General features: G+C 42.6%; 40 protein-coding genes, 5 tRNA genes and 1 rRNA gene (1 of these 46 running past the window's edge). 17 read left to right on the top strand and 29 right to left on the bottom strand.

All coding sequences use genetic code 11. From position 1 onward, the window contains the following. The 3 genes from CHB62_RS08905 to CHB62_RS08895 form a co-directional block, all read left to right on the top strand. A protein-coding gene (locus CHB62_RS08905) for a TonB-dependent receptor domain-containing protein (RefSeq protein WP_089366553.1) crosses the window boundary here: on the top strand, positions 1–180 show its end. Its footprint begins 2,640 nt before the window's first position; the window shows 180 of its 2,820 coding nt (coding positions 2,641–2,820); the start codon falls outside the window, past its left edge; it ends in the stop codon at positions 178–180. Between the two features lie 16 nt (positions 181–196). Further along, positions 197–1,483, top strand: a complete 1,287-nt coding sequence (locus CHB62_RS08900) for a hypothetical protein (RefSeq protein WP_089366566.1) — start codon at positions 197–199, stop codon at positions 1,481–1,483. Between the two features lie 329 nt (positions 1,484–1,812). Then, the gene (locus CHB62_RS08895; RefSeq protein ID WP_176414861.1) at positions 1,813–2,499 is read left to right on the top strand and encodes a four helix bundle suffix domain-containing protein; all 687 of its coding nucleotides are present in this window, start codon (positions 1,813–1,815) and stop codon (positions 2,497–2,499) included. Positions 2,500–2,898: 399 nt separating this feature from the next. On the opposite strand, the gene CHB62_RS08890 is transcribed toward CHB62_RS08895, so the two are convergent. The 19 genes from CHB62_RS08890 to CHB62_RS08800 form a co-directional block, all read right to left on the bottom strand. Further along, positions 2,899–3,228, bottom strand: a complete 330-nt coding sequence (locus tag CHB62_RS08890; RefSeq protein ID WP_004361672.1) for a DUF3467 domain-containing protein — start codon at positions 3,226–3,228, stop codon at positions 2,899–2,901. 278 nt (positions 3,229–3,506) lie between these two features. Further along, positions 3,507–7,877 carry a DNA-directed RNA polymerase subunit beta' gene (gene rpoC / locus CHB62_RS08885; RefSeq protein WP_089366552.1) on the bottom strand — a complete coding sequence of 1,457 codons (4,371 nt, stop codon included), beginning with the start codon at positions 7,875–7,877 and terminating at the stop codon, positions 3,507–3,509. Between the two features lie 28 nt (positions 7,878–7,905). After that, positions 7,906–11,715 carry a DNA-directed RNA polymerase subunit beta gene (rpoB, locus tag CHB62_RS08880; RefSeq protein ID WP_009012377.1) on the bottom strand — a complete coding sequence of 1,270 codons (3,810 nt, stop codon included), beginning with the start codon at positions 11,713–11,715 and terminating at the stop codon, positions 7,906–7,908. Positions 11,716–11,864: 149 nt separating this feature from the next. After that, on the bottom strand, positions 11,865–12,242 hold the full coding sequence (gene rplL, locus CHB62_RS08875) for a 50S ribosomal protein L7/L12 (RefSeq protein ID WP_009012376.1): 378 nt from the start codon (positions 12,240–12,242) through the stop codon (positions 11,865–11,867). Positions 12,243–12,305: 63 nt separating this feature from the next. Continuing rightward, positions 12,306–12,824, bottom strand: coding sequence for a 50S ribosomal protein L10 (gene rplJ, locus CHB62_RS08870; protein ID WP_009012375.1), 519 nt, complete (start codon positions 12,822–12,824; stop codon positions 12,306–12,308). A gap of 18 nt (positions 12,825–12,842) precedes the next feature. Beyond that, the gene (gene rplA, locus CHB62_RS08865) at positions 12,843–13,535 is read right to left on the bottom strand and encodes a 50S ribosomal protein L1 (RefSeq protein WP_009012374.1); all 693 of its coding nucleotides are present in this window, start codon (positions 13,533–13,535) and stop codon (positions 12,843–12,845) included. A 21-nt stretch (positions 13,536–13,556) separates the two neighbouring features. Beyond that, on the bottom strand, positions 13,557–13,997 hold the full coding sequence (rplK, locus tag CHB62_RS08860; protein WP_089366551.1) for a 50S ribosomal protein L11: 441 nt from the start codon (positions 13,995–13,997) through the stop codon (positions 13,557–13,559). 54 nt (positions 13,998–14,051) lie between these two features. Then, positions 14,052–14,600, bottom strand: a complete 549-nt coding sequence (gene nusG, locus CHB62_RS08855; protein WP_009012372.1) for a transcription termination/antitermination protein NusG — start codon at positions 14,598–14,600, stop codon at positions 14,052–14,054. 11 nt (positions 14,601–14,611) lie between these two features. Further along, positions 14,612–14,803 carry a preprotein translocase subunit SecE gene (gene secE / locus CHB62_RS15470; RefSeq protein ID WP_004361442.1) on the bottom strand — a complete coding sequence of 64 codons (192 nt, stop codon included), beginning with the start codon at positions 14,801–14,803 and terminating at the stop codon, positions 14,612–14,614. 17 nt (positions 14,804–14,820) lie between these two features. Beyond that, a tRNA-Trp gene (locus tag CHB62_RS08845) sits at positions 14,821–14,893 on the bottom strand. A 60-nt stretch (positions 14,894–14,953) separates the two neighbouring features. Continuing rightward, positions 14,954–16,150, bottom strand: a complete 1,197-nt coding sequence (gene tuf, locus CHB62_RS08840; RefSeq protein WP_009012371.1) for an elongation factor Tu — start codon at positions 16,148–16,150, stop codon at positions 14,954–14,956. Positions 16,151–16,221: 71 nt separating this feature from the next. Beyond that, positions 16,222–16,293: transfer RNA gene (locus CHB62_RS08835), tRNA-Thr, on the bottom strand. A 10-nt stretch (positions 16,294–16,303) separates the two neighbouring features. Further along, a tRNA-Gly gene (locus tag CHB62_RS08830) sits at positions 16,304–16,376 on the bottom strand. Positions 16,377–16,394: 18 nt separating this feature from the next. Continuing rightward, a tRNA-Tyr gene (locus tag CHB62_RS08825) sits at positions 16,395–16,476 on the bottom strand. Between the two features lie 27 nt (positions 16,477–16,503). After that, a tRNA-Thr gene (locus CHB62_RS08820) sits at positions 16,504–16,577 on the bottom strand. An 87-nt stretch (positions 16,578–16,664) separates the two neighbouring features. After that, positions 16,665–16,964, bottom strand: coding sequence for a ribosome hibernation-promoting factor, HPF/YfiA family (gene hpf / locus CHB62_RS08815; RefSeq protein WP_089366550.1), 300 nt, complete (start codon positions 16,962–16,964; stop codon positions 16,665–16,667). A gap of 22 nt (positions 16,965–16,986) precedes the next feature. After that, a complete protein-coding gene (locus CHB62_RS08810) occupies positions 16,987–17,871 on the bottom strand; it encodes a tyrosine recombinase XerC (RefSeq protein ID WP_089366549.1) in 885 nt (294 codons plus the stop codon). Positions 17,872–17,942: 71 nt separating this feature from the next. Next, positions 17,943–18,134, bottom strand: coding sequence for a 30S ribosomal protein S21 (rpsU, locus tag CHB62_RS08805; RefSeq protein ID WP_009012368.1), 192 nt, complete (start codon positions 18,132–18,134; stop codon positions 17,943–17,945). Positions 18,135–19,160: 1,026 nt separating this feature from the next. Next, positions 19,161–20,945, bottom strand: coding sequence for an aminopeptidase P family protein (locus CHB62_RS08800; RefSeq protein ID WP_176414860.1), 1,785 nt, complete (start codon positions 20,943–20,945; stop codon positions 19,161–19,163). Positions 20,946–21,211: 266 nt separating this feature from the next. Between CHB62_RS08800 and CHB62_RS08795 the strand changes: the two genes are divergently transcribed. Continuing rightward, positions 21,212–22,204, top strand: coding sequence for a malate dehydrogenase (locus CHB62_RS08795; RefSeq protein WP_089366548.1), 993 nt, complete (start codon positions 21,212–21,214; stop codon positions 22,202–22,204). Between the two features lie 310 nt (positions 22,205–22,514). On the opposite strand, the gene CHB62_RS08790 is transcribed toward CHB62_RS08795, so the two are convergent. The 9 genes from CHB62_RS08790 to gltX form a co-directional block, all read right to left on the bottom strand. Then, the gene (locus tag CHB62_RS08790) at positions 22,515–23,342 is read right to left on the bottom strand and encodes a class I SAM-dependent methyltransferase (protein WP_089366547.1); all 828 of its coding nucleotides are present in this window, start codon (positions 23,340–23,342) and stop codon (positions 22,515–22,517) included. A gap of 78 nt (positions 23,343–23,420) precedes the next feature. After that, positions 23,421–24,668 (bottom strand): DUF4374 domain-containing protein, encoded by a 1,248-nt coding sequence (locus tag CHB62_RS08785; RefSeq protein WP_089366546.1) that lies wholly within the window; start codon positions 24,666–24,668, stop codon positions 23,421–23,423. Between the two features lie 115 nt (positions 24,669–24,783). Continuing rightward, positions 24,784–26,958 carry a TonB-dependent receptor plug domain-containing protein gene (locus CHB62_RS08780; RefSeq protein ID WP_089366545.1) on the bottom strand — a complete coding sequence of 725 codons (2,175 nt, stop codon included), beginning with the start codon at positions 26,956–26,958 and terminating at the stop codon, positions 24,784–24,786. Between the two features lie 1,358 nt (positions 26,959–28,316). Beyond that, positions 28,317–29,906: a SusD family outer membrane lipoprotein NanU gene (nanU, locus tag CHB62_RS08770; protein WP_089366543.1), complete on the bottom strand. Its 1,590-nt coding sequence runs from the start codon at positions 29,904–29,906 to the stop codon at positions 28,317–28,319. Positions 29,907–29,925: 19 nt separating this feature from the next. Then, positions 29,926–33,279: a SusC/RagA family TonB-linked outer membrane protein gene (locus tag CHB62_RS08765; protein WP_089366563.1), complete on the bottom strand. Its 3,354-nt coding sequence runs from the start codon at positions 33,277–33,279 to the stop codon at positions 29,926–29,928. Between the two features lie 690 nt (positions 33,280–33,969). Then, positions 33,970–35,058, bottom strand: a complete 1,089-nt coding sequence (gene trpS, locus CHB62_RS08760) for a tryptophan--tRNA ligase (protein WP_089366542.1) — start codon at positions 35,056–35,058, stop codon at positions 33,970–33,972. A gap of 40 nt (positions 35,059–35,098) precedes the next feature. Continuing rightward, positions 35,099–35,587, bottom strand: coding sequence for a hypothetical protein (locus CHB62_RS08755; protein ID WP_089366541.1), 489 nt, complete (start codon positions 35,585–35,587; stop codon positions 35,099–35,101). After that, positions 35,584–36,819, bottom strand: a complete 1,236-nt coding sequence (locus tag CHB62_RS08750) for a 3-deoxy-D-manno-octulosonic acid transferase (protein ID WP_089366540.1) — start codon at positions 36,817–36,819, stop codon at positions 35,584–35,586. The genes CHB62_RS08755 and CHB62_RS08750 overlap by 4 nt, the downstream gene beginning before the upstream one ends. Before the next feature lie 33 nt (positions 36,820–36,852). Next, positions 36,853–38,370: a glutamate--tRNA ligase gene (gltX, locus tag CHB62_RS08745; protein WP_089366539.1), complete on the bottom strand. Its 1,518-nt coding sequence runs from the start codon at positions 38,368–38,370 to the stop codon at positions 36,853–36,855. Positions 38,371–38,511: 141 nt separating this feature from the next. Here gltX and CHB62_RS08740 point away from each other — a divergent pair, with 141 nt between their 5' ends. From CHB62_RS08740 to priA, 13 genes are all read left to right on the top strand, one after another. Continuing rightward, complete coding sequence (locus tag CHB62_RS08740; RefSeq protein ID WP_009012357.1) at positions 38,512–40,563, top strand: HD family phosphohydrolase; 2,052 nt, start codon at positions 38,512–38,514, stop codon at positions 40,561–40,563. Positions 40,564–41,095: 532 nt separating this feature from the next. Further along, positions 41,096–42,781 (top strand): hypothetical protein, encoded by a 1,686-nt coding sequence (locus CHB62_RS08735; RefSeq protein ID WP_089366538.1) that lies wholly within the window; start codon positions 41,096–41,098, stop codon positions 42,779–42,781. A 258-nt stretch (positions 42,782–43,039) separates the two neighbouring features. Then, the gene (locus CHB62_RS08730; protein ID WP_089366537.1) at positions 43,040–43,648 is read left to right on the top strand and encodes a hypothetical protein; all 609 of its coding nucleotides are present in this window, start codon (positions 43,040–43,042) and stop codon (positions 43,646–43,648) included. Between the two features lie 36 nt (positions 43,649–43,684). Then, positions 43,685–44,260, top strand: coding sequence for a cob(I)yrinic acid a,c-diamide adenosyltransferase (locus tag CHB62_RS08725; RefSeq protein WP_089366536.1), 576 nt, complete (start codon positions 43,685–43,687; stop codon positions 44,258–44,260). Positions 44,261–44,313: 53 nt separating this feature from the next. Continuing rightward, positions 44,314–44,535, top strand: a complete 222-nt coding sequence (locus CHB62_RS08720) for a DUF2795 domain-containing protein (RefSeq protein ID WP_004337463.1) — start codon at positions 44,314–44,316, stop codon at positions 44,533–44,535. A 595-nt stretch (positions 44,536–45,130) separates the two neighbouring features. Next, positions 45,131–46,069 carry a PorP/SprF family type IX secretion system membrane protein gene (locus CHB62_RS08715; RefSeq protein ID WP_089366562.1) on the top strand — a complete coding sequence of 313 codons (939 nt, stop codon included), beginning with the start codon at positions 45,131–45,133 and terminating at the stop codon, positions 46,067–46,069. Between the two features lie 9 nt (positions 46,070–46,078). Beyond that, entirely contained in the window at positions 46,079–47,560 is a 1,482-nt protein-coding gene (gene porK / locus CHB62_RS08710; RefSeq protein WP_042856286.1) for a T9SS ring complex lipoprotein PorK/GldK, read from the top strand. Then, positions 47,561–48,358, top strand: a complete 798-nt coding sequence (porL, locus tag CHB62_RS08705) for a type IX secretion system motor protein PorL/GldL (protein ID WP_089366535.1) — start codon at positions 47,561–47,563, stop codon at positions 48,356–48,358. 64 nt (positions 48,359–48,422) lie between these two features. Next, the gene (porM, locus tag CHB62_RS08700; protein ID WP_089366534.1) at positions 48,423–50,012 is read left to right on the top strand and encodes a type IX secretion system motor protein PorM/GldM; all 1,590 of its coding nucleotides are present in this window, start codon (positions 48,423–48,425) and stop codon (positions 50,010–50,012) included. Positions 50,013–50,130: 118 nt separating this feature from the next. Continuing rightward, positions 50,131–51,174, top strand: coding sequence for a type IX secretion system ring subunit PorN/GldN (gene porN / locus CHB62_RS08695; RefSeq protein ID WP_089366533.1), 1,044 nt, complete (start codon positions 50,131–50,133; stop codon positions 51,172–51,174). Positions 51,175–51,433: 259 nt separating this feature from the next. Further along, positions 51,434–52,063 carry a porin family protein gene (locus CHB62_RS08690; RefSeq protein ID WP_089366532.1) on the top strand — a complete coding sequence of 210 codons (630 nt, stop codon included), beginning with the start codon at positions 51,434–51,436 and terminating at the stop codon, positions 52,061–52,063. A 714-nt stretch (positions 52,064–52,777) separates the two neighbouring features. Beyond that, complete coding sequence (locus CHB62_RS08680; RefSeq protein WP_089366530.1) at positions 52,778–53,617, top strand: alpha/beta hydrolase; 840 nt, start codon at positions 52,778–52,780, stop codon at positions 53,615–53,617. Positions 53,618–53,621: 4 nt separating this feature from the next. Further along, positions 53,622–55,928, top strand: coding sequence for a replication restart helicase PriA (gene priA / locus CHB62_RS08675; protein WP_089366529.1), 2,307 nt, complete (start codon positions 53,622–53,624; stop codon positions 55,926–55,928). A gap of 1,248 nt (positions 55,929–57,176) precedes the next feature. Here priA and rrf read toward each other — a convergent pair. Further along, positions 57,177–57,289, bottom strand: a 5S ribosomal RNA gene (gene rrf / locus CHB62_RS08670). Positions 57,290–57,671: the final 382 nt, after the last annotated feature.

Genomic DNA, 57,671 nt, shown 5'->3' with positions numbered 1-57,671 from the left:
ATGCGTTTCTCCTTTGCTATACAGAACGTGTTTGTCCTTACCAACTACTCAGGTGCTGACCCTCAAGTAGAAGGCAATGGTGGAACACGTAAACAAAGAGGTATCGGAAGCTTGTCACGTGACATCACCAACACGCCTCACCCGCGTACTTACACAGCAACGCTAAGTTTCACATTATAATAAAGAACACATGACAATGAAGAAGTCAATATATACCCTCCTCGCCCTCGCACTACTGCTCACAAGCTGCGACTCTTGGGTAGAGAATGCAGGGACGCCAAATAATACACTTACAAAAGAACAATTGAATAAGTCCGCGATGATTGCTATCGTCCAAACAAATACTATCAGTGATGGTCCGTTGACTGCTTATGTGAAGACACTACAGGGTGATGCAGCTTCAGCAGCCTTCCTCGCATTAGGTACGACAGTCGACGAACTGACTGAAGGGACAATTCCTAATGCTCTCCTTTACCGCCAGATAGCAACAGACAACCTCCCCCCTACATCGGGAACACAAAGTGACTTGTGGAATAAAATACATAACTACTATGCTCGAAGTGTCGAACTGTCAGAGATTGCAGGTCAGATAACAGGAGCTAACGCTGAACAGACTGAGATTATAAAGGCATACGGCAAATACGTGGGACACCTCCATGCTGGCTATGCACTTCAACTGCTTGCAGAGTCGTTCTCTACCACTCCTGCGGCAGAAGGTGGTTCTGTCATCCTTAACAAGACTGTGGTGTCACACGAAGCGATGCTAAATCAAGCTAAAGAACAGTATGAAGCAGCATTGAAAGAGGTTCAGTCTGACGCACTGAAGAACTATAGGGGGTTTGACAATGAAGCTGCCAGTAGACAGATAAAAACCTATGAACTGAAACTCGCTATGCACCTTGGACAGTATGCTGAAGCAAAGTCCTTGATAGGAGATGCACTGAAAGATGGTGAGAGCGTAGAGGTTATCTATAACAATGATGGGACTGATAACCCTCTTTACAGTGCGATTGGTCCTAATACTCGTGACGTACAGGTAAGTCCGTCATTAGAGGCTGCAAGAACAACAGATGCTGAGAAGAAAGCTCTTCCACTGGCCCATGCAAGTGTCGACAAGAAGAACCCTAATCGTTATAACATTTATGCTTCGGCTTTAACAAGAAAGGGTACATTGACAATATCAGACGAGAATGATATCCATCTCGTCAAAGCAGAATTCATTGTAAGGGGTGTTATGACAGGTGATGCACTGACAGAAGTAAACAAAGTCATTGGGAAGTATGATACTGCAAGTCAGCTATCAACGGTCCCTACACTCCCTCAGATAGCCGCTCTGCGTCGTATCTTCCTTGCTTTTCGTGGTGAACGAACTGCAGATATCCGCCGTGGTTTGGAACAAGGAACAGCTGCAACAACTTGGTCAAACCGTAAGATTAAGTGGCTGCCAATGCCTGAGAAAGAACTACAAAGCCAAGGGCTATAAAGCATATCATATAACTATATTATCTGTAACGGACGCACAATCTCTGCGTCCGTTATTATTTTCTTATCTTTCAAACAGGTGTAAACCTAAATAAGAATAGGTGCTTGACGAGTTTTCAAGGGAGTGTTTGTAGGGCCTCAAAAAGATATCTTCTTGAAATCTAACGGTCATTAAGTCATAATCAACTCAGTACCTATATTATCTAAGCCATGCTTTCTACGTTGCTATAAGCTAACTATTAATTCTATGGGAGGAATAACTTTTGAAAGACATCTATTGACTTTATTCCTCTCTTTTTGTATCTTTGCTTTCAAAAGAAAACAATTTATATGAAAACAAACCTACCTGAGAGTGCTCAAGATAATAATGAGGACAAAAACATACTACGAAAGAACCAACAATGGAAGACATTGCGTTTCTATCAAAAGACTGATACTCTATATCAGTTAACTTTCTCCTTCTGTAAACGATTTCTTCCTCTCTATGGAGACCGCACAGTTGACCAGATGGTACAAGCGGCTCGGTCGGGAAAGCAGAATATCATCGAAGGAACAGAAGATGGTGTGACGTCTACTGAAATGGAGCTGAAGCTTATTAATGTAGCACGTAGCAGTCTACAAGAACTAAGAGCTGATTACGAAGATTACATCAAATCGCGACATCTTCAATTGTGGGGAAAGAATCATCCTCGCTATATCCCTCTCCTCAATTTCTGCAGGGTGAATAATGATTATGCTGCCTATAAACCATTCATCTATCGGTGGACAGCAGAAGAGTTCTGTAATACTGCTATAACCCTCTTACATATTACTGACCGAATGATGTGTCGCTATCTTGAACATCTTCAGAAAGCTTTCATTGAACAAGGAGGGATTAAAGAGCGAATGTATGCTGCCCGAACTGGCTATCGAAGGCAGCAAGACGAACTTATAAAAAGACTACAGGAAGAAAACAATGAACTGAAAGCTGAAAATGAGAGGCTAAGAAATGAGTTATTAATAATGAAGAATAAATGACAAGAGTATTTCTTTAGAGAAACAAGCAGGACTGCCAGAATTGGCAGACTCATCAGTAAAAGCAAATAACCAATAAGCTGATTGCTTAGCATGGCTAAGAATGCTAGCATGCCTAGAAATGCTAGCATGGCTAGGAATGCTAGCATGCCTAGGAATACTAGCACGGCTAGGAATGCTAGCTTGCCTAGGAATACTAGCATGCCTAGGAATACTAGCATGCCTAGAAATGCTAGCACGGCTAGGAATGCTAGCTTACTAGAGACGCTAGCTTGCCTAGAGACGCTAATATAACCAGAAGGACCCTCACCGCTCTCCTATCCCACACCATCCTACCATATAAACAACAAAGCCACCCAACACCTTGGGCGGCTTCATCATTTATTCCTTAAAGAGAGCTGTTTATGCATCAACCTTACCAGGACCGAATGGAGCAATCGTACGTGGTTCCTGCTCTGGCTCATGGCGATCAATCTTACCAAACTCTTTCTCATAACGAACTACATTGTCCTGCAAAGCTGCAAGAAGACGCAATGCATGTTCTGGAGCTATGATAACACGACTTGTAACAGTTGCCTTTGGTACACCTGGAAGAAGTGTAGCAAAATCAAGTACAAACTCTGAACTTGAATGAGAAATTATCTGGAAGTTTGTATAAACACCTTTAGCGATTTCTGGTGAGAGATCAATCTGTAACTGCTGACCCTCTTGATTCTGATTGTTATTGTCCATTTTAATTAAAAGATTTAGATAATACTTTATTACTAATGCAAAGATAATACATTATTATCATTTGCCCAAATGTAATAACAAAACTTTTTACCTCATATATACATGGCAATAGAGAGAACACAAATAAGGAGTTACTACTAATCACATAATGATTAAACTACACATTACGCTTTTGCTTATACGCATTAGACAACTTAAGCCTATATATAAAAACTAAAAAAGGGATCTGCAGAATAGACTGCAAATCCCTTTTAATCTTATGTATGAAAGGCTAAGGATTACTCCTGCGTAGCCTCTGCTTCTTGCTTTGAGAAATCAAGAACATTCTTCTTGTTTGCCTCCATGCGCTCATGCTCCTCCTGAGAACCAACGATAATCTTCTGCCACTGACGAAGACCAGTACCAGCAGGGATAAGGTGACCGCAGATAACGTTCTCCTTCATACCCTCAAGATTATCACTCTTACCACGGAGAGCAGCTTCATTAAGAACCTTAGTTGTCTCTTGGAAGGAAGCAGCACTCATGAAGCTCTTTGTTCCAAGAGCAGCACGTGTGATACCCTGGAGTATCTGGGTAGCAGTAGCCTGAACAGCATCACGCACCTGAACGAGCTTGAGGTCACGGCGCTTAAGACTTGAGTTCTCATCACGCAACTTACGTACAGAGAGGATCTGACCCTTATAGCAGTTCTCAGAATCACCTGGATCGGTAACAACCTTCTTACCCCAGATACGGTCATTCTCTTCTGCAAAGTCGAGCTTGTCAATAAGCTCCTGCTCAAGGAATGTAGTATCTCCTGGGTCATCGATACGTACCTTACGCATCATCTGACGGACGATAATCTCAAAGTGCTTGTCATTGATCTTCACACCCTGAAGACGATAGACATCCTGAACCTCATTAACGATGTACTCCTGAACGGCGGTAGGACCCATGATAGACAAGATATCAGCTGGGGTGATAATACCATCAGACAATGGTGTACCAGCACGAACAGCATCATGTTCCTGTACAAGAATCTGCTTAGACAAGCTTACGAGATACTTACGCTGCTCACCTGTCTTAGAAGTAACGATAATCTCACGGTTACCACGTTTCACCTTGCCCATAGTAATCTCACCATCAATCTCAGATACAACAGCAGGATTAGATGGGTTACGAGCCTCAAAGAGCTCAGTTACACGTGGAAGACCACCAGTGATATCACCAGCACCACCAACAGAACGTGGAATCTTAACGAGTGTCATACCCGTCTTAATCTCAGCACCATCGAGAAGTATCTGCTCCAAGTGACCACCTACAGGAAGGTTGTATGTTCCGAGGATATCAGATGCAGCATACTGTCCATCAGCACCCTTCTTAGCACCAACCTTAACAATGTCAACTGTAGGAAGTTTTGTCTTATCACGTGAATCTATAATGATACGCTCAGTAAGACCTGTTGCATCATCAGTCTCTGCCTTATAGGTAACACCTTCTATCACGTCGTGTAGACGGAGAATACCAGCATACTCACTTACGATGACGGCATTGAATGGGTCCCACTTACAAATCAAATCACCCTTCTTAACAGTATCACCAGACTTGAAGTACAGAGAACTACCATAAGGAACATTATCTGTAAGCATGACAATACCTGTAGTTGGATCAACGAAGCGAATTTCAGCCAAACGGCTTACAACCATTTGACACTCCTTGTCTTCATCGTCAACGAATGGTACGACACGAAGCTCGTCGAACTCAATCTTAGCATCATTCTTAGCTGTGATAGTTGCATTTGCTGCAGCATTACCAGCCACACCACCGGCGTGGAACGTACGAAGCGTAAGCTGTGTACCTGGCTCACCAATAGCCTGTGCAGCGATGACACCAACAGCCTCACCCATCTGTACCATACGGGCTGTAGCAAGGTTACGTCCGTAACACTTCTTACAAACACCCTTCTTACTCTCACAAGTGAGTACAGAACGAATCTCAACCATCTCGATTGGAGACTCCTCAATAGCCTTGGCCTTTGATTCTGTGATTTCTTCACCAGCAGCAACCAAAATCTCACCTGTAGTAGGGTTGATAACATCATGAACAGACACACGACCTAAGATACGCTCATAGAGACTTGCAATCGTTTCATCACCATTCTTTAAGGCACGACACTCAAGACCACGGAGTGAACCACAGTCCTCCTCATTGATGATAACATCATGAGAAACGTCTACAAGACGACGTGTCAAATATCCAGCATCGGCAGTCTTCATAGCCGTATCAGCAAGACCCTTACGAGCACCGTGAGAAGCAATAAAGTACTCCAACACAGACATACCCTCCTTAAAGTTAGAGATAATTGGGTTCTCAATAATCTGAGCACCTTCAGCACCTGCCTTCTGTGGCTTTGCCATAAGACCACGCATACCAGCAAGCTGTGCAATCTGGTCAGCAGAACCACGGGCACCAGAGTCAAGCATCATATATACAGCATTGAAACCCTGGTCGGCCTCTGTCATGTGCTTCATAACGGCCTGCTTAAGGTTATTGTTTACGTGTGTCCACGCATCAATTACCTGATTATAACGCTCCTTATCTGTGATGAAACCCATTTCGTAATTAGCCTTCACTTGGTCGACCTCACTCTGACCCTTACCTACGATATCTGTCTTCTCAACAGGAACAATGATATCATCGAGGTTGAAGGAAAGACCGGCAACGTAGGCCATACGGTAACCGAGGTTCTTAATACCATCAAGGAACTCACAAGCACGTGCCATACCGACAGCCTTAATTACATCGGCAATAAGTCCACGAAGAGATTTCTTTGAGATGATACCATTGAAGAAACCAATCTCAGTTGGAATAATCTGATTAACAATTACACGACCAACTGAAGTCTCAACCATGCGCTTCTGGAGTTTACCATCAACGAGGTCATCAACGATTACCTTTACTTGTGAGTGGAGGTCACACTTCTTCTCATTGTAAGCGATAATTGCTTCCTCAGAGCCGTAGAATGTAAGACCTTCGCCCTTAGCACCTGGACGAATCTTTGTAATATAGTAGAGACCAAGCACCATATCCTGTGAAGGAACGGTGATAGGTGCACCATTAGCTGGATTAAGGATGTTATGGCTCTGAAGCATCAATACCTGTGTCTCCAACACAGCCTCATTACTCAATGGGAGGTGAACAGCCATCTGGTCACCATCGAAGTCAGCATTGAACGCTGTACATGCCAATGGATGCAACTGAATAGCCTTACCTTCAATAAGTTTAGGCTGGAATGCCTGAATACCAAGACGGTGAAGTGTCGGAGCACGGTTCAACATAACTGGGTGACCCTTCATTACATTCTCAAGGATATCCCAAATAACTGGCTCGCGGCGATCTACAATCTTCTTAGCACTCTTTACTGTCTTCACTATACCACGCTCGATGAGCTTACGAATAATGAATGGCTTGTAAAGCTCTGCTGCCATCAACTTAGGCAGACCGCACTCACCCATCTTCAACTCTGGACCAACGACAATTACTGAACGCGCAGAATAGTCAACACGCTTACCGAGGAGGTTCTGACGGAAACGTCCCTGCTTACCCTTCAGAGAGTCAGAGAGTGACTTCAAAGGACGGTTGCTCTCGCTCTTTACAGCAGAAGACTTACGACTGTTATCGAAGAGTGAGTCTACAGCTTCCTGTAGCATACGCTTCTCATTACGCAGAATAACCTCAGGAGCCTTAATCTCCATCAAACGCTTCAAACGGTTATTACGAATGATAACGCGACGATAGAGGTCATTAAGGTCAGATGTTGCGAAACGTCCTCCATCCAATGGAACCAATGGACGAAGCTCTGGTGGAGTAACAGGGATAATCTTCATAATCATCCATTCTGGATTATTCACACCGATTGACTGACGGAAACCCTCTACAACCTGCAGACGCTTCAAAGCTTCTGTCTTACGCTGCTGACTTGAGTCAGTTGTTGCACGGTCACGCAATTCTCCAGCCAAACGATCAAGGTCAATGCCTGTGAGGAGGTCGTAAATTGCTTCTGCACCCATCTTAGCAATGAACTTACTTGGGTCAGAATCATCCAAACGCTCATTACCCTCTGGGAGTTTATTATCAAGGATATCGAGATATTCATCTTCAGAAAGAAGGTCGAACTTATGAGAACCATTTAAATCCTCTTCTGTATCGGCATTCTTCATACCCTCTACGACACCCGGCTGGATGACAACATATTTCTCATAGTAAATAACAGCATCAAGCTTCTTGGTTGGCATACCGAGAAGATAACCAATCTTGTTAGGAAGGCTACGGAAATACCAGATATGAGCAACAGGAACAACTAACTCGATATGTCCAGCACGTTCACGACGCACTTTCTTCTCTGTTACTTCAACACCACAACGATCGCAGACAATACCCTTATAACGAATACGCTTGTACTTACCGCAGGCACACTCGTAGTCCTTGGTAGGACCAAAGATACGCTCGCAGAACAAACCATCGCGTTCTGGTTTATAGGTACGATAGTTGATAGTCTCTGGCTTGGTTACCTCACCAAAAGAGTTCTCGAGAATCTCCTCAGGTGAAGCCAGTCCGATAGTAATCTTGCTGAAATTACTCTTTACTTTATTATCTTTCTTAAAAGCCATGTTTTACTTCTATTATGGGGTGTACGTATTAATCAAGTTTGATACTCAGACCGAGACCACGAAGCTCGTGTAACAACACGTTGAGTGACTCTGGAATACCTGGAGTAGGCATTGGTTCACCCTTAACGATTGCCTCGTAAGCTTTTGAACGTCCTACAACATCATCAGACTTGATTGTCAAGATTTCCTGAAGAACATGAGAAGCACCGAAGGCCTCGATAGCCCAAACCTCCATCTCTCCGAAACGCTGACCACCAAACTGTGCTTTACCACCGAGTGGCTGTTGAGTAATCAATGAGTATGGACCGATACTACGAGCATGCATCTTATCCTCAACCATGTGACCAAGCTTCAAGAAGTAAGTAATACCTACTGTAGCTGGCTGATCGAACTTCTCACCTGTCTCACCATCATAGATATAGGTAGAGCAGAGATTTGGCAGACCGGCCTTATCTGTCCACTCCTTCAAGTCAGAAAGCTTAGCACCATCGAAGATTGGAGTAGCAAACTTAACACCCAACTTACGACCTGCTGCACCAAGGATAGCCTCGAATATCTGACCAAGGTTCATACGTGAAGGCACACCCATTGGGTTCAATACCAAGTCTACAGGACTACCATCCTCAAGGAATGGCATATCTTCTGTACGTACAACCTTTGATACAATACCCTTGTTACCGTGACGACCAGCAAGTTTATCACCTACCTGAATCTTACGTTTCTTAGCGATGTAAACCTTAGCCATCTGCAGAACACCAGAAGGAAGTTCATCCCCAATAGTGATAGCAAATTTCTTACGCTTCATCTCGGCATCCATCTGCTTGTACTTACGGATGAAGTTCATAATCAACTTCTGAATAAGAAGGTTAGTATGCTCATCATCAGTCCAGCCATTTGATTGGATACCCTCATAATCAAGGTTCTTCAATGCAGCTACAGTGAACTTGCTTCCCTTCGTGATAATCTCTGCGTCAGAGTAGTCTTTAACACCTTCTGAAACCTTATCTTCTGTCAGCTCAAGCAACTTATCAACCAAGAGATCCTTCAAGTCATTTATCTTAGCTTCCTGCTCTTCGTCAATCTTAGCAAGAATATTCCTATCCTGACGCTTGCTCTCACGAGTCTTAATAGCGCGGCTAAAGAGTTTCTTATCGATAACAACACCACTCAATGATGGGTTAGCCTTCAATGAAGAATCCTTAACGTCACCAGCCTTGTCACCAAAGATAGCACGGAGAAGTTTCTCTTCTGGTGAAGGATCACTCTCGCCCTTAGGAGAAATCTTACCTATCATGATATCACCTGGCTCTACACGAGCACCAATACGGATAATACCATTATCGTCAAGATCCTTTGTAGCTTCCTCGCTTACGTTAGGAATATCAGCAGTAAACTCCTCAACACCACGCTTAGTTTCGCGAACTTCGAGGGAATACTCATCAACATGAACAGAGGTCAATACATCCTCACGAACCATGCGCTCAGAAATAACGATAGCATCCTCATAGTTGTAACCCTTCCAAGGCATGTATGCCACAACAAGGTTACGACCCAATGCCAACTCACCGTTCTCTGTTGCATAACCCTCTGTAAGGATATCACCCTTCTTCACACGCTGCCCCTTATCACAAATTGGACGAAGGTCTACAACCATGTTCTGGTTAGTACGACGGAACTTAGGAATGCGATACTCTTTAAGAGCAGGCTCGAAACTTACAAACTCCTCATCATCTGTACGATCATAGAGAATGCGGATTGTTGTAGCATCAACATACTCAATAACACCATCACCCTCTGCAGTAACCATAGTACGTGAGTCCTCACATACCTGCTTCTCAAGACCTGTACCAACAATAGGTGCATCATTGTGAAGCAAAGGAACTGCCTGGCGCATCATGTTACATCCCATCAATGCACGGTGACCATCGTCATGCTCCAAGAATGGAATCAAACCTGCTGACACAGATGCAATCTGCTGTGGAGAAACATCAATAAGTGAAACAGAATCAGGAGCAACAACTGGATAGTCAGCATCCTGACGACACTTAACGACGTCACGAATAAATGTACCATCTGCATTCAATGGAGCATTACCCTGTCCGATAATCCTATCCTCTTCCTCTTCAGCTGTTAAGAAGACAACATCCTTATTGTCCATGTCAACCTTAGCATCATGTACACGACGATAAGGTGTAACAATGAAGCCAAGATCATTAATCTTAGCATACATACAGAGTGACGAAATCAAACCGATGTTAGGACCTTCAGGAGACTCAATAGGACAAAGACGACCATAGTGTGTATAGTGAACGTCACGTACCTCGAAACCTGCACGCTCACGAGACAAACCACCAGGACCAAGAGCAGAAAGACGACGCTTATGAGTTACCTCTGCCAATGGGTTGGTTTGATCCATAAACTGACTCAATGGATTAGTACCAAAGAATGAGTTAATGACACTTGAGATAGTCTTTGCATTAATCAAATCCGTTGGCTGGAACACTTCACTGTCACGAACGTTCATACGCTCACGGATAGTACGATTCATACGTGCAAGACCAATAGAGAATTGGTTAGCTAACTGTTCACCTACAGTACGAACACGTCGATTTGATAAGTGGTCGATATCGTCTACTGTCGCATTTGAATTAATCAGACTAATGAGATACTTAATAATCTCAATGATATCGTCCTTTGTCAGCACACGTACATCCATATCCGTTTCCAAATTCAACTTCTTATTGATACGGTAACGGCCTACCTCACCCAAGTCATAACGCTTGTCTGAGAAGAATAAGTTCTGGAACACCTCACGTGCACTTGCATCATCAGCAGCATCAGCATTGCGCAACTGACGATAGATATAATTTACAGCCTCAATCTCTGAGTGGCTTGGATCCTTAGCTAATGTGTTGAAGATAATAGAGTACTTGCTTGCAGCCTCTTCATCTTTATGTAGCAAGATTGTTGAAACAGAACTATCAAGAATCTGATCAACATTATCTTCTGTAATGATAGTCTCACGTTCAACAACAACCTCATTACGTTCGATAGATACAACTTCACCGGTATCCTCATCAACGAAATCCTCTGTCCATGACTTCATCACGTTACCGGCAATCTTACGACCAATAGCTGCCTTAAGGTTTTTCTTATTTACCTTTACCTCCTCACAGAGATCAAAGATTTGAAGAATATCGCGATCCGTCTCATAACCAATAGCGCGAAGCATTGTGGTTACAGGCAACTTCTTCTTACGGTCAATATAAGCATACATGACATTGTTAATATCAGTAGCAAACTCTATCCATGAACCCTTGAACGGGATGATACGTGCACTGTAAAGAACAGTACCATTTGCATGAACACCTTGACCAAAGAACACACCCGGAGAACGATGTAACTGGGAAACAACAACACGCTCAGCACCATTAATAACGAATGTACCATTGCTAGTCATGTAAGGGATTGTACCCAAAAATACATCCTGAATAAACGTTCCGAAATCCTCGTGATCAGGGTCAGTACAATACAGTTTCATCTTAGCCTTCAAAGGTACACTGTATGTCAATCCACGCTCTAAACACTCATCAATAGAGTATCTTGGTGGATCAATATAGTAATCCAAGAACTCAAGGACGAAATTATTACGCGTATCGGTGATAGGGAAATTCTCTGCGAACACCTTATACAAACCGTCATTCTTGCGTTCCTCAGGCGGAGTATCCAGCTGTAGGAAGTCACGGAAAGACTTCAACTGCACATCGAGGAAATCCGGATATGGATACGGATTCTTAACGCTGGCGAAATTTACTCTGGGTTTATTTTCTAATGCCATAACTGAAATTAAATATTCAAATGTTTAAAGTCCAGCGGCGGACTAAAAAAGGGGATAGCACCCTTATATATGTCAAAAGACACAAAAAGGTTAGGACTCACCTACTTGGTAAATCCTAACCATATTATATTATGTAAGGAGAAGTAGAATTACTTCAACTCTACCTTAGCACCCTCAGCCTCAATAGCAGCCTTCAGGTTCTCAGCCTCAGCCTTAGCCATGCCTTCCTTCAAAGTAGAAGGTGCACCGTCTACGAGGTCCTTAGCTTCCTTCAAACCAAGACCACAAGCCTCCTTAACTGCCTTAACAACCTTGAGCTTGTTAGCACCAGCTTCAACGAGAACTACGTCAAACTCTGACTTCTCTTCAGCTGCGCCACCTGCAGCAGCTGCAGCAGGACCAGCTACAGCAACAGCTGCAGCTGCAGGCTCAATACCATACTCGTCCTTGAGGACAGTTGCCAACTCATTTACTTCCTTAACAGTAAGATTTACTAACTCTTCTGCAATAGCTTTTACGTCTGCCATTTTATTCTAAATTTTAATTTTTTGTTCTAAAAATAATATATCTATTTGACTTTATTAGATTTTTTACTCAGGACGCTCGCCTAAAGTCTTAAGCACACCATGGATGGTGCCAGCACCTGACTGGAGAGCAGAAACAACGTTCTTTGCAGGAGACTGCAGTAATGCCACAACATCTGCAATAAGTTCGTTCTTGCTCTTGAGAGCTGAAAGTTCTTCGAGTTTTTCAGCACCAACGAACAGAGACTCCTCTGCGTAAGCAGCCTTAAGAGCAGGAATACCTTCCTTCTTATACTCCTTCAACAACTTTGCTGGTACGTTAGCAGTATGTGTAAACATAACTGCAGTATTACCCTTCAAAGAACTATACAGTGGTTCAAAATCTACATCTGAAGCTTCAAAAGCCTTATGAAGAAGATTATTCTTCACAACAACCATATTGATTTCGCTCTTGAAACACTTGCGGCGAAGAGAACTTGTAGCCTCTGCATTCAATCCAGTTACATCAACCAAATAGAAATGAGGATAGTTCTTTAACTTCTCACCGAGTTCAGCGATAATTGTATCTTTTACTTCTTTTTTCATTGTACAAAACTTTTAGAGTTATTCAACTGATTTAGGATCAATCTTGACACCCTTACTCATTGTGCTAGAAATAAAGATACTCTTGATATATGTACCTTTAGCAGCAGCAGGCTTCAACTTGATAACAGTAGAGATAAACTCCTTAGCGTTACCATAAATCTGCTCAGCAGTCATGCTAACCTTACCGATTGAAGTATGAATAATACCAGCCTTATCAACCTTAAAGTCAATCTTACCCTGCTTAACATCCTTAACTGCCTTAGCAACATCCATAGTTACAGTACCACTCTTTGGGTTTGGCATCAATCCACGAGGACCGAGAACACGACCCAAAGGACCTAACTTACCCATGCATGATGGCATAGTGATGATAACATCAATATCAGTCCATCCGCCCTTGATCTTTTCGATATATTCATCGAGACCAACATGATCAGCACCAGCTTCCTTAGCGGCAGCTTCCTGATCAGGAGTACAGAGACAGAGCACACGTGTGACCTTACCAGTACCATTTGGAAGTGACACGACGCCACGAACCATTTGGTTAGCTTTACGTGGGTCAACACCGAGGCGAACATCAACATCTACAGAAGCATCAAACTTAGTAGTAGTAATATCCTTTACCAACTGTGCTGCTTCATTCAATGAATATGCCTTCCCTGCTTCAACCTTCTCAGCTACTGATTTCTGATTTTTTGTCAGTTTACTCATTTTTACTTTTGAAGTTTAAAATTATTTACCAGGGAAGTCCCCTTTTACAGTGATACCCATACTACGAGCTGTACCAGCAATAAGTTTCATTGCACTCTCTACTGTGAAACAGTTGAGGTCTGGCATCTTATCTTCTGCGATAGCCTTTACCTGCTCCCAAGTTACGGATGCAACCTTTCTGCGGTTTGGCTCTCCAGATCCGCCCTTCACCTTGGCAGCCTCCATCAGTTGCACTGCAGCAGGAGGAGTCTTGATGATAAAGCTGAAAGACTTATCGTTGTAGTAGGTAATAACGACTGGAAGAACTTTACCAGCCTTGTCCTGGGTACGGGCGTTGAACTCCTTACAGAATCCCATAATATTAATACCCTTAGAACCCAATGCTGGGCCTACTGGAGGGGAAGGATTTGCAGCGCCACCTTTAATCTGTAATTTGATTAATCCAGCTACTTCTTTAGCCATTTCTTTGTTAATATTAAAAATTAAACTATAAGTTGAATAGTATCCGTAACAACACTATTCCTCTTTTGCGACTTGCATAAAACTTAGTTCCAATGGATTTTGACGACCAAAAATCATCACCATCACCTTCAGTTTATGTTTCTCAGCATTAACCTCTTCGATTATACCATGGAAACCACTGAAAGGACCATCAGTAACCTGAACAGTTTCACCAACAACGTATGGTACATTCTGAACTTCTTCAAGTTCAGTATCTTCCACATTACCCAACAGACGATTAATATCTGCCTGGCGTACTGGTGAAGGGTCAGACATACCTCCGAGAAAACCTAAGACATTAGGCATGAAACGCAACGTAGAAGCGATATCAGCAGTCATGTTAGCTTGAACAAGTACATAACCAGGGAGACTTAACTTCTCCTTTACAACACGCTTCCCATCTTTACGCACAGTAGCGTGTTTTTCCATAGGTAACAAAACCTCAAAAACACGCTCAGCAAGTTTTTCGTTCAGACGCAATTGAGCATCGATATATTCCTTTACCTTTGCCTCTTTGCCACTGACAGCACGAAGAACATACCATTTCTTTTCTGTCTCTGCCATTTCCTAATGAATTATCTTGGGTATACAAATTCCATAACACGCTGGAAAACTGAATCCATAGCAAACACTACCAATGCAATGATAACGGAAGCAGATATAACTACCATTGCACTATGTGTAAGCTGTGCGCGTGATGGCCATGTAGTTTTATGCGCAAGTTCGTCGTAGCAAGCCTTGCAATAATTAACTATCTTATTAAACATAAAATCTATTCTTTTTGCACGGGTTGAAGGGCTCGAACCCTCGACACCTGGTTTTGGAGACCAGTGCTCTACCAACTGAGCTAAACCCGTAAGTTAGTTCCCGATTCCCAAGAAAACCGGGAACTATATCTTGTAATATAAGATTACTGATTAGTTTACGTCTGGGAGAATCTCTGTAATCTGACCAGAACCTACTGTACGACCACCCTCACGGATAGCGAAACGAAGACCCTCGTTCAAAGCAACCTTATAGATCAATACAACCTCAATCTCTACGTTATCACCTGGCATAACCATTTCAACGCCCTCTGGGAGGTGGATTTCACCTGTACAGTCCATTGTACGGAGGTAGAACTGTGGACGATACTTGTTACCGAATGGAGTATGACGACCACCCTCTTCCTTCTTCAATACATAGATAGATGCCTTGAAATGATCGTGAGGAGTGATAGCTCCTGGGTGTACGACAACCATACCACGCTTAACCTCAGCCTTATCAATACCACGGAGGAGGAGACCTACGTTGTCACCAGCCTGACCAGTTGGAAGGTTCTTACGGAACATCTCAACACCAGTGATAACAGACTTCTTGTCCTCACCGAGACCGAGCAACTGAACCTCATCACCTACCTTACAGATACCAGTTTCGATACGACCTGTAGCAACAGTACCACGACCTGTGATAGAGAATACATCCTCAACAGGCATCAAGAATGGCTTGTCAATCTCACGCTCTGGCTCTTCAATCCAAGTATCAACAGTGTTCATGAGCTCCATTACAGAGTCAACCCACTTCTCAACACCATTAAGAGCACCAAGTGCAGAACCACGGATGATAGGAGTATCCTCCTCATAACCGTACTGCTCGAGGATCTCACGAACCTCCATCTCAACGAGGTCAAGCATCTCCTCATCGTCAACCATATCACACTTGTTCAAGAATACAACCAAGCGAGGTACGTTTACCTGACGAGCGAGCAATACGTGCTCACGAGTCTGAGGCATAGGACCGTCAGTAGCAGCTACAACCAAGATAGCACCATCCATCTGAGCAGCACCAGTTACCATGTTCTTAACATAGTCGGCGTGACCCGGACAGTCTACGTGTGCGTAGTGACGGTTAGCTGTTTCGTACTCAATATGTGCAGAGTTAATGGTAATACCACGCTCTTTCTCCTCAGGAGCATTATCAATCTGATCGAAAGACTTAACATCTTCTGTACCGAAGCCCTTCTCGTGAAGAACCTTTGAGATTGCTGCAGTAAGAGTGGTCTTACCGTGGTCAACGTGACCGATAGTACCAATGTTTACATGCGGTTTGGTGCGCACGAATTCTTCTTTAGCCATAGCTTTTTCTTATTTAATATTAAATGAATAATCTGTGCTTTTAGTTACACTAAATTAACAACAATTAGCAGAGCTGTAACTGAGAGTTGAACTCAGGACCTCTTCCTTACCAAGGAAGTGCTCTACCACTGAGCTATTACAGCAAAAGCTTAGAGCGGAAAACGGGGCTCAAACCCGCGACCCCCAGCTTGGAAGGCTAGTGCTCTATCAACTGAGCTATTTCCGCAAATTACATTTCTCAATGTGGGTAGTGATGGATTCGAACCACCGAAGCTAGAAGCAGCAGATTTACAGTCTGCCCCATTTGGCCACTCTGGAAACTACCCTCAGAAATGTATCCCCCTTTCAAGGAGAGCCTCTTGTCGGATTCGAACCAACGACCCCGAGATTACAAATCACGTGCTCTGGCCAACTGAGCTAAAGAGGCATTACTTTGCAGCCGAAGGCTACTTGTCGTAAAACGGCTGCAAAGGTAAGACTTTTATTTTAATCTCCAAAATATTTGAGAGATTTTTTAATGCTTTCTTTGTTTTTCCTTAAACTTGGTGAGCTGAACCTTCATCGCATCTAAACAATTATCGATACCTTCTTCAAAAGTATCGCAAGTCTTTTCAACAAACAAGGTGTTACCTGGCACTGTTACTGTTAGACTTGTTGTTTTATTTAAAGCTGTTGCTGGTTTCTCAACCTTCAATTGCACCTCTACTTTCTGAATGTCTTCGTAAGACTTTTCTAACTTCTCAGCCTTCTTGGTGATAAAGGCCTGTAACTTCTCGGTTGTGTCGAAATGAATCGACTGGATCTTAATTTCCATAGTTACCTCCGTTTTTAAAAGGTTAAGCCCTTGGATGGGCATTTTTATAGACTTTCTTCAACTGCTCAAAGGTTGTATGAGTATAAATCTCTGTCGTTGACAGACTCTCATGTCCAAGCAGTTTCTTTACACTTTCCAGTCCTGCATCATGATTGAGCATTGCCGTGGCAAATGTATGGCGAAGAACGTGTGGTGAACGTTTTTTCAACGTTGACACCTTTGATAGGTTTTTCTTAACCAACTCTCTCACCTGTTCACCTGTCATCCTTTTACCCTTCTCTGTTTGAAAGAAGGCTACGGAATCACCATTTACAGTCGTATTGCGTACCTGTTGGTACTGTGCAAACAACTCGGCGAGTTCCTTTCCAAAGGGGATTATTCGTTGCTTATTTCTCTTACCTGTTACTTTGATTTCACAAGTGATATTATCAATATCCTTATCATCAAGACCTATCAATTCTGACAGACGTACACCTGTCTCATAGAATGTCACAATGATTGTACGTGCAAGTACATCCTTATAACTATCTGTCCACATCTTTGGATCCAACAGTCTATCCATCTCCGACTCCTTAAGGAACTGAGGGAGCGGCTTTTGTTTTTTAGGACCTTGAAGACCATGAACTGGGTCTTTCTCAATAAGTTTACGGCGAAGTGCAAATCGATAGAACGATCTCAACGCACTGAGCCTTCTATTGACTGACGAAGCAGAATTACCTCTGTCCATCATGTACTCCATCCAATTTCTGACAACATCAGAGTCTACAGACTCCCAAGAGAGCAGCGGATCAAGTTCTTTATAAAACCGTTCAAACTCTATCAAGTCTTTACGATAATTGATTACCGTCAGTGGAGAATAATTTCTCTCGAACTTTATGTAATCTAAGAACTTATCTACCATCAGCACATTCTCAAGTCATTTATATGGCAACGAATTTACGGAAATTAATCCAGACCACCAAATTTTTAAAGAAGATTTTACTCTTCTGCGTCGCGAAGATGCTGTACGTAAACGGCACGTTCCATCTTCAGGCGCTTCTTAACAGATGGCTTGTCAAACTGCTGACGAGCACGAAGCTCCTTAACAACACCTGTCTTCTCAAACTTTCTCTTGAACTTCTTGAGCGCGCGCTCGATGTTCTCACCGTCCTTTACTGGTACAATAATCATGCTTTTTGTTTTAAATTATTTATTAGTTAAACGTATTCAAAAGGGCATGACACCACTTTTGCGCCTGCAAAGTTACACTTTATTCTCCTAACCTCCAAACGTTTGTGGATTTTTCTGCTTTGTTAGCTCGTCTAAACATGTCAAACAGAACATTTCTTTATGTTAATTATCTACTGTCTTAATCAACTATCTAATTTATCGTAACAAGACTAATGTGCGTCTTATTATATGAGCTTTTTAGTTTATCACTACATATTTTGGGAGAACCAAAAATATGTTCTATTTTGAGAGAAAGTCCCCGAACCAGCCCTATAAGGACCTTGATAATAGAAGATAAAATACGATACACGTGAGTAAAATTTGTAGGGATAATTCTATCATCCTTTTCCTCTCCATTCGAGAAGGGCTTGGGGATGATTCGAGAGGGGCCCCTTCTACATTCAAGAACATGCCCCTCTTGCCTAAAGAAGACGCCCTTCTTGGGGCAAGAAGGGCGTCTTTTTCAACGCTACATATAACCTGCTGATTTATTGTAGATTACAAGTTCTAACATAGAAGACATCTTACCCTTGATTAGAGGGTGTTTAGTTCAATACGCTGTAAGATTTTTTTGCAATTTTACATTACCCTCCAAAGAATAGAACTATAATCGAGTTACTCGCATGGAGATGACGACAACAGTAATAGCACATATCATGCTTACAGGTTCCCACAGCCGAAACAGATGTATAGTCACCCAAGCAGGGACTATGGAGAATGGTGGCTACTCCCCTTTCTACGAGTTCCCAACGTGTACTACAAGCTGTCGCTCAGTAAGACAAGACCATGAGAGAACCGAAATCTCATCAACTTGTGCTACATAGGAAGGAACCACATGAGACACTTTCATGTATCACAACAGTATCTAAACACTTGCAGAGAAATAGATACACAACCTATAAGTTCTGTTTGAGACATACCTCACAATGTCTGATAAGTCCTACCTTCTTCGTATTGGGACAGAAGTTTTTTTACGTACTATTGTACTTAAATAGCTTGAGTAGCTTCCTTCAGCCATGCTTTTTCAGCCTCATCAAGATAAGGCGACAGAGTCTCGTAGACACGACGATGATAGTTGTTCAGCCACTCACGTTCCTCAACACTCAACATCTCAAGTACTATCGGGGTTGTATCAATCGGTGCAAGTGTAAGGGTCTCAAACTTGAGGAACTCACCAAAGGCGGTTGTCTCTGCAGGAACAATGAGTAAGGTATTCTCTATGCGCACACCGAATTTCCCTTCAAGATAGAGTCCTGGTTCGTTGGTTACCGTCATGCCAGCTTGCATAGGTGCTGGTCGCCACTCCATACGAATTTGATGAGGACCTTCATGTACATTGAGGTAACTCCCTACCCCATGTCCTGTACCATGCAGATAATTATAACCTTCGCGCCACATCGGTGCACGAGCTATCGCATCCAACTGTGATCCACAGGCTCCTGCAGGGAAATGAAGCCTATCAAGTTGGATATGTCCTTTCAATACTAAGGTATAGACTCGTCGTTGTTCCTCCGTTAGTTCGCCCAAGGCAATGGTTCTCGTTATGTCTGTCGTACCATCTAAATATTGTGCACCACTATCAATGAGTACCAATCCATGTGGCTTTACTGGGATATCCGTCTCTGGTGTTGCCTCGTAATGTACGATTGCTCCATGTTCTTCATACCCGACAATCGTGTCGAAGGAGATACCCTGAAACATAGGTTGCTCTGCACGTAGACCCGTCAAACGCTCGTCAAGCGACATCTCTGTTTGTCCGCCTTTCTCAACAGCAGCCTTAATCCATGCTAAGAACTTAACCATTGCAACACCATCACGCAACATAGCCGCACGGAAGCAGTCCTGTTCGACCTCGTTCTTTATAGCTTTCATCATCGGGATTGGAGACGTTCCTACATGTAACTTTTCACTCTCCACCGCAGTAGATAAGTTGTAGTTAGTAGAACTAACGTCTATCAAAAGCGCTTTCCCAGCATATCTCTTCAATCCCTCCACGACCGCATCATACTCCTCTACATCTACATGCTCTGTAGAAAGATAGGCCTGCACTTCTTCTGATAATTTATCCTTATATATATATAAGGTAACTTTATCAGGAGCTATTAATAGATAAGAGACAAAGACCGGATTACAATGAACATCGTTTCCACGCAAATTCAGCACCCAAGCAATCTCGTCTAAAGCCGTAACTAACAGTCCGTCCGCACCTTGTTTAACTAAACACTCACGTATTCGAGACAGTTTACTTTCTGTTGTCTCACCAGCATACTTCAATGGATGAAGACAGATCTTATTATTAGGAATGACAGGTCGGTCAAGCCATAGCACATCCATTGGATCATCAACACAACGCACCTGCATGTTCCCTTTTGTCGCCAAACTCTCTTTCAAATCAGCAACACTAACAAAAGTATTGACACTTCCGTCCACTCCAACAACAGGACTATCGTATTCTGCCAGCTCACTTGCTAACCACTCACTAATAGAAGGAGTACCTTCTACACGTTCTTTCATCAATAGGAACTCACTCCCCGCAAGTTCCTTTGCAGCTGCAATAAAGTAACGAGAATCCGTCCATAAGGCAGCGTGATGCAACGTTACTACGGCAGTACCAGCCGAGCCCGTGAAACCAGATATCCATTCACGAGTCTTCCAGTGGTCGGCCACATATTCACTATTATGGGGGTCACTACTTGGGAAAACAAAAGCAGTAAGCGCATTCTCCTTCATCCATCTGCGAAGAGCAACAAGGCGTTCATTGATTGTTTGCATAATATTTATGGGGTTAGAGGTTATAAAACAATACAAGAAAAGAAAATCTCTCCTATCCGCCTGCTAAGTTAATCAATAATTTCATAACATCCAAATCAAGAAGAACAAGAAATATCTATAAATGCAAAACCGACTTTACAAAGGCTTACCCTTTTATAAATAATAACACAAATAATTCATTCTTTTTCTTCTCACATACTCTTTTTTTATTAACTTTGCGGTATCGAACAAAAGGGAAAATATACTTTTAAAATAAAATATTTATTATGAATTACTTAACAAACGAGAAACTTGTTATCGTCGGTGCAGGCGGTATGATTGGTTCAAACATGGTTCAGACCGCTCTCACACTCGGTCTTACTCCTAACATCTGTCTATATGATATCTATGAGCCAGGCGTTCATGGTGTATTCGATGAGATGGAGCAGTGCGCTTTCCCTGGTGCTAACCTCTCTTACACCGTTGACCCAGCAGAGGCTTTCACAGGTGCTAAGTACATCATCTCTTCTGGTGGTGCTCCACGTAAGGAGGGTATGACACGTGAGGACTTGTTGAAGGGTAACTGCAAGATTGCTGCTGACTTCGGTGAGAATATCAAGAAGTATTGCCCAGATGTTAAGCACGTTGTTGTTATCTTCAACCCAGCTGACGTTACTGCATTGACAGCTCTTATTCACTCTGGTTTGAAACCAAATCAGCTCACATCACTCGCTGCTCTCGACTCTACTCGTCTGCAGCAGGCTTTGGCGCACGAGTTTGGCGTACAGCAGGATAAGGTTACTGGTGCACACACATACGGTGGTCACGGTGAGCAGATGGCAGTATTCGCTTCTAAGGTTAAGATTGATGGCAAACCATTGTCAGAGATGGGTCTCTCTGCAGAGCGTTGGGAAGAGATTAAGCACCACACCGTACAGGGTGGTTCTAACATCATCAAGCTTCGTGGTCGCAGCTCATTCCAGAGCCCAGCTTACAATGCTGTTAAGATGATTGAGGCTGCAATGGGTGGTGAGAAGTTTACCTTGCCAGCAGGTTGCTACGTTAACGATGAGAAGCTCGGCTTCAAGAACGTTATGATGGCTATGCCTACAACAATTGACGCTACTGGTGTTCACTACACTGAGCCAACAGGTACTCCAGAGGAGATGGCTTCTCTTCAGGCTTCTTACGAACACCTCTGCAAGATGCGTGACGAAATTATCAGCCTCAACATCATCCCAGCTGTTGCTGATTGGAAGAAGGACAACACAAATTTGTAAGATAGTTGACGAGTTGACAAGTGAAACTTTCAAGTTGACAAGTTGACAGCAGATATTATTAAAGAAAGGCAACTGACATTTATAGTCGGTTGCCTTTCTTATTGGACAGATAAAACGTGTAAGGAACTCAATGGTCTCCCCCAAAAAGCTTAAGAGCTTTTCACAAAAAGCTTAGGAGCTTTTTAAAGAAAGCTTAAGAGCTTTTCAAAGAAGCTTAGAGACTTTTTAAACGTTTGTAGGTCATCTTCAAAATACTTTCGAACAGTTCTACCTGTCTTCTGCAACTAACGGGCAGAAACAGGAGACGGAACTATTCTATCTCAATCCTGACAATACGCTGATTGAAGCGGCGATGGAAATAAGGAATGCGAAGGAACAGATGGAAAATGGACGGGAATCGCCCTTCATCGTACTCACTCATAAAATATTCCTTCCTCACGTGCAATCGACTGTTCCATTTCTCCATCTCCTTTGTATTGAGTAGTGACCACTTGAACTCAACACCTTTGTCCATCTTCTGCAGCATATCATGTTTCTTCTCTCGTCCAACAAACACAAAAGCGAGCATATCAAACAAAATGGTAGCTGATGGGAGTTTGTCACAGATATTGCGGAATAGTTCTCGCACTCTTTCCTCAGGGAAATACATCAGCACTCCCTCAAGGATAATTAGTACAGGCGACTTACTATATGCTCTCACTCTGTGCAACCAATCCTCATCGAATAGGGATTCTGCCAGATAAGTGTTGCGTTCCGTCTCCGTAAGGAAACGGCGGCGCAGATCGACAGCCTCTGGGAGATCGAGATCGAACCAGTGTGTCACTTCGGGTCGCCCCATCCGCTCATACCGTGCATCCAATCCTGCCCCCAGCTGTATCACCACAGCATCGGGATGCTGGGCAAGGAACTGTCGTGCCTCATTATCTATCAGTTTAGCACGAATGCAGCAGCCTAACTGTGAGAGCTTGGCTTTCTTAAACTTAGAAAAATCATAGTCAATCTGTCCGATGATTTCCTTTGCTTTCTCATCACGCAGCAAGGGATTAGGGCGATCGGACTCAACAGCTTTTGCCCACAACGTGGTAAGCATCGTTTCGGGAATCTCCGTCAGAGTGGATTTAACCTTTTCCATTTGTATTCTATATGAATATCATTTGAGTGATTAGATAACAGGAAGGCTCCTTTTACTTATTATTAAGTGAGGAGCCCTCCTTTTTTACTTCTCAAAACTATGAAAGAAGCAAGGGTTACCCTTTACCTGAAGGATAGGACCTGCAACTTCTTTCGTATCTGGATTGTAAGTGTAGAAACCTGTAGCCTTCTTATTAGCACTACCAAAGACTATCAAATTCTTATGCTTAGCAACAGCAATACCCTGAGGATTAGAAATCTCCATTCCGTTGATAAGTGTCATCGCCTTTTGCTTCAAATCAACAACGATTGGAACAGATGTAAAGCTGAGGTATGGATTTGTCAGACCATCAGGAGCAAGTGCAAAGGAGTTTCCATAAATATATAGTAAACCCTTACCCGCATAACACATAGCTGCGATATAGTCTATATGCTTGGTTGAAAGACCAGCAACCTCTGTCTTATCAAGACGAATCAGGAAGTCTGGATCTATCTCTGTAGAACCATTCTTTATACGAGCAATACCACCATTCAGTCCAGGAACAACACCGAATGAACCAACACAATTAAAGTAGATGTCCTTATTCTCATCCATGAAGATAGAACCCGCATCAATAGGACGAGTAGCAAAGCACATACCCAAAGACTCATTAACAATGTGTTTCTCTACCTTGTCTGTCTTCACATCAATCATAGCAAACTCTATATTATTACGAGTTGCCACATACTGAGCATTCATTTGGTTCAGCCCAACAAAGAGTTTACCATCACGGATAATCATTGCAGCAGGTGCAACCCTCGTATCTGTCTGTTTCAGATTATTAAGGTCAATATCAGCAATCTTTGTCATAGTTGTTGGGTTGAATACCATCACAACACCAATACCTTGTAAACTGACGTATGCTTTCTCACTACTTGCTTCTACGATGTTACATGCTGCAGCACCAGCAGGAATAGACAATGCACCTTCTTTCTTCCACGTACCATCGTTCATAATTCTATAGCGATTTATCTCCGCCTTCGTGTTACCCATATAATCAGGGAAAGAGTAGACATTGCCCGACTCTGTTACAATTGGCGTAGCACCAAAACCGCAAGGAATACTATTGCTATTATCATAAGTACCAGGCAAGAAACTTGGTAATGCTTGTAAATATACATTACCACTACTACCCTCTGGATTGGTAATTCCCGTTGCGAAGACAACTCCATGGAAGTCCTTATTACCAGGATTAGGTTTAGGACCAGGTGTTGGGTCGTCACCATTGTTTCCGCAAGCGGTAAACATAGCCATCACAACAATGGCTGAAAGAATTGATTTTAGCTTTTTCATTTTTCTCTTTATTTAATATTAATATTATCTCTATAGACACACAATATGCCCTTTCTTTATGAATCATACTTTATTCTTTCATGTAACTTAATGCAAAATAAAGTCTTATTGCTTCTTACTTCAGAAGGTATCTAACCTTTACTCCTATATATCTTCCTGGCAGAGGACGATTAAATTCTGATACAACACGGCGATTAGTGAGATTCTTTACCTTAAACGTCAGAACCCATTGGTCATTCTTGAAACTATGTTCTATGGCTGCATCCATCGTTAAAGCTGAAGGAATCTTCTTATCTTGATACCGACTTACTTCAAAATCATAGAAATACGTATGCACGTATGAAGCATCAAAGAGGAAACGGGTGTTCTGTTCCTTTCCTCCAAAGAGATTCTCTTTATGGAACTCTGCACCAAAGTTTGCTAACAAATAAGGTACATTTGGGATACGCTTCATATAAGTGGGATTCTCGACAGTAGTACCAGGAGTTAACTTTCTCACGTCACGAAGGTCTTGATAAGTACCATTCGCATAAAGATAAAGTACTGGACAAACATCTCCCTTAACATCAAGTTCAACACCTCTCGTACGAACACTACCAAAGTTACGATAGCGAGCCATCGTAGGAATCATATCAGGCGTGAACCTTATCATGTCTTTCAACTGATTATAAAAACCATTCAACTCTATCTCAACAAGTCCACCATCTTGTTTTAAGTGACGATAAAGCATACCAAGATTGACACCAGATGTACGTTCAGGCTTCAAAGCTGGGGATGCAAGGATAGAATATCCATTACCTATCAACTCCTCACTTGTAGGTATTCGCACCTCTGAATTAAAAGAGCCCTTTAGCATCAAGTCGTCTGTAAACTTATAACGAAAGGCATCACTAAAACCGAAATAAGATTTAAACACCTTTACAGGCTCTGGCGAACGTACCGAATAAACATCTATGCTGCGGGAATGAGATGAGAAAATAAAGTTCTTTAAAGTAAAAGCATTTTGGAAACGACCATCAAAGAGGGTCAAATCGTATGACAAACCCGTTGTTAAGGTTTTCATCTTACTTGGGAAATTTGATTGAAATCCCAAGGCTTTATCCATTAAAGAGTCATTCGGATGAAGTGAATTCCTATCAAAGTAAACATTCAGATTAATGCCATGATGCTTATCTATGGTATATCCCAAATTAAGCTTCGATGTCAACTCATTTGACCGGTTTCTTCCGTCTGAAGGGAAGTTATTCTGCTCTCCTCCGTATGGAGAGACTGCAGGCAACTTGTTTCCATCCCAATCATAACGATTTGAAGCTTTATCATTCAAGCCATACCTACCTATGAAATACCCTATATCAAAGTCAAAATCGAGACCATCTAAAAAGAAATTCTTACGTTTTAGTGCCAATGTTGTCAATCCACTAACAGAGTGGTTATAAGCCTCACGCACATCGAGGTCGATTCCTTGTATCTCCTGACGTGTCTTGAGGAAAATAAGTTCCCACTTCATTTCATCAAACCACCATTTCGTAGCCTTAACTGACATTCCAGCCATGACTTTACTGAACTTATCATGATCTCTTTCTACTATTCTATTATCAAGATTTGCCAAGGTCATCTTATAATTGTTCTTTGAGAACGAGAAGGCTCCGCCAATACCAAATTGTAGACCAGTTTTATGATTGGTACGCTTAAACACCGTTGATACTTGATGTGTGTTAAATGAACCTAACTCGTATGAGAAATCAAAATAAACAGGTGGATATTCCTTTGTTACTACATTGACTGCTCCGCCTAAGGCTGAGCCACCAAACTTATAAGGGACAATACCTTTATAAACCTCAATGCGCTCTATCATATTCGTAGGAATATCGTTTAAGGCAACAAAGTTACTCAACTGCGACATCGGAATTTCATCCACATACATTCCCATACGCTTACCTTCTAAGCCACGAAGTGAGATGCGAGAGGCACTACCTAAACCTCCTGTATTTCGCACGGTAACTCCAACTGTACGCGCAAGAACGTCATTAATATTTGTCGCTGTACCTTGTAACTGACGCTGTCCTATAACGGATATAGGCATAGCCGACTCCTTCAACTTCCTAATTTCGCTACGTGCTGTCACCATAACTTCTTTCATCTCAACAGTTGTATCACGCTTATTCACCTCTTGTGCATTTCCACTAAGCATGAAAAAACATGAAAAAAGTATTAGACAAATCGCCTTTTTATATAACGAATAAGTATTATACACCCCTGTACAGATAAGTCTTTTTCTGTTATTCTTCATCTAACTTGTAGTTTAAAGACTCCATGTTACAACGAATAGAGTCTTAAGTAAAAAATATGTATTCAACTATCGATGCAAAAGTATTAATATTCTATAGAGTGTGCAATACCTAAAAGTTAGTAAACCAACTGACAATAAGCAAGTCTACTATTAGAACAAATAGGCAAGTATATAGATTATTTATTGTTCAGCACCATCAGTGTTCGCTATAAATGTTACATGTACTAAATATCAGTTCACCATTAAAAGATAGAACATAAAACTCTTTATAATATATAATAAACATACAGTAAGGTACAGCGAAATAATTGATATAAAATGCTTATCTGATAGTACTTATAGAAAATATACCATCTTGCTAATTACAAGCAAAAGAAAGGGTCTTCAGCATTTTAGGGTGATAATGATTTGCCTAAGCTTAGGTCTCTGGCAAAATGTCACGCAGGGAAAAAGCGAGTACGGAGTTTATCAAAACAAAACACTGGCACGCACGTAGGCACCGTCGGTGCGGGGAGCGACGTAAATAGTTTGTCAGCTTCGTTTGAGACTTTATACCCAAAGCATTTATCTCAAGAGTTATCAAGAATATGTACGCTACACCTCTTTTGATCTTTGTACCATCGGCTCCTCCGTGCTAATGCCTTTACCTCCATTCACTCCGTAACTCTATGTACCTTATTATATATGAGTTTTAGTTTATCATTCCATATTTCGCAAGAACCAAAAACCATTAAACAGTAGACAGATATTGTTGAGATTTTTTACTAACCACCTTCTTCTCCATTCGACAGAAGGCTGAAGAAGCAAGAAGAAGAGGCTCGTCAGTATTCGAGAACATGCCTTTCTTGCGTGTTGAAGACGTCCTTCTTGATGCAAGAATGGCGTCTTCTTTAATATAGAATGCAACTTGTTGATTTACAATTTATTATAAATCCTATGAATAAGGATATTATACCCTTGCATTGAAGCTATCTGACTCGATTGGATGTAAGGTATTTTCATAAGCTTGTGGTAGCAACGTTCTACTGGCGAAGTCCCCTTTCTAAAGTGTTTCTCTATCCCTAAGGATGTTATGAAGGATACCTACAAAACTGTTAGATCTATCTTCAGCCATCTTTGTCTGTGATATAACAGTCAGCTTCGTCTCACATGCCTACTAAAAAGTTATCAGGAATCTGTACGCTACACCTCCGTGACTTTGCCTTTATTTCCGTCCCTCCCGTCCTTCTGTGTACCTTATTATATAAGAGTTTTAGTTTATCATTCCAAATTTTGGAAGAACCAAAAGAAAAAGGGGAAAGACGAGAACACTTTCCCGCACTTTCCCCTATAAGAATAAAATTCAATGGTCTTTTTGATTAATCTCCGTAACCAGGAGTTTGTACCAACTCAGCATTGGTTGACTTCGTTGTCTCATCAATAGGCCACAACAAACGATTTGCGTTTGCCGTTGAATACTTAGTAGCCTTATCAACCAAACGAATATCATGCCAACGCTTTCCTTCAAACAAGAACTCACGCATACGCTCTTTAAGAATAGCTTCTATTGGGTCCTCATCACCACCAACAAATGGGTTATCGGTATAGAAGTTGGTCAGTGCGGTACTTCCTCCAGTACTTACATCATTTGGATATTGCACCTCTGTATGAGCATTGAAGTAGGTTGCACCGTAAGCACGACGACGAACTTGATTGATTTCTGTTGATGGGTCCTGACCTAAGAAAGCCTTAGCCTCAGCAATACCAAGCAAACACTCTGCATAACGATAGATAGGTTGATCATCATACCATGATGTGGCAGAACTACCAGCAAGCAATGTCCCGTGGAACTTATTACAGATATTACCCACGTAGGAACCATCTGAAGCCTGATAAACATCAGCCAGAGAAGCTTTCTTACGTTTGTCATTATCATTTGTATAGAGCTTAGTCCACAAACGTTTATCCAATGGGAAACGCATTACACCACTACCTAAACGCAAGTTTAGATTCGGTGACTCACTAAACTGAATTGCCTTACCAGCATCGTTATGCAGACGATAAGCACCTACATTCTGCTTGTTCATTACGAGTGAAGTATAAAGACCTCCCCATAAAGAAGTTTCGTTCTCACGATTATGGAGTGCATAGATAATCTCTTTGTTCTCCTTGTTATCATAAGCAAAGACATCTTCAAAATTATCAAGCAGACTCACATCCGCATTATTTTGAACATCTTGATAAGCTGTAAGCGCAGTCTGATAGTCGGCAGTACCACCACCCATCTGCTTTCCACTCCACAGGTAAACCTCGCCCTTGAGCATCTTCGTTGCAGCAAGTGACCAATAAGTACGACCATTGGTGAACTTATAGTTATTGTTATAAGCGGTCTCTGAAGCCGAGATGTCTGCCTTAATCTGCTTCATTACGTCAGCAGCAGCATCCTGCTTACGGGCAACCTTACTCAAGACGATAGTTTTTCCTTCCGTATGTTGTAGATAGACAATAACATCACCATAGGTGCGGAGCAACTGAAAATACAAGAAGGCACGCATACCATGAGCCCCTCCAAGATAGCTATTCTTCTCCGCATCGGTAAGATAGTCGGCTTCCTTCACCTTATCTATCATCAAATTGATTTGGTTGATACCAGTGTAAAGACCTCCATAGTTGCCTACCACCGCACTACTCTTCTCAAGTGTGTTATTCCATAGACGGTCATACCCCTGTGGAGCCTCACCACTAAAAGCGGTTCCACTATAGATATTACTTCGCATCTCACCCCAGACGATATACTTGTCGGCATAGCTTCGCATCCAAGAACTCAGTCCTTGATTGAAAGCTTGTACTTGATCAGGATTCTTCCAGTAGTTTGCATCGGTAATAGTACTAACTGGCTCAATGTCCATACAGCCTGTCAGAGCTAAACCGAGAGCTGCAGCTGTTATATAGGATAGTAACTTTTTCATTGTAAGTAACATTGCTTAATTAAAATGTAACGTTTAATCCAAAGATAAGTGTACGTGGAGTTGGATAGCGACCGTAGTCATATCCACCTGCCGGCTCTGGCGAAGCACCGTCGTACGGAGTAAGATAGAAGAGGTTCTGTCCTGTCACATAAACATTGGCATTCGCCATCTTCATTGCCTTAACCCATGTTCTTGGTAAGGTATAACTCAATGTTATCTCACGCAAAGCCATATAACCTGCCTTCTCAAAGAACTTAGAGCCTTCACGCCAGATGTTCTGCTTATTCAACTGGTCGGCATAACTGAATGCTGGATAGCTGGCACCTGGATTGGTCTCAGTCCACATGTCCTCTACATTCTCTATAAGATTGAACTGTCCTTGATACTGTCCCATAGAACGAGCCTTGAGGTCATTGTAGATTGTATGACCCAAAGCGTAATCGAAACGAGCAAATAATGAGAGGTTCTTATAGCTTAACGTACTTGTCCAACCTCCTGTTACCGTTGGTCTTGAGTTACCCAACACCTTACGATCGAGTGAGTTGATGATACCATCTTCATTGATATCCTCCCAACAAACATCACCAGGTTCAATAGCCTTCCAGCCTGTTGAGTTCTTATAAAGCACTCCAGTCTGTGGGTTTACTTCATCAGCAAGACCAGGACCGTACAACTTTGCAATGTTATCAATACGTTTGTTAGCATTAGCCTTTACATCATCCCAGTCTCTGAAGATGTGATCTTGGCTATAACCATAGAGTTCTCCGAGTGTTCCACCCTCACGATAACCACCAATCCACTTAGTTGGAGTCTTGCCATCAGCGCCAACCTTGCCCGCAGCAACCTCTACTCCTTGAAGTTGATTGAATGGACGGTCGCTCTTAGGAAGCTGTATAATCGTGTTCTTTACGGTTGAGAGATTGAAAGAGAGGTCCCAACGGAAACTGTTCTTTAGGTGAATAGGAGTAGCACGCACCTCCATTTCAAAGCCTTGATTACGCAACTTACCCAAGTTTGTTTGGATAGAAGAGAAACCTAAGTAGGAAGGAAGACTCACGCTCTGAAGCAGGTTGCTCGTGTTGCGGACATAGTAATCGAGAATCAATGACAATCGATTCTTAAAGAAGCCAAGGTCAAGACCAGCCTCAAACGTGTGACTCTGCTCCCATTTCAAGGCCGTATTCACAAGCGAACGGTCGTAGAAAGCTGTGTTACCATGATAGTTTGTAAGTTGGTCATAGATTCCATAGATGTAGAAATCACCAATACCACTCACGTTACCATTGCTACCATAGCTGATACGTGGCTTGATATTGCTAATAACATTTGACAGCTTAGAATCCTTCCAGAAGTCTTCTTCCATCATGTTCCAACCCAAAGAGATACCAGGGAAGAAGCCCCAACGGTTATCTTTCAGCTTAGAGTTACCATCATAACGGAATGTGAAGCTAAGCAGATACTTTTGTTTGTAATCATAGTTGAAACGTCCAAAGAGAGACTCAATACGATTACCAGATTTCTCAGACTTAGGATTGCTATCCTTATCAGCACCAGCATTGAGTGTAGGGATATCATCTGTAGGTGAATTCTTTGTAGAAGCATTCATCCAGAAGTAGTTATAATCATAATACTCAGCACCCAACATCAAGTCAACATTATGATGTTCAGCAAACGTATTGAAATAGTTCAACGTCGTATTTAGCTGTATCTGTGTATCCTTCATCATATAAGCATATGCACGACGTGTCGTATTGATGCTATTAGGATTGCTCTGTGTGTAATAAGCTTTATTGAAACTTTCATTCTGATTTAGCACATGATAAATAGATCCATTGGCCGACATCTTCAGATGCTTAGGTATTAATGTCAAGTCAAAGCCTATGTTGAAGGTTTCTGAACGTGAACCATTCTCCATCGTGAGTTTATCATTCCAATACATATAGTTACCATCTGAGCTACTCCAACCTGGTGCTGGAGAGCCATCAGCAAGGTAAGGATTCCATGTAGGACGCTGTGAACGGGTACGATAGAACAAAGAACTCCATGAACCAAAATAACTATCTGGCTTCGTAAACCATGTGTACTGCGCACCAGCACGTACCTTCAACCAAGGTTTGATTTGATAGTCACCCTTCACGCTACCAGTGAAACGACGGAAAGAAGTATTGCGTACAACTCCATTCTCATTATAGTAACCTAAGGAAGCAACGAAGGATCCCATGTTATTACCACCGCTGAAGCTCAGATAATGGTCTTGCGTAAGGGTTTGATTATGGTAGATTGCATCTTCTAAAAGACCTCCATAATCCTTAAAGATAAGCTTTGCACCGTTTGTAGCACCATAGTAAGGGTCGTCCATAACCTCCCATCCTTCTTCGGCAAGCAGTCTCTGGTGTTCAGGGTTGGTTGCATCGTAATACATAACATCCGTTCGTGGAGTGTAATCAGTATATCCACGGCCAGAATAACCATTCTGTGCATCGACATTAGCAGCCCTTCCATGTCCTTCCATAGCATCTGCATAACGCTTGAAGCCCATTCGGTTATAGTAAAGATAGTTGCGGGCATTCATAAACTTGTAGTCATCACGTTTGAAGTTTACACCTACCTTCAAACGATAGTTAATGCTTGAACTTCCTGCTTGAGCGCGCTTTGTTGTAACAAGGATTACACCACCGTTTGCTCTCGCACCATAAATTGCTGTTGAGGCAGCATCTTTCAAAACTTCGATAGACTCGATATCAGCTGGGTTAATCTCTGACAAAGTACGCTCAACACCATCAACGATAATCAATGCAGGAGCACTTCCTGTGATAGAAGCACCACCACGCAAGGTGATAGAAGGCGCAGTACCTGGCTGACCAGAGCTATTGACAACCTGAAGACCAGTCACACTACCCTGCAATGCACTACCGACATTTGAGAAAGCTGCCGCATCTAACACCTTATTATCCATCTTAGAGATAGCCGTTGTCAACGTAGCACGCTTCTGTTGACCACCGTAACCTGTCACAATCAGCTCGTTTAGCGCATGTTGCTCCTCTTTCAACTTCACTTTAATGTCCTGTCCATCCCATTTCAACTCCTTTGTTTCCATACCAATGTAACTGATAACAAGAACACTACCAGGAGGGATATTCGACAGTGTGAAACGGCCGTCTAAATCAGTGGCGGCCCCATTACTTGTACCTTTCACTTGAACAGTGGCACCAACAATAGGTTCGCCTTGTTCATCAAGAATAACACCTGTGCATCTTCCTGATTGCTGTACGCTCTGAACAGGCAGCTTTGACACAGCATACCCTTGCGTTGGCATCAAGAATGACACACTCATGCATAACGTAAAACCAATTGGCTTGATGTGTAAAATCATGCGCATCTAACTTTTAATAGTAAAGATTGTTTAGTTCCTCCGCAAAGCAGTTGGCAAAGAGAGACATGCCTCAACCATACGAAAGAATATAAAATTATTATATGAAATCTTATTTATGTTCACGATATTAATAGGTCAATACGGAAGAAAGACTTTTCTCCTCACCGCTGAAGACGCTATTCACCGATATTATATTGTTTAAGTTGGTTGAGACAAAAGTAGGGACTTTTTTTATTTGCCACAAATTATACTAATAAATATTTTCTAAATAATCATTAAATTTAATCAAGCATAGGACTAAACCTACTGACTATCAAACAAAAAAGTATTCTTCATCTACCTACACCATACTTATACTAACAACTGTTCAGGCTATAAAGAGTTGTTTATCTTTTATCACATAACTCTTCTCCACCAACAATTCCGTCGAAAACTTACAATTTATTGTAATACACTAAGCTCTCGCATCAAAAGAGTTTGCTCCCCACACGTACATTGAAAAAGATAGGACCGTATCGTCATAGCCATGAAGGTTAATCATAGTAAGACGCTAATAGCAAACTTGCAGGTGAGTCTTTCACCCTAAAATACCAGTCACAAGACTATTAGACAAAAAGGAAACAGTCTTATTCCATCTATAGGAAAGATGAAATAAGACTGCTATATCAATAAAAAGACAGGACGAGGACCTTACTTTTGTTTGAACCTTTCAGCCTGACTTTGTATCAGTTCTGTATCCTCGAAATAGTTAATCTGCATGGCTGCACGCACCTCTTCCATAGTCTTGGCAGCGGTCTCACGTGCTTCCAATGAACCCTTCTTGAGGATGTTATAAATCTCTGGAATATCCTGTTCGTACTCATGACGGCGTGCACGGATTGGGTCCAACATCTTGTTCAAGACACTATTGAGCAACTTCTTACACTTCATATCACCGATACCACCGGTTGTATAAGCAGCTTTCAACTCATCGAGGTTCTGGAACTCTGGCCAGAACTCAGCGAAGTCCTCATCGGTTGAGAAGGCATCAAGGTAAGTAAACACAGCATTTCCCTCAACATGACCTGGGTCAGACACATTCAAGTGAGTCGAATCAGTGTACATTGTCTTCACCTTCTTCCATACGGTATCAGCATCATCAGAGAGATAGATACAGTTACCAAGACTCTTACTCATCTTCTCCTTACCATCTGTACCAGGCAAACGACGTGCCGTTGCGTTCTCTGGCAACATAATCGCAGGCTCAACAAGTACTGGTGCATAAATCTGATTGAAGCGACGCACAAGTTCACGAGTCAACTCCAACATCGGCTCTTGGTCCTCACCTGCTGGCACAGTCGTAGCCTTGAAGGCTGCAATGTCAGCTGCCTGAGACACAGGATAAGCAAAGAAACCCATTGGGATATTGGCTTCAAAGTTGCGCATCTTAATCTCTGTCTTCACCGTTGGGTTACGTTGAACACGGCTTACGCTGACAAGATTCATCAAGAAAGTGGTCAGTTCAGCTATTTCAGGAATCTGACTCTGTATATAAAGCGTACATTTCTCTGGGCTCAAGCCAGCAGAGAGATAATCTAAAGCCACCTCAATAATATTCTGTCGAATCTTCTCTGGATTATCAGCATTGTCTGTCAGCGCCTGTACATCTGCCATAAAGACAAACATCTTATCGTAGTCTCCGAGGTTCTGAAGTTCCACACGACGGCGGAGAGAGCCTACATAGTGACCCAAGTGAAGTTTACCTGTAGGGCGGTCACCAGTCAAAATAATTTTTCCCATTTATCTTTTTCTATTTTATTCGTTATATATACTGTTGAAGCTATTCATCATGTGCATGTGAAGATAAGGTATCCTCTTCCTCTTCCTGATTCTCTTCAACCTGTTCTTCTTCCTTTTCTTTCGGCACTTCAGGTGCTGCAACAACCGTATCAACAGATGGAGTCTCCTCTACTTGGACCGGTGTTTCGTATGGAATCGTATCGTTAGGAATAGAATCACTCACCGTGGTCTCTGGCGAAGATGAGCCCATAGCATAATAAGCCCCTACACCTCCCGCCAGTAAGAGGAGTCCAATCACAACACCCCAAAGGATTGCATTATTACCCTTCTTAGCTGTTTCTGCCTGTAACTGCTGGGGTTGTGGCGTCATACCAACAGACTGATCATATTGTTGACCAGCACTTACCAATGGCAGAGTCACCTCCATGATACCATGACAATGAGGACAAGTACACTCGATGGTCTGTCCTTCTTCAGCCTCAACGATAAACTGTGTACCACAGTTATCACATGTTATCTGATATTTCATAACTTTACGTTGCTTAGAACTTTATTTGTTGCACCAGCCAGACTCTCGACATAATCTCCCGCTAAAGACCCACATGTCTTGCGGTATTCTTCATCTTCAGCGAACTGATTCATCAACAGACTGAAACTCTCAAGATCGAAGATCTCAAAGCCTCCACCAACCCGCAAGAGTCCTTGTGCCTCTGCGAAATGCTTATTGTTTGGACCGAAAAGAACTGGCATATCCCATACTGCAGCCTCAAGAACATTGTGGATTCCTACTCCAAAACCACCTCCTACGTAGGCTACATCACCATAATGATAGATAGATGACAGCAATCCAAAACAATCAATAATCAAAACATCTGCATCAGCAACAGTCTCTTCAGTTGCCTGCGTGTAGCGTATTACCTTCTTGTCCTCAATCAGTGAGAGGATGGTCTTGAGATGGTCTTCCCCTATAACATGCGGTGCTATGATGAGTTTCCAGTCTTTATGCTTATTAAAGTACTTAAGGAAGATTTCTTCATCAGGCTGCCATGATGATCCTGCAACGAAGACTTTTCTCCTATCAGCAGCATCCCTATTGACGAACTTCTCCACCAATGGCAATTTCTTACTTGCCTCCTTGATTTGCAAAACACGGTCGAAGCGAGTATCACCCACAACAACAGCGTCAGAGATTCCTATCTTATTCAAGAGTTCCTTGCTCTCCTCATTCTGAACAAAGAAACGGCTAAAACACTTTAAAACACGACCATAACCACGACCATACCACTTAAAGAAGATTTGATCTGGACGGAAAATGCTTGACACGCTATAGACTGGTATATCACGATACTGCAGGATATGCAGGTAATTATACCAGAATTCATACTTGATAAAGAATGCCATAGCGGGACGAACAGCACGTAGGAATCTGCGTGCATTACCCACCGTATCTATAGGCAGGTAGGTAATGATGTCTGCTCCCTCATAATTCTTCCTCACCTCATAACCAGAAGGAGAAAAGAAAGTAAGCAGAATCTTATATTGCGGATAGTCTTTTCGTATCTGCTCTATCAAAGGGCGACCCTGTTCGAACTCGCCCAATGAAGCAGCATGAAACCAAACGTACTGAGCGTTTGGCTCCACCTTCTCACGTAAAATCCGCACAGCCTCCTGTTCTCCTCGCCACATCTTGCGTAGCTTTTCATTGAAAAGACTACCCACAGCAATACCAAGCTGCATGGCATACATTATTATATTATACATACTCGGCTCAATTAATTTAGCCTTTCAGAAGGCTTATCCCAACACCTCGATGGCCTTGCGCATACGCTTCAAGGTCTCCTCTTTGCCAAGAAAGGCAGATATATCGAACATTCCAGGGCCCTTACCAATACCTACGAGGGTGAGACGGAAGGCATTCATAATATCTCCAAGCTTATAGCCTTTGTCCTCTACCCATTTCATTACGACAGGTTCCTGACCCTCAATACTGAAATCTTCTATTCCATCCAACACCTCAGCAAGTTCGCTCATCTGCTGTGCAGAATACTCCTTCCAACGCTTCTTAACGGTCTTCTCGTCATAGCTTGTTGGCGCAATGAAGAAGAAAGAGCAAAGTTCCCAAAGTTCCTTAACAAAGCTAACACGGTCTTTCATCATGTGTACAACCTGTGTCACCTGCTCCATAGTAGCCTCAACACCATTGTTAGCTACGATTGGTGCGAAGAGTTGTGCTATCTCATCATCTGACTTACGGAGAATGTATTCGTGGTTAAACCACATACCCTTCTGATAGTCAAACTTAGCTCCACTCTTTGAACACTTCGTGATATCGAATGCGTTAACAAGCTCCTCAAGCGAGAAGAGTTCCTGTTCTGTACCCGGATTCCAGCCCAACAAGGCCAAGAAATTAACTACAGCCTCTGGGAAATAACCACTCTCACGATAGCCTGAACTAATCTCACCAGTCTTAGGGTCGTGCCACTCCAATGGGAACACAGGGAAACCAAGGCGGTCACCATCACGCTTACTGAGCTTACCCTTACCCTCTGGCTTCAACAACAAAGGCAGATGGGCAAAACGTGGCATGCTATCTTCCCAGCCAAAGGCACGATAAAGCAATACATGTAACGGTGCACTTGGTAGCCATTCCTCACCACGAATAACGTGAGAGATTTCCATCAAGTGGTCATCAACGATGTTTGCAAGGTGATAAGTTGGTAACTCGTCTGCGCTCTTGAACAAGACTTTATCATCAAGGATATCTGTCTTGATGCAAACATCACCACGAATCATATCATTGATATGAACTTCCTCGCCTGGTTCTATCTTGAAACGAACAACATACTGCTGCCCATCCTCTATCAGACTCTCAACTTCCTCCTTTGACATTGTCAAAGAGTTACGCATCTGCAGACGTGTGTGCGCATCATATTGGAAATTCTCAATCTCCTTACGCTTCGCATCCAACTCCTCTGGCGTATCGAAAGCAATGTATGCTTTACCAGCGTCTAAGAGCTGATTGACATATTTCTTATATATATCACGGCGCTCGCTCTGACGGTAAGGACCATGTTCGCCACCAAAGCTAACACCCTCGTCAAACTTAATCCCCAACCATTCGAAAGAATCAAGGATATACTCTTCTGCTCCAGGAACGAAACGATTAGAGTCTGTGTCCTCTATACGGAAGATTAATTTGCCGCCATGTTGACGAGCGAAAAGGTAATTATACAAAGCAGTACGCACACCACCAATATGCAAAGGACCCGTAGGACTTGGGGCAAAGCGTACTCTCACATTTCTTTCTGCCATTGTCTTAAATATTATTTTTCCTGCAAAATTAATGTTTTTTTTTGACTATACGCTATATTTTTAGTATTTTCGCAAGTTGTAAGAGGATAAACGTCAAGTTATTCAAACATTTATGTAACAAGATAATAACAATAGAATAAGATGATAAGATTTAAAAACATCAGCAGTCCCTACTGGCGCAATATGGTCTCAAGAATGGCATTGGTCATCGTTGCCGTCGTTTTGATAGTGCTTTTCTTACCCCGTACGCAAGGTAAACTTTTCCATTATGACGAGGGGAAACCATGGATGTATGGGCAGTTGATTGCTAAGTTCGACTTTCCTATCTTTAAGACTGAAGCAGCGTTAAAGGTTGAGAAAGACTCCATTACTAAACATTTTCAACCTTATTATAACATCAATAAGACTGTCGAGCAAAAGAAGATTGAACAGTTCCGTGAGGCTTATAAGAATGGTATCCCTGGCTTATCAGAAGCCTACGTCGATGCTATTGCACACCGTCTGCATGAGATTTACGAGGCTGGAATCATTGACCCACAACAATACTCCACACTTGCCAAGGACAGTAACAACCTTATCCGTGTCGTTACAGGTAAGCAGGCTGTCAGTGTACCTATCAATAAGACCTACTCAACACTGGGTGCTTACGAACAACTTTTCATGGACCCGTTGTTAGGTCCGAAGCGTTCCGTACTTCAGCAATGTAATCTGAACGACTACATCGAAGCAAACCTTGTCTATGACAAAGACCGTAGTGAAACAGAGATGAATGATATGCTAAGTCTTATTCCACAGGCTTCGGGCATGGTATTAGAGGGTCAACGTATCATCGATCGTGGTGACATTGTTGATGCAAAGACCTATCGTGTGCTTAACTCCTTTGAGCAAGCAATGGAGAAACGCAAGGCTACTGAAGACGAGATAACATCTACCTTCCTTGGACAGACCATCTACGTCTTAATCTTCATTTGCCTTTTCACACTCTACTTGGCACTCTTCAGAAAAGATTACTTTAATAAGCCACGCTCCATATCACTCCTTTATGTGATGATAGTCATCTATCCTATCCTCACATCTCTGATGATGGAACATAACATACTAAGTGTTTACATCCTGCCGTTCAGCATGGCACCTATTTTTTTCCGTGTCTTCATGGACTCGCGAACGGCTTTCATCGGACATATCACAATGGTCCTTATCTGTGCTGTGGCCGTCAAATACCAGTATGAGTTTATTATCGTACAAATCGTTGCAGGACTCATTGCGATTTATTCCCTACGCGAACTATCAAAGAGAATTCAGATATTCCTTACCGCACTCCTCGTGACCATCGGGTCGGCAGCTGTCTATCTTGCCCTCCAACTCATACAGGCCGACGACTTGTCAAAGCTCGACCACACGATGTACTATCACTTTGCTGTAAATGGTTTCTTCCTTCTCTTCACCTATCCACTGATGTTGGTCATCGAGAAAGCCTTCGGTTTCGTGTCTACAGTAACGATGTTTGAGTTGTCAAACACGAATAACGAACTCTTGCGCAGACTGAGTGAGGTGGCACCAGGAACCTTCCAACACTCTATCACCGTTGGTAATCTCGCTACTGAAATAGCAAGTAGAATTGGCGCTAAGAGTCAATTAGTGCGTACGGGAGCTCTTTATCATGATATCGGCAAGATGCTTAATCCAGCCTTCTTCACTGAAAATCAAGCTGGTATCAACCCACATGACAAACTAAACGACCTTGAGAGTGCACGTATCATCATCAGCCATGTGACGGAAGGACTTAAACTTGCCGAGAAATATAACCTCCCACGTGAGATTAAGGAGTTTATCACGACACATCATGGTACAGGTCTCGCAAAATATTTCTATATACATTATAAGAACGAACACCCAGACGAGGAGGTCAATGAAGACCAATTCCGTTATCCTGGTCCAAACCCTTTCACACGTGAGCAAGCTATCCTCATGATGAGTGACACCGTCGAGGCTGCCTCTCGTTCACTACAAGAATATACCGAAGAGAGCATCAGTAACTTGGTTAATCAGCTTATAGATGGACAAGTTGCCGATGGTAAGTTTACGGATTGTCCTATCACTTTCCGCGACATCACAGCTGCAAAGTCTGTACTCATCGAACGCTTGAAGGCTATGTATCACACACGTATTCAGTATCCACAGCTGAAAGTATAAGGAACTGAGAATGAAAAAGAGAAAAGGGTAGAACAGTAATGAAGGTAGGGATTTCTTCCTTACCCTCCTACTGTCTTACCCTTTTGTCATTTACAAAACTCCTTACTATTATTCCCTTTCGATTTCTTCTTCCTAAAAATCCACTTTTTAGCCCCGTACAAATAACATGCACCAATAATGCTCTACATACGCTCTTGCCTTGTCAATACCTAAACACCCTACCCTGCCGTACCAACAAGACCACTATCCTTCATTAGAAAGCAACCATACCACCTGAATCCAACATCCTTATTACGTTCAGCAGTCCTATTACGCCTAAACCAATACAATCTTATCCACCTCCCCATCCCCCATTTGAGACACACTATAATATAAGGAATATCCGTCTACAACAACTTTCTACATCCTCTTATCTTACTGCACATTTTAACTAATAATGAGAAAAAGTAGGCTTTTATTTGGATATTTAGAACAATATTCATAACTTTGCAACCAAATTATATAAGTTTTATATACACTTACAATTCAAAAGATGAAGTATCAGAAGACAGCTCTTGCCGCTCTATTGCTTGCAATGGCAACATCAACACAAGCCGGAGGATTGCTCACAAACACCAATCAGAACATCGCTTTCAACCGTAACTTTGCACGTGTCGGTGCAATTGGTATCGATGGTGTCTATTTTAATCCTGCTGGTGTAGCCTTCCTCGACCAAGGTTTTCACCTCTCTCTCAATTTCCAGAACGTATATCAGACACGTCAGATAACATCGGCTTTCAGCATACCTGCTTTTGCTAACACCCCTTACGAGTATCCTTTTACGCTCAACGGTGGTGACAAAACTGATGGCAGTAAGTTTTATGAGGGCAAGGCTTCTGTACCTATTCTCCCATCTTTTCAGGTAGCATATAACAAAGACAAGTGGAGCTTCCAGGCTGGTTTTGGATTGACTGGTGGTGGTGGTAAAGCTTCATTCAATGAGGGCTTGCCAAGTTTCGAACGCCAGATAGCTATTCTACCAGCACTTATCAACCAACAGCTCCCTACCTTCTCGACACTCCTTGGCCAACAGGAGACTCCCGCAACATCCTATAGTATGCAGAGCTACATGAGTGGCCATCAGTATAACTTCGGTTTACAGTTAGGTGTTGCATATAAGATTAATGAGAACCTCTCAGTCTTTGGTGGTGCAAGATTCAATTATATCTATAATAAATACGAAGGTAATATTACCAACATCTCGGCTGACGTGAACGGGAACAATCAGAATCTCTACGAGTATTTTGGTTCAAAAGCAAAACTGCTAACCGAGAAGGCTGCTGCGCTACAGGCTCAGGCTGTGGCTGCAAAGACCCAAGCTGATGCCTATCAGGCACAGGCTAACGCTGCTACCGACCCTACAGCAAAAGCTCAACTGCAAGCAGCTGCCAACCAATATGCAGCTGGCGCACAGCAAGCAAGTGCGGGTGCAAAGATGGTCAGTGCTGGTGCTGATAAGTTAAACAGTAGTAAGGAACTCGTGAAAGACCGCTATGTAGAGGTTTCTCAACGTGGATGGGGTATCACTCCAATCCTCGGTATTGACTACCGCACAGGCAAGTGGAACTTTGCTGCACGCTATGAGTTTACGACAAAGTTCAATATTGAGAACAACACTAAGCGTGATGACACTCAAAAGTATGAGAATGGTGTGAACACACCAAACGATATTCCTGGTATTCTGGCACTCGGTGCACAGTATGAAGTACTGAAGAACCTTCGCGTGATGGCAGGTTATAACCACTACTTCGACAAGGATGCTCGCATGGACAACAACAAACAGCGTTTCCTTAAGCACAACACACAAGAGTTCCTTGCTGGTGTTGAGTGGGACATCAACCCAACTGTAACAGTCAGCGCAGGCGGCCAACGCACACTCTACGGACTTGGTGACGGTAAGTATCTGACCGACCTTAGCTTCGTGACAAGTAGCTACAGCTTCGGTGTTGGTGCTAAGATAAAAGTTGCCAAGAATGCTCACCTCAACGTAGCTTACTTCTTTACAAACTATTCTAAGTTTACAAAGAATTACGAAGATGCTATTACGATTGGTAGAGAACAGGTGACACAGCCTGACGGTACAATAAGCGTACAACCAAAGACACTTGCAACAAAAAATACTGACATCTTCACCCGTACGAATAAGGTGCTCGGTGTCGGACTCGATATTGATTTCTAAGCCACAACAAAACTACCGTTTTCATTACTAATACCATTATGAGGTGGTCGGAGTGATTCCGACTGCCTCATTTCTTTTCCTCCCCTCACAGACTCATCATGAACAGATGCTTTACAAAACGCCATCAAAACAGAAAACAGAGACGATTTGTAAGGACCGAATAAAAGCGTTTCTGATAACTAAGAAACTACGTTTTTATTTCAAACCCTTCTGTAATAGAGGAAAAAATGTTAACTTTGCTGCCTATAATTATTCATCATGCTATATTATATTAAGCGTTCTATCGTCTGGCTAAGACGTGCACACCGTTCCAAAGGGTTTGGTGTACAGTCGCCTTGGGCATACCGTTTTATACGATATGTGGTGAATGAGCCTTATCCTTACTATAAGTATGAACAACTTGAAAAGCAGGTGTATGGCATTGACAAAAAGACTCGTAAGCTATGCAAACTATACTTCCGCTTGGCGAATTATCAACAACCTCATACCTTTATTGATTGTCACTCTACATCCTCATGCTATAAGATTTACGTAGATGCTGGCTGCCAAAAGACTCAGTATAAGAAGCTAACTGGTGAGATGTCAGAAGCTGATTATTCGCAGTTGTTTGCTAACGTTGGGGAAGGTAGTATGCTGAGAGTACCCCTCATAGAGAACTATCGCTCAATTATCGATAAGTCGTTAGAACACCTTCCCTCGTCATCTATCCTCATTATAGAGAACATCAAACGAGATAAGGAGGCGGCAGCCTATTGGCAAGAACTCGTTGCAGACCCACGCACAGGCATCAGCTTCGACCTATATTACTGTGGATTGATTTTTCTTAATAGAGATATGGTGAAGCAATCATACGTTGTCAATTTCTAAACCTACACACTGAAACGTTATAAATGTAATACTGTCATGAAGATATACACAAAGACTGGCGATAATGGCAAGACTTCCTTGTGCGACGGCAGTAGATTGCCGAAAGACGATATGCGCATAGAAGCATACGGAACATTAGACGAACTCAACGCAAACATTGGGTTACTCATCGCCATGCTACAGTCAGACACGCCCAAAGAAAGTCCTGTCCATGATAACAAACTCACGGAACGATTAGAAGAGATACAGGCAGAATTGTTCGTTATTGGGACAGAACTCGCCTATACCGAATGCAAGGTCAAGACGATTGTTAGTACAAAGGAAATGATTAAGAAGATAGAAGGCGACATAGACCTAATGGCTTCACAACTCCCTACACATCATCACTTTATACTACCAGGAGGGACCCTCTCGGCAGCACAAAGCCATGTTTGCCGCACAGTCTGTCGCCGTGCAGAGCGTCGGATTGTCACTCTTTCCCAGATGACAACATATCCGGCAGAAATCTTAGAGTTTGTCAACAGATTATCAGACTACCTCTTCATTTTGTCACGATATTTGAACAATAATAGTAGGACAGGCGAAAAAACATGGGAAAATACTTGCAGATAAGAAAATAAATGTTACTTTTGCACGCACTAAGAAATATGTAAAAGAATAAGAATATGTATTGGACACTGGAATTGGCCTCTAAGCTGGAAGATGCTCCATGGCCTGCAACAAAAGATGAACTGATTGACTATGCAATGCGATCAGGTGCACCACTTGAGGTTCTTGAGAATCTTCAAGAGATTGAAGATGAAGGAGATGTCTACGATAGTATCGAAGATATATGGCCTGACTACCCTTCAAAGGACGATTTCTTGTGGAATGAAGACGAATATTAAACAATAGGAAAGAGTTTGTATCACACTGGTACAAGCTCTTTTTTGTTGTAGGTTATGCCCTGCGAAGGCCGAAATTACTTCTCCAACTAAGATGTATATGCACCTTGTGGCGTATATATAGAAGGTGTAATTGGCCTTTATTCGCCTCAAACACATGCGCTATTAAAGAGAAGACTTACGCTGTTGAGATAAGAAATATCATTACAAAACAACCACTATTATACTTAGTTATTTATTGACCCATTCCCGCTATTTTCCTCTTTATAACCTTCTTGTTATCAAATAGTTGTAACCTCTATTTTAGAAGAGGCTTAGTAAGGATGAAGAAGGGCGTCTTCAACATGCAAGAAGGGCATGTTCTTGAACATAGTTAGGCCTCTTCTTGAAGCAAAAAGGGCGTTGACACAAACCGTACCTATGAAATATAATTACAAACAACACTTCTCTATATACTCCTTCATACAATTAAGAAGATAGAAAAACACACGTATGTTTATTCTTCCACAGCAAAGAGATACGTTTACGTCTATATCAATCAGCCCTAATATTTATAGCTTAGAAGGCAATAAACCAACCTGTGATGCGTTATAAGAGCGTGTTTAAACGTTTCATATTCATATTTTCACTTGTCTGCCTGACAGTAATCTCTGTCAAGGCACAGTATGATCCGTCTTATAGTCACTACTGGGCGATGGAGCCATCGTTCAACCCTGCGACTGTAGGAAAGGATAATAAGCTGAATGTTGTGGGTGCTTACGCACTTGACTTTGCTGGTTATGAACACAACCCAAACACTTTCTACGTAGGAGCTGACATGCCCGTCTATTTCATGAAACAATATCATGGGGTGGGACTCTCGATACTTAACGATAAGTTAGGTGCCTTTGTGCATCAGCGAGTGGCAGGACAATATGCCTTTCGCAAGGACCTTTTTGGGGGAATGTTAGCTGCTGGTGTTCAGGTAGGAATGCTTTTTGAGAAGTTAGATGGCTCTAAGTTAGACCCAGAAGAGGCAAGCGACCCAGCTTTAACACAGGGAGAAGTCAGTGGGCACGGCCTTGACTTGGGAGCAGGAGTTTATTATATGCGTAAGAATTGGTATGTTGGTGCATCCGTACAGCACCTCAATGCGCCCTTAGTAGAACTCGGTGAGACCAATGAACTACAGATAAATCGAACATATTATTTAACGGGTGGATACAATATTAAACTACGAAATCCGTTTCTAACAATACCGACTTCGGTCTTGGCACGGTATGATGGTGTGAACTATCGGGCTGACATCACAGCTCGACTGGTCTACACGCATGAGAAGAAAGTGCTATATGGGGGCGTATCTTATAGTCCAACAAACTCTGTGACAGCCATGATTGGCGGTACTTTCCATGGTATCAACCTGGGCTATAGCTATGAGATGTACACAGGGACAGCAGCCTTCAAGAATGGTAGTCATGGGCTGTTTGTCAGCTATCAAACCGATATAAACCTGCAGAAGAAAGGCAGGAACAAACATAAAAGCGTAAGATTTCTATAGAAAGATATAATGAAAATGAAGAAAAGTATAGTTGCCATTTGCCTTGGTGCACTCGTCTTGGGAACATTGACAGGCTGTTTCGCTGGTAAGTCAACCGCTTCGTCTGGTCGTGGCGGTGAGGTTACTGGCGTTGGTGGAGGGCGTCCCTTCCGCGAACCAGCCCCTTACGGCATGACACTTGTCAAGCGTGGCTGGTTGAGAATGGGTTTGGAAAAGCAGGACTCCCTATGGGGTAAGAAGACTCCTGTTAAGGATATCTCTGTTGATGGGTTCTGGATGGACGAGACAGAGGTGACCAACTCTGAGTATAAACAGTTCGTTGAGTGGGTCCGTGACTCAATTATTCGTACACGCTTAGCCGACCCTGCATACGGTGGTGATGAGACTTATATGATTACAGAAGATAAGAATGGCGACCCTGTCACACCTCATCTTGACTGGAACAAACGTCTCCCACGTAAGCCGAACGAAGATGAGCAACGTGCGTTCGAAAGCCTTTATGTGACGAACCCTGTCACTGGCGAGAAGAGTATCGACGCACGTCAACTGAATTATCGTTATGAGATATACGACTACACGGCTGCTGCCTTGCGTCGTAACCGCCTAAATCCACAAGAGCGTAACTTGAATACTGACATCACTGTCGACCCTAATGAGGTGGTGATGATATCAAAGGATACGGCATACATCGACGAGAATGGCGCTATTCATAACGAGACTATCAATCGCCCATTGACGGGTCCTTGGGATTTCCTCAACACCTATATTGTCAATATCTACCCTGATACGACTTGCTGGGTGAACGATTTCCGCAACTCAGACAATGAGATCTATCTCCGAAACTATTTCAGTAACCCTACTTATAACAACTATCCTGTGGTCGGCGTAACGTGGGAACAGGCCAATGCCTTCTGTGCTTGGCGAACAGAATACCTGCTTAAAGGACTCGGTAAAGAGGCTCGGTACGTACAGCGTTATCGCCTTCCTTCAGAGGCTGAATGGGAGTATGCGGCTCGAGGAAAGAACCAAGACGAATTCCCTTGGGACAATCAAAACGTGAAGAACGGTAATGGTTGCTTCTATGCTAACTTTAAGCCAGACCGCGGAAACTACACGAAAGACGGCAACCTGATTACGAGTAAGGTGGGTATCTATGGTGCAAACTCTAATGGACTATATGATATGGCAGGCAACGTTGCCGAGTGGACAAGTACTATCTATACAGAGGCTGGTGTCGATGCGATGAATGATCTCAACCCGCAATTGGACTATAAAGCAGCCAAAGAAGACCCTTATCGCCTGAAAAAGAAGAGTGTTCGTGGTGGTAGTTGGAAAGACCCAGAGAGCTATATCCGTAGTGCTTGGCGTACTTGGGAATACCAGAACCAACCTCGAAGCTACATCGGTTTCCGTTGTGTTCGTAGCCTTGCAAGCTCATCAAGTGAGGCCGCTAAAGAGAATAAGAAAAGCAGTAAGAAAAAGAGAAGATAAATGACACAGTACAGCAAATACAACTTTGTTTACCATCTACAGAAGTGGATGGATAGCGTTCCAGGACAAACATTCCTCAACTATGGCTATAGCTGGGGTGCTTCGGTGGTTATTCTCGGAGCTTTATTCAAACTTACTCACCTCCCAGGAGCTAATATTATGCTCTACTTCGGCATGGGTACTGAGGTTATCGTGTTCTTCCTATCTGCTTTCGACCGTCCTTTCGATAAGACGGACGATGGTCGTGACCTCCCAACACACGTCACCGAGGAGTATCTTGAGGATAAGGAGAATGCTGTGGAACGCCCTACTGCTGCAAAACAGGTACAACACAGTGCCACAGAGAACCTTGCACAGAGTGTTCAACAGGCAATGCCTTCTGCCAGCGACATCGCTGCTGCCGTTGTTGGTCAGCAGAGTAAGGCTATCGCAGACGCACAACAACAGACGCCAGAGATGGTTGAGGCACAGACGAACTACGTCTCTGCACTGCAGAGTCTGACGGAGATGTTAGGCAAGGTGAACGACCAGAGCCAGCGTCTGACACGTGATAGCGAAGAGATGGAGAACCTTAATCGTACGCTTACGGGTATTGCAAAGGTTTATGAGATGCAACTAAAGGGTGCAAGCCAACAGATTGGTACAATCGACCAAATCAATGAGCAGACCCGTAAGATGGCTCAACAAATTGAGCAACTCAATAGTATCTATGCCCGAATGATTGAGGCTATGACAGTCAATATGCGGGTGGCAGCACCGGGTGCGACCACTCAACAGGCTAATACTGAGAGCTTATAACGATGTATTATGGTAGGGAAGAGAATGCTTTATAGCCCTCTCCCCACTGCAAATAATAGAATTAATGGCTATTAAAAAGAGAAAGATTTCCCCTCGCCAGAAGATGATTAACCTCATGTATATCGTCCTCATGGCTATGTTGGCATTAAATATCTCCACCGAGGTACTCAATGGCTTCTCCGTTGTTGAGGAGAGCCTTAATCGCACAACGGGAAATTCATCCAAGGAGAACGAGGCTATCTTTGGCGAAATAGACCAAATGATGCGCAAGAACCCACAAAAGGTTAAACAGTGGTTTGTGATGGCATCAACGGTTAGAGAGATGAGTGACTCTCTCTATAATTATGCACAAGCATTGAAAGTAGCCATCGTTCGTGAAGCTGATGGTGAGAAAGGTGACCCCTTGAAAATAGAAGGGAAAGACAATATTGAGGCTGCCAGCTATATCATGCTGAACCCTGCTAACGGACAGGGTCACAAGCTCTACGAGGCTATCAACAACTATCGAGCACGTATCCTACAGTTCGTAACAGACCCACGACAAAAGAGAATCATCGCAAGTAACCTCTCTACGGAGGTTCCAAGGCATTCCATGGGGAAGAATTGGGAGGAGTATATGTTCGAGAACATGCCTGTTGCGGCGGCCGTAACGCTCCTCTCGAAACTACAAAGCGATGTTCGCTATGCAGAGGGTGAGGTGTTACATACCTTAGTGGCCAATGTTGGCTTGAAAGACCTACGTGTCAACAAGCTACAGGCTTTCGTTGTTCCAAGTCAGACACGCCTTTATCCTGGCGAGACCATGACGGCACAGATGTTTATGGGGGCTGTTGACTCTACACAACAACCACAGGTCTATGTCAATGGACAACTTATCAAGGGTAATCAGATTACCGTTAAGGCAGGTGCACCTGGTAAGCATACATTAAGCGGATACATCCTTATTAAGGACCTGACCGGTAATGTATTACGCAGAAACTTCTCACAAGACTACTGGGTAACGGGTGGTCCGCAACCTAAAGAGTATATCAGCCCACAAGGAATGCAGAAGGTTCCTCCATTCGATGGCATGGCCACGATAGCAGCCGACCTCATGAATGTTCTCTATGCTGGTTTTGATAACCCCATCACCATCAGTATTCCGAACACGTCTCAGAGTGATGTACAGGCAACAATGTCGGGAGGAACACTCATTGCAAGGGGTGGCGGCCATTTTATTGCACGTCCTTCAACCGTAGGTCAACCTGTGACGATAGCCGTTTCTGCCAAGGGTAGAAAGATTGGAGATTATAAGTTCCGAGTAAGAAAATTGCCGGATCCATCGCCATATATCGCTATGGGCGCAGATAGATTTAAGAGTGGAGCCCTCTCTAAGGCTGCCCTTATGTCAGCATCAGGCATCCAAGCCGCTATTGATGATGGTCTGCTTGACATTCCTTTCAATGTAACCAGCTTCCGTGTAGTCTTCTTTGACAACATGGGTAACGCTGTTCCATTAGCAAGTAACGGTGCTTCGTTCTCTGCACAACAGAAAGAACAGTTCCGACAGTTGAGTCGTAACAAGCGTTTCTACATCACTAATGTTGTCGTTCATGGGCCAGATGGTACCACTCGAACGCTCAATGGCAGAAATATGGAGGTTATTGTGAGGTAGTAGTTGACGAGTTGACGAGTTGACAAGTAGACGAGTTATTAGATAACACTGCTGCTATAACGGCTCATCACATGCTATGTCTGCCCCTTGCTTTTAGTAAAGAACAAACAAAACAACAATGAAAAAGATATTTCTCATAGTCTGCACAGCGTGTTTGGCACTCTCTGTAAGTGCGCAGCCTGCTGCACGTCGTAATCAACAACAGCGTCAATCGCCTGCTAACAGCATTACAACACGTGCGCAGATATCCTTCCCTACAACGGCTCCTATGCAAGAGGATGTTGTTTGGAGACGTGATATCTATCGTGAACTCAAACTTACCGAGGATGCAAATGCTGGTTTGTACTATCCAACAGAACCTGTTGGCTCGCAAATGAATCTCTTTACTTACATCTTCAAATTGATGATGAGTGGTCCTAACCGTGGTGGTATTGCGGCTTACAACTACCGAATGGATGGTAATGAGATATTCACTGACTCTGCACGCATCAAACCTTTGCAGTTCCTCGATAACTATCATATCTTCTACGAACGCACCGATCATGGTATTCGACTTGATAATAGCGACATTCCATCAGGTGAGGTTAAGGGCTACTACCTCAAAGAGAGTGCTTATTATGACCAAGGTACAGCTACCTTCCATCGTAAGGTTGTTGCCCTCTGTCCGATTATGTATCGTGAAGATGATTTCGGTGATGGGGAGGTTAAATACCCATTATTCTGGGTTCGTTACGATGACTTGGCGCCTTTCCTTGCTAAACAAACAATCATGACAAGTAATCTTAATAACGCTGCAACAATGAGTGTTGACGATTATTTCACGATGAACCTCTATAAAGGAAAGATTTACAAGACTACGAATATGCTGGGTAGAACACTTGCACAGTACTGCCCTAATGACTCTGCGATGGCTGCTGAGCAGAAGAAGATAGAGCGTGAATTGGTTGAATTTGAGAAGAACATCTATGGTGACCCTGCTCGTCGTGATAGCCTTGATAGTATTGCTGCTGTCAAGGAGGGTGAGAACGCACCACGAAAATTGGGCCGTTCACGTCGCACAAGTCCGTCTACAAGCAGCGTTAGACGCTCTCGCCGCCCGTCTTCTAACGGTAGTGCTGCCGCTTCACCAGCACGTGTCACCGTTCGACGCGAGCGTCATTAATAATTTTTCTTAAGGTTGGTTCTATAAATTCCTCGATGAAATCTGCCTTTAATGAGTTATACTTAAAACATCATTAAAGGAATTTTATAGAACCAACCTTAATTAATTCTAATAGGGCAATAATACTCTTTCTGATAGGGTTTATGTATAAAGATGCTCAAATAGTAGTACTATTTCGGGTCCTCTCTCAGATGTGTAAGCATATAAGCTTTGCATGATGAGGAGTGAATTTAGTTCTTTATCATTAATACTTAAGGTTATGAAGAAAATTATCTCATTGGCTTTCTTGGCCCTATCATTTATCTTCTCCACCCCTATTCACGCTGACGAACCATTGAAATTTGGTGTGAAGGCAGGATTGAATGTAAGTGATTTCTACTTTGATAGTGATGTCTTTGACAAAACTAACCAAGCTGGCTGGTTCATTGGACCAACGGTAAAATTCACATTACCCGTTGTTGGCTTAGGTATGGATGCTTCTGTCCTATACGACTATCGTTCTGCTAAACTCGATTATGCCACGATGACGCAGACTGTTAAGCAACAGCAGATTGCAATACCAGTGAATGCACGATACTCTATTGGCTTAGGTAGTACGGCAAGTGTATTCCTCTTTGGTGGTCCGCAAGTCGCTTTCAACATTGGAGAGAAAGAGTATCAATGGAACATGAGTAGTACCTACGCCTTAAAGAATAGTAATTTCAGTATTAACCTTGGCTTTGGTGTTACTGCATTTAAGCACCTGCAGGTGAGTGCCAACTATAATATCGCTTGCGGAAAGACTGGTCATGCTACCTGGAAGACGGCTACCGATGCTGCTACTTCTGCCTTTAAGAAGAAGGATAGTCGTAATAGTTCATGGCAGGTGGGGGTGGCTTATTTCTTCTAAAACGAAGAATATCAGCATTACTCGTCTCAAATACGCACAGAGGGAACTGTCCGACAGATACAAAATGAGCATCCTCACCAGTAAGAACAGTATTCTCAGATTGGTGAGGATGCACTTATAAGAAGGGGAGAAGACAACGAACGTTCTAACAGGTAATGTAAAGATATTTCGTTAACAACTCTTCTCTCCATGCAAAATGAGGCCGAACAAGAGACAAGAAGATGCCTTCCTACGGTCGAGAACATGCCTTTCTTGGATATAGAAGACGCCCTTTTTGAAGCAAGAAGGGCGTCTTCTTTAATGCTATATATAACAAGTTGGTTTACTGAATGTTACGAGTTCAACTTTAAGAAACATCATACGCATATATTGAGGGAATACATACTGCTACGCTGTAATGATTTTTCATAACAAAACTAACAGTTTTGAAATATAGAGGGATTAATGCACATAGCATAGATGAACTATTTCTTCACACGAGAAGATAGAGTTCATGAGTTAATATCTTGCTATTCGTCTGTCATTTCAATAGACGATTGAGTGTGAGTTCTCATCATATCTCTCCCTAAACGTAAACTTGTTGAGACGCAAGGTGACCTTAGCTAACCGAAATCACATGATATTGTTTTTTTATATTATTGTTCTATAAAGTTATCGTTCTTTCTTTTTTTCTTTGTACATTTGTATTCAGACCGACTTAAAATACTTGAAAGAATGATACTGAATAGAATAAAGTACTTCTTGATTGTCGCATTGTTGTTGCTTAGTCAATCATTGGTATTGATGGCGCAAAAGAACTCTTCTGATGTAAATTACATGACAGTGAATGACTTTCCTTACTCGATAAAGACGGATTCTTACGCTCGCGAACGTCTAAAAGTTGATGTCTATTACCCACAAACGTTGAAGAATTGTCCGGTTGTAGTCTGGTTTCATGGTGGTGGACTTACTTCTGGGCATAAGGGACTACCCATCGAACTGAAGAAGAAGGGCTTGGTCGTTATTGGTGTCAATTATCGACTGCTACCAAATGTGACGATTGACAGCTGCTTGGATGATGCCGCCGAGGCCGTAGCTTGGGCTTTTCGTCATGCGAAAGAATACAACGAAGACTGTCGGAAGACATTCGTGACAGGCCATTCTGCTGGTGGATATCTGACGATGATGGTTGGTTTGAATAAGGCACTGTTGGGCAAGTATGGGATTGATGCTGATAGTATTCGTGGCTTGATACCCTTCAGCGGCCAGACTATCTCCCACTTTTCTTATCGAGAGATGCATGGAAGGGGTGCACTTCAACCGCTTGTTGATGAGTATGCCCCACTCTATTGGGTTCGTAACTTGGTTCCGCCAATGGTCTTAATCACCGGGGATCGAAACATGGAACTATTCGGTCGTTATGAAGAAAATGCTTATCTATGGCGGATGTTGAAACTCTGTGGACACAAAGAGAGCTATCTGTATGAACTCGGAGGACACGACCATGGGGCGATGACGCAGCCTGCTTTTCACATTCTCTTGGACAACATAAATAGAATATTGGATAGAAAATAAGCTAATGACATACGCAAATATCATATTACCCTTACCTTTAGATGGGTTGTTCACCTATACGATACCAGATGCACTGGCTCCTAAGGTACAGGTCGGTGTACGTGTTATTGTCCCATTAGGCAAGAGTAAGCGATATGTGGGTATTGTTGCTGAGTATCCTATTACTCCCCCTGCAACTGAAAAAGGAATAGAGAATGGCGAAAAGAAGATTGTTTATAAAGACATTCTTGAGGTATTAGACGCTACTCCGGTGCTTCTTCCACAGCAGCTGAGACTTTGGTATTGGATTGCAGACTATTATATGTCACCTATCGGGGATGTTTATAAGGCTGCTTTGCCATCGGGTTTGAAGGAACAAGATGGTTATCGACCACGAACAGAACTTTATATCCGACTGGCAGATAACTTTCGTAATGAACGTGCACTTACGCTTGTGATTGATTCTATGAAGCGTGCAACGAAGCAAGTGGATGTTCTTATGGCTTATCTACAGCTGGCTGGTGTCGATGAAATGGACCAAATTTCGCCCAAAACAGAGTTTCGTGAGGTGACAAGGGAGGAATTGATGAACGTTACCCACGCTTCTATCGGTATCATTCGTGCATTATTAGATAGGAAAATCCTTGTCACCTACGAGAAAGAGGTTGGCCGATTAAATCATGGTAGTCCTTCCCGTCCTGAGAACATGAAGCCTCTAAACGAAGCACAGACCGAGGCGTACAACCAGATTCTCATACAGATGATGGGACATAGAGTGACTTTACTGCATGGAGTGACGTCTTCAGGAAAGACTGAAATCTATATACACCTTATTCAAAAGGCTATCAATGAGAAGAAGCAGGTGTTATATCTACTGCCTGAAATTGCTCTTACAATACAGATTACAGAACGTCTGAAGGCCGTATTTGGCGATCAGTTGGGTATTTATCATAGCAAATACAGCGATGCGGAACGTGTTGAAATATGGCAAAAACAGTTATCTGATAATCCATATAGTGTTATCTTGGGTGCGAGAAGTGCCATTTTTCTCCCATTTCATCGACTTGGATTGATTATTATCGACGAAGAACACGACCAAAGTTACAAGCAACAGGACCCTGCTCCACGTTATCATGCTCGCTCGGCCGCTATTGTCTTGGGACAGATGTATCCTGAGGCGAAAACGCTCTTAGGAACGGCTACACCTTCAATGGAGAGCTATTACAACGCAAAACAAGGGAAATATGGACTTGTAGAACTGACTCGTCGATATAAGGACATACAGTTGCCGAAAATAGAAATCGTAGATATAAAAGATCTCTACCGCCGTAAGATAATGAAAGGGGCTTTCTCTCCTCGCCTACTCTCTGCTGTTCGTGAAGCTTTGGGACGTGGTGAACAGGCTATCTTGTTCCAAAACCGACGAGGGTTTGCACCAATGGTGGAGTGTAGACAGTGTGGTTGGGTACCGAAATGTCCGAATTGTGATGTGTCTCTGACGCATCATAAGAATATGAACTACCTGTCTTGTCACTATTGTGGATACACGATGAAGGTGCCGGATGTGTGCCCTTGTTGTGAAAGTGAAGACATACGAGGACGTGGGTATGGTACGGAGAAGATTGAAGACGAGATAAGCTTCATTTTTCCTGAGGCTCGCATTGCACGTATGGACCTTGATACTACACGCACACGCAATGCTTACGAACGTCTGATTAACGATTTTTCTGCTGGTAAAAGTAACCTTCTGATAGGCACACAGATGATTACGAAGGGGCTTGACTTTGATAAGGTTTCGGTCGTAGGTATCCTTAATGCAGACTCGATGTTGAACTTCCCTGACTTTCGAGCATACGAACAATCATTTATGATGATGAGCCAGGTGAGTGGACGTGCGGGTAGGAAAGGGAAACAGGGATTAGTTATTCTGCAAACAAAGAGCCCTAACTTGCCCATTATTCAGCAAGTCGTACATAATGATTATCAGTCCTTCTACAACGATTTGCTGGTCGAGAGGCGTGATTTTCATTATCCTCCGTTCTATCGACTCATCTATGTCTATTTAAAGCATAGAGACGAGAATATAGTAAATACTGCTGGTTTGGAACTTGGTAGTAGACTACATGAGGTTTTCGGTGACCGTATCCTCGGTCCTGACAAACCCGCTGTGGCACGTGTCAAAACATTAAGTATAAGAAAAATCATGCTTAAACTGGAGATTGGCATCGATTATGCCCGTGTCCGCCAATCTCTCCATAATACCATACACGAACTTCTAAAGGATAAAAGATATGGCGCTCTCCAAGTTTACTTTGATGTTGACCCATTATAATTCAGCCCTTCCACCAAGCAAATACCCTATATACTTGATTCTCAACTATTACAATAAACGATTTAGCCGTCTTCTCTCTAACTCCCATCAGAACCTTCCAATTTCTTCCAAATACCTCTCAAAATCCTCTCTAAATCTCCTCTATCCACTCTAAAGTCCCCTCTTAATCAACTCTAAAGCTCCCTCTAAATACACTCTGGAATCCTCTCTAAATCCATTCTACCCACTATAGCTTCACTCTAAATAACTCTCATATCCATTCTACCCACTCCTGCTCTACTCTAAAGTCCTCTCTAAATCCATTATACCAACTCTAATTTCACTCTAAATACCTCTCTAAATCCTCTCTACCTCCATTCTACCCACTCTTGCTCTACTCTAATTCCCTCACCATATCCCCTCTAAATCACCTCCTCTACATGCCAGCCGTACCTTAACCACTGTCACCCAAAGTGCAATAAATAACATCCTTTTGTGCCTCTTAATATGTTAGAGAAAATATTTAGGACATCTCCTAATAACTTACTAAATAAAACTAATTACCCATCAAAAAACTTCTGTAAATCTAACCTGTAGCCATTCTAAAGGGACTTTGGTGATATAATCTATTATACATTATATTGCATTAATATATACCAATGCATCTCACAATAATTCAGTGGTTATCCTAATAATCCCATTAATCTTATCATCCATATAACATTAGACTTATAATCCTCATTACCCAATACTATCAGCCCTATTAGTTATTAGTTTCATTAGCCCTATCAGCCCAACGCTATTAGACCCATAAGCCCTATCAGCCCTACACTATTAGGCCCATTAACCATATCAGCCATAAACTATTAGACCAATTAGCCTTATCAGCTTTACGCTATTAGGCTCATAAGCCCTATCAGCCCTACGATATTAGGTTCATTAGTCCTATCAGCCTTACGCTATTAGGCTCATAAGCCCTATCAGCCCTACAATATTAGGTTCATTAGTCCTATCAGCCTTACACTATTAGGCCCATAAGCCTTATCAGCCCTACACTATCAGGCCCATTAGCCATATCAGCCATAAACTATTAGACCAATTAGCCCTATCAGCCTTACACTATTAGGCTCATTAGCCATATAAGGCTCATTGTTTTATTAAATTCATTAGCCCATAAACATCCACTCACAACACAACATCAACACCCATCAATAATCAACCAGCAACAAAAAAAGAGCCTTGAAGATTTCTCTTCAAGGCTCTTGTAAAAGAAGGCGGCCACCTACTCTCCCGCATTGCATTGCAGTACCATCGGCGCAAACGGGCTTAACTTCTCTGTTCGGAATGGGAAGAGGTGGGACCCCGCCGCAATAACCACCTAATATTTCTCTCGGTTGACTAGTTCACAGTTGACAAGTTGACTAATTATTTGCCTTTATCCTTGTCGTCTTTCTGTCTTCTTATCAGTAGATCCGTTGTTAAACATTGTCCATTGAAATAATAACTTGTTTACTCGTTAACTCATTAACTTGTCAACTCGTCTACTGACTTGTCAGCCGTATAAGGTGACGTATTTCCACAAGCAAAACATATAGAACTCATATCTTCCTATCAAGAAGATTACACAGCTCAAAGTCTGAGTCACCAGTCCCCGCACTCCTAACTTTGGAGGCGGGAGACCCGAAGAAAGTTTCGGGCAATTAGTAGTGCTCGGCTTTGACGTCACCGTCTTTACACCTACACCCTATCAACGTCATCGTCTAT

Origin of the sequence: Prevotella jejuni (assembly GCF_900187995.1) — a bacterium.
GTDB classification, from domain to species: Bacteria; Bacteroidota; Bacteroidia; order Bacteroidales; family Bacteroidaceae; genus Prevotella; species Prevotella jejuni.
Note: the sequence above shows the minus strand (reverse complement) of the source record. Positions and strands in the feature narration are given on the sequence as shown.

Bases quoted from the DNA above. Each gene is read 5' to 3' on its own strand.
- CHB62_RS08735 (WP_089366538.1), top strand. From the start codon at position 41,096: ATGAAGTATCAGAAGACAGCTCTTGCCGCTCTATTGCTTGCAATGGCA.
- porK (WP_042856286.1), top strand. From the start codon at position 46,079: ATGAAAATGAAGAAAAGTATAGTTGCCATTTGCCTTGGTGCACTCGTC.
- priA (WP_089366529.1), top strand. From the start codon at position 53,622: ATGACATACGCAAATATCATATTACCCTTACCTTTAGATGGGTTGTTC.
- CHB62_RS08765 (WP_089366563.1), bottom strand. From the start codon at position 33,279: ATGATTTTACACATCAAGCCAATTGGTTTTACGTTATGCATGAGTGTG.
- nusG (WP_009012372.1), bottom strand. From the start codon at position 14,600: ATGGCAGAGACAGAAAAGAAATGGTATGTTCTTCGTGCTGTCAGTGGC.
- CHB62_RS08900 (WP_089366566.1), top strand. From the start codon at position 197: ATGAAGAAGTCAATATATACCCTCCTCGCCCTCGCACTACTGCTCACA.
- rplK (WP_089366551.1), bottom strand. From the start codon at position 13,997: ATGGCTAAAGAAGTAGCTGGATTAATCAAATTACAGATTAAAGGTGGC.
- porL (WP_089366535.1), top strand. From the start codon at position 47,561: ATGACACAGTACAGCAAATACAACTTTGTTTACCATCTACAGAAGTGG.
- CHB62_RS08755 (WP_089366541.1), bottom strand. From the start codon at position 35,587: ATGAAATATCAGATAACATGTGATAACTGTGGTACACAGTTTATCGTT.
- CHB62_RS08785 (WP_089366546.1), bottom strand. From the start codon at position 24,668: ATGAAAAAGCTAAAATCAATTCTTTCAGCCATTGTTGTGATGGCTATG.
- CHB62_RS08890 (WP_004361672.1), bottom strand. From the start codon at position 3,228: ATGGACAATAACAATCAGAATCAAGAGGGTCAGCAGTTACAGATTGAT.
- nanU (WP_089366543.1), bottom strand. From the start codon at position 29,906: ATGAAAAAGTTACTATCCTATATAACAGCTGCAGCTCTCGGTTTAGCT.
- trpS (WP_089366542.1), bottom strand. From the start codon at position 35,058: ATGGGAAAAATTATTTTGACTGGTGACCGCCCTACAGGTAAACTTCAC.
- CHB62_RS08780 (WP_089366545.1), bottom strand. From the start codon at position 26,958: ATGAAGAATAACAGAAAAAGACTTATCTGTACAGGGGTGTATAATACT.
- CHB62_RS08895 (WP_176414861.1), top strand. From the start codon at position 1,813: ATGAAAACAAACCTACCTGAGAGTGCTCAAGATAATAATGAGGACAAA.
- CHB62_RS08795 (WP_089366548.1), top strand. From the start codon at position 21,212: ATGAATTACTTAACAAACGAGAAACTTGTTATCGTCGGTGCAGGCGGT.
- porM (WP_089366534.1), top strand. From the start codon at position 48,423: ATGGCTATTAAAAAGAGAAAGATTTCCCCTCGCCAGAAGATGATTAAC.
- rpoB (WP_009012377.1), bottom strand. From the start codon at position 11,715: ATGGCATTAGAAAATAAACCCAGAGTAAATTTCGCCAGCGTTAAGAAT.
- rpoC (WP_089366552.1), bottom strand. From the start codon at position 7,877: ATGGCTTTTAAGAAAGATAATAAAGTAAAGAGTAATTTCAGCAAGATT.
- tuf (WP_009012371.1), bottom strand. From the start codon at position 16,150: ATGGCTAAAGAAGAATTCGTGCGCACCAAACCGCATGTAAACATTGGT.
- rpsU (WP_009012368.1), bottom strand. From the start codon at position 18,134: ATGATTATTGTACCAGTAAAGGACGGTGAGAACATCGAGCGCGCGCTC.
- porN (WP_089366533.1), top strand. From the start codon at position 50,131: ATGAAAAAGATATTTCTCATAGTCTGCACAGCGTGTTTGGCACTCTCT.
- CHB62_RS08720 (WP_004337463.1), top strand. From the start codon at position 44,314: ATGTATTGGACACTGGAATTGGCCTCTAAGCTGGAAGATGCTCCATGG.
- secE (WP_004361442.1), bottom strand. From the start codon at position 14,803: ATGTTTAATAAGATAGTTAATTATTGCAAGGCTTGCTACGACGAACTT.
- gltX (WP_089366539.1), bottom strand. From the start codon at position 38,370: ATGGCAGAAAGAAATGTGAGAGTACGCTTTGCCCCAAGTCCTACGGGT.
- CHB62_RS08730 (WP_089366537.1), top strand. From the start codon at position 43,040: ATGCTATATTATATTAAGCGTTCTATCGTCTGGCTAAGACGTGCACAC.
- CHB62_RS08740 (WP_009012357.1), top strand. From the start codon at position 38,512: ATGATAAGATTTAAAAACATCAGCAGTCCCTACTGGCGCAATATGGTC.
- hpf (WP_089366550.1), bottom strand. From the start codon at position 16,964: ATGGAAATTAAGATCCAGTCGATTCATTTCGACACAACCGAGAAGTTA.
- rplJ (WP_009012375.1), bottom strand. From the start codon at position 12,824: ATGAAAAAAGAAGTAAAAGATACAATTATCGCTGAACTCGGTGAGAAG.
- rplA (WP_009012374.1), bottom strand. From the start codon at position 13,535: ATGAGTAAACTGACAAAAAATCAGAAATCAGTAGCTGAGAAGGTTGAA.
- CHB62_RS08800 (WP_176414860.1), bottom strand. From the start codon at position 20,945: ATGCAAACAATCAATGAACGCCTTGTTGCTCTTCGCAGATGGATGAAG.
- CHB62_RS08690 (WP_089366532.1), top strand. From the start codon at position 51,434: ATGAAGAAAATTATCTCATTGGCTTTCTTGGCCCTATCATTTATCTTC.
- CHB62_RS08725 (WP_089366536.1), top strand. From the start codon at position 43,685: ATGAAGATATACACAAAGACTGGCGATAATGGCAAGACTTCCTTGTGC.
- CHB62_RS08750 (WP_089366540.1), bottom strand. From the start codon at position 36,819: ATGTATAATATAATAATGTATGCCATGCAGCTTGGTATTGCTGTGGGT.
- rplL (WP_009012376.1), bottom strand. From the start codon at position 12,242: ATGGCAGACGTAAAAGCTATTGCAGAAGAGTTAGTAAATCTTACTGTT.
- CHB62_RS08680 (WP_089366530.1), top strand. From the start codon at position 52,778: ATGATACTGAATAGAATAAAGTACTTCTTGATTGTCGCATTGTTGTTG.